The organism is Prosthecobacter vanneervenii (genome assembly GCF_014203095.1).
GTDB lineage: Bacteria > Verrucomicrobiota > Verrucomicrobiia > Verrucomicrobiales > Verrucomicrobiaceae > Prosthecobacter > Prosthecobacter vanneervenii.
This window is the reverse complement of record NZ_JACHIG010000013.1, coordinates 56,903-112,885: the sequence shown is the minus strand read 5'-3', so window position 1 is coordinate 112,885 and position 55,983 is coordinate 56,903. Positions and strand designations below refer to the sequence as shown.

54 protein-coding genes and 1 other RNA gene (2 of these 55 only partly in view) are annotated in these 55,983 nt (G+C 59.8%); 21 read left to right on the top strand and 34 right to left on the bottom strand.

The features are described 5' to 3' along the window. The 4 genes from HNQ65_RS23170 to HNQ65_RS23155 all read right to left on the bottom strand — a co-directional run. On the bottom strand, window positions 1-1,405 hold the 5' portion of the coding sequence (locus HNQ65_RS23170) for a PEP-CTERM sorting domain-containing protein (protein WP_184343553.1). 1,271 nt of this gene lie to the left of the window's left edge; the window shows 1,405 of its 2,676 coding nt (coding positions 1-1,405); it begins with the start codon at window positions 1,403-1,405; the stop codon falls past the left edge of the window. Window positions 1,406-1,466: 61 nt separating this feature from the next. After that, on the bottom strand, window positions 1,467-2,426 hold the full coding sequence (locus HNQ65_RS23165) for an N-formylglutamate amidohydrolase (protein ID WP_184343551.1): 960 nt from the start codon (window positions 2,424-2,426) through the stop codon (window positions 1,467-1,469). 5 nt (window positions 2,427-2,431) lie between these two features. Beyond that, on the bottom strand, window positions 2,432-3,250 hold the full coding sequence (locus HNQ65_RS23160) for an NlpC/P60 family protein (protein WP_184343549.1): 819 nt from the start codon (window positions 3,248-3,250) through the stop codon (window positions 2,432-2,434). Between the two features lie 8 nt (window positions 3,251-3,258). Continuing rightward, on the bottom strand, window positions 3,259-4,107 hold the full coding sequence (locus HNQ65_RS23155; RefSeq protein WP_184343547.1) for a BPL-N domain-containing protein: 849 nt from the start codon (window positions 4,105-4,107) through the stop codon (window positions 3,259-3,261). A gap of 70 nt (window positions 4,108-4,177) precedes the next feature. Here HNQ65_RS23155 and HNQ65_RS27050 point away from each other — a divergent pair, with 70 nt between their 5' ends. Both HNQ65_RS27050 and HNQ65_RS23145 read left to right on the top strand, forming a co-directional pair. Further along, window positions 4,178-6,340 (top strand): sensor histidine kinase, encoded by a 2,163-nt coding sequence (locus tag HNQ65_RS27050; protein WP_221306264.1) that lies wholly within the window; start codon window positions 4,178-4,180, stop codon window positions 6,338-6,340. Then, complete coding sequence (locus HNQ65_RS23145; RefSeq protein WP_184343543.1) at window positions 6,337-6,996, top strand: response regulator; 660 nt, start codon at window positions 6,337-6,339, stop codon at window positions 6,994-6,996. Before HNQ65_RS27050 ends, HNQ65_RS23145 begins: the two co-directional genes overlap by 4 nt. A gap of 9 nt (window positions 6,997-7,005) precedes the next feature. On the opposite strand, the gene HNQ65_RS23140 is transcribed toward HNQ65_RS23145, so the two are convergent. Further along, window positions 7,006-7,824: an SGNH/GDSL hydrolase family protein gene (locus HNQ65_RS23140; RefSeq protein ID WP_184343541.1), complete on the bottom strand. Its 819-nt coding sequence runs from the start codon at window positions 7,822-7,824 to the stop codon at window positions 7,006-7,008. Then, complete coding sequence (locus HNQ65_RS23135) at window positions 7,821-8,546, bottom strand: SGNH/GDSL hydrolase family protein (protein ID WP_184343539.1); 726 nt, start codon at window positions 8,544-8,546, stop codon at window positions 7,821-7,823. The genes HNQ65_RS23140 and HNQ65_RS23135 overlap by 4 nt, the downstream gene beginning before the upstream one ends. Window positions 8,547-8,660: 114 nt before the next feature. On the opposite strand from HNQ65_RS23135, the gene HNQ65_RS23130 reads away from it, so the two are divergent. Beyond that, the gene (locus HNQ65_RS23130; RefSeq protein WP_184343538.1) at window positions 8,661-9,296 is read left to right on the top strand and encodes a 3-keto-disaccharide hydrolase; all 636 of its coding nucleotides are present in this window, start codon (window positions 8,661-8,663) and stop codon (window positions 9,294-9,296) included. A 4-nt stretch (window positions 9,297-9,300) separates the two neighbouring features. Here HNQ65_RS23130 and HNQ65_RS23125 read toward each other — a convergent pair whose 3' ends face one another. The 12 genes from HNQ65_RS23125 to HNQ65_RS23070 all read right to left on the bottom strand — a co-directional run bounded on the left by HNQ65_RS23125 (window position 9,301) and on the right by HNQ65_RS23070 (window position 20,917). Beyond that, the gene (locus tag HNQ65_RS23125) at window positions 9,301-11,163 is read right to left on the bottom strand and encodes a monovalent cation:proton antiporter-2 (CPA2) family protein (protein WP_184343536.1); all 1,863 of its coding nucleotides are present in this window, start codon (window positions 11,161-11,163) and stop codon (window positions 9,301-9,303) included. Between the two features lie 3 nt (window positions 11,164-11,166). Next, complete coding sequence (gene kefF / locus HNQ65_RS23120; protein WP_184343534.1) at window positions 11,167-11,760, bottom strand: glutathione-regulated potassium-efflux system oxidoreductase KefF; 594 nt, start codon at window positions 11,758-11,760, stop codon at window positions 11,167-11,169. A gap of 48 nt (window positions 11,761-11,808) precedes the next feature. After that, window positions 11,809-12,372, bottom strand: a complete 564-nt coding sequence (locus HNQ65_RS23115; protein ID WP_184343532.1) for a hypothetical protein — start codon at window positions 12,370-12,372, stop codon at window positions 11,809-11,811. A 49-nt stretch (window positions 12,373-12,421) separates the two neighbouring features. Beyond that, window positions 12,422-13,303: a DMT family transporter gene (locus tag HNQ65_RS23110; RefSeq protein WP_184343530.1), complete on the bottom strand. Its 882-nt coding sequence runs from the start codon at window positions 13,301-13,303 to the stop codon at window positions 12,422-12,424. Then, entirely contained in the window at window positions 13,296-13,724 is a 429-nt protein-coding gene (gene rpiB / locus HNQ65_RS23105) for a ribose 5-phosphate isomerase B (RefSeq protein ID WP_184343528.1), read from the bottom strand. Before rpiB ends, HNQ65_RS23110 begins: the two co-directional genes overlap by 8 nt. A gap of 76 nt (window positions 13,725-13,800) precedes the next feature. Beyond that, complete coding sequence (locus HNQ65_RS23100; protein WP_184343526.1) at window positions 13,801-14,403, bottom strand: nitroreductase family protein; 603 nt, start codon at window positions 14,401-14,403, stop codon at window positions 13,801-13,803. A gap of 28 nt (window positions 14,404-14,431) precedes the next feature. Beyond that, entirely contained in the window at window positions 14,432-15,328 is an 897-nt protein-coding gene (locus tag HNQ65_RS23095; protein WP_184343524.1) for a YceI family protein, read from the bottom strand. A gap of 8 nt (window positions 15,329-15,336) precedes the next feature. After that, window positions 15,337-15,831: a VOC family protein gene (locus tag HNQ65_RS23090; protein ID WP_184343522.1), complete on the bottom strand. Its 495-nt coding sequence runs from the start codon at window positions 15,829-15,831 to the stop codon at window positions 15,337-15,339. 87 nt (window positions 15,832-15,918) lie between these two features. Beyond that, window positions 15,919-16,296, bottom strand: coding sequence for a hypothetical protein (locus tag HNQ65_RS23085; RefSeq protein WP_184343520.1), 378 nt, complete (start codon window positions 16,294-16,296; stop codon window positions 15,919-15,921). A gap of 50 nt (window positions 16,297-16,346) precedes the next feature. Then, window positions 16,347-17,048: a pirin family protein gene (locus HNQ65_RS23080; RefSeq protein WP_246438594.1), complete on the bottom strand. Its 702-nt coding sequence runs from the start codon at window positions 17,046-17,048 to the stop codon at window positions 16,347-16,349. A gap of 87 nt (window positions 17,049-17,135) precedes the next feature. Beyond that, window positions 17,136-19,472, bottom strand: a complete 2,337-nt coding sequence (locus HNQ65_RS23075; protein WP_184343516.1) for an outer membrane protein assembly factor BamB family protein — start codon at window positions 19,470-19,472, stop codon at window positions 17,136-17,138. A gap of 11 nt (window positions 19,473-19,483) precedes the next feature. After that, window positions 19,484-20,917 carry a DUF1501 domain-containing protein gene (locus HNQ65_RS23070; protein ID WP_221306263.1) on the bottom strand — a complete coding sequence of 478 codons (1,434 nt, stop codon included), beginning with the start codon at window positions 20,915-20,917 and terminating at the stop codon, window positions 19,484-19,486. A 94-nt stretch (window positions 20,918-21,011) separates the two neighbouring features. On the opposite strand from HNQ65_RS23070, the gene HNQ65_RS23065 reads away from it, so the two are divergent. Beyond that, entirely contained in the window at window positions 21,012-21,929 is a 918-nt protein-coding gene (locus tag HNQ65_RS23065) for a LysR substrate-binding domain-containing protein (RefSeq protein WP_184343514.1), read from the top strand. Window positions 21,930-21,940: 11 nt separating this feature from the next. On the opposite strand, the gene trpC is transcribed toward HNQ65_RS23065, so the two are convergent. After that, window positions 21,941-22,735 (bottom strand): indole-3-glycerol phosphate synthase TrpC, encoded by a 795-nt coding sequence (gene trpC, locus HNQ65_RS23060; RefSeq protein ID WP_184343512.1) that lies wholly within the window; start codon window positions 22,733-22,735, stop codon window positions 21,941-21,943. A gap of 111 nt (window positions 22,736-22,846) precedes the next feature. Between trpC and HNQ65_RS23055 the strand changes: the two genes are divergently transcribed. Both HNQ65_RS23055 and HNQ65_RS23050 read left to right on the top strand, forming a co-directional pair. Further along, entirely contained in the window at window positions 22,847-23,107 is a 261-nt protein-coding gene (locus tag HNQ65_RS23055) for a phosphopantetheine-binding protein (RefSeq protein WP_184343510.1), read from the top strand. Continuing rightward, window positions 23,107-24,423, top strand: a complete 1,317-nt coding sequence (locus HNQ65_RS23050; protein ID WP_184343508.1) for a hypothetical protein — start codon at window positions 23,107-23,109, stop codon at window positions 24,421-24,423. The genes HNQ65_RS23055 and HNQ65_RS23050 overlap by 1 nt, the downstream gene beginning before the upstream one ends. A 1-nt stretch (window position 24,424) precedes the next feature. Here the strand turns inward: HNQ65_RS23050 and ffs are convergent. Beyond that, an RNA gene (gene ffs / locus HNQ65_RS23045) (signal recognition particle sRNA small type) lies at window positions 24,425-24,519 on the bottom strand. Window positions 24,520-24,660: 141 nt separating this feature from the next. Here ffs and HNQ65_RS23040 point away from each other — a divergent pair. Genes HNQ65_RS23040 through HNQ65_RS23030 form a run of 3 tightly spaced genes read left to right on the top strand, consistent with a single transcriptional unit; the run spans window position 24,661 to window position 26,827 of the window. Then, on the top strand, window positions 24,661-25,758 hold the full coding sequence (locus HNQ65_RS23040) for a coiled-coil domain-containing protein (protein WP_184343506.1): 1,098 nt from the start codon (window positions 24,661-24,663) through the stop codon (window positions 25,756-25,758). Between the two features lie 51 nt (window positions 25,759-25,809). Beyond that, window positions 25,810-26,607 carry a hypothetical protein gene (locus HNQ65_RS23035; RefSeq protein ID WP_184343504.1) on the top strand — a complete coding sequence of 266 codons (798 nt, stop codon included), beginning with the start codon at window positions 25,810-25,812 and terminating at the stop codon, window positions 26,605-26,607. A gap of 25 nt (window positions 26,608-26,632) precedes the next feature. Next, entirely contained in the window at window positions 26,633-26,827 is a 195-nt protein-coding gene (locus tag HNQ65_RS23030) for a hypothetical protein (protein ID WP_184343502.1), read from the top strand. Between the two features lie 42 nt (window positions 26,828-26,869). Here HNQ65_RS23030 and hisI read toward each other — a convergent pair whose 3' ends face one another. Then, complete coding sequence (hisI, locus tag HNQ65_RS23025) at window positions 26,870-27,286, bottom strand: phosphoribosyl-AMP cyclohydrolase (protein ID WP_184343500.1); 417 nt, start codon at window positions 27,284-27,286, stop codon at window positions 26,870-26,872. 44 nt (window positions 27,287-27,330) lie between these two features. After that, on the bottom strand, window positions 27,331-28,866 hold the full coding sequence (locus HNQ65_RS23020; RefSeq protein WP_184343498.1) for a translocation/assembly module TamB domain-containing protein: 1,536 nt from the start codon (window positions 28,864-28,866) through the stop codon (window positions 27,331-27,333). Window positions 28,867-28,941: 75 nt separating this feature from the next. Between HNQ65_RS23020 and HNQ65_RS23015 the strand changes: the two genes are divergently transcribed. Further along, the gene (locus tag HNQ65_RS23015) at window positions 28,942-30,759 is read left to right on the top strand and encodes an ATP-binding cassette domain-containing protein (protein ID WP_184343496.1); all 1,818 of its coding nucleotides are present in this window, start codon (window positions 28,942-28,944) and stop codon (window positions 30,757-30,759) included. Window positions 30,760-30,774: 15 nt separating this feature from the next. Here the strand turns inward: HNQ65_RS23015 and HNQ65_RS23010 are convergent, their stop codons facing one another. Continuing rightward, complete coding sequence (locus HNQ65_RS23010; RefSeq protein WP_184343494.1) at window positions 30,775-32,145, bottom strand: NCS2 family permease; 1,371 nt, start codon at window positions 32,143-32,145, stop codon at window positions 30,775-30,777. Window positions 32,146-32,253: 108 nt separating this feature from the next. On the opposite strand from HNQ65_RS23010, the gene HNQ65_RS23005 reads away from it, so the two are divergent. Together HNQ65_RS23005 and HNQ65_RS23000 are read left to right on the top strand one after the other, a co-directional pair. Beyond that, window positions 32,254-34,188 (top strand): sulfatase, encoded by a 1,935-nt coding sequence (locus HNQ65_RS23005; RefSeq protein ID WP_184343492.1) that lies wholly within the window; start codon window positions 32,254-32,256, stop codon window positions 34,186-34,188. A 30-nt stretch (window positions 34,189-34,218) separates the two neighbouring features. Continuing rightward, window positions 34,219-34,515: a Dabb family protein gene (locus tag HNQ65_RS23000; protein ID WP_184343490.1), complete on the top strand. Its 297-nt coding sequence runs from the start codon at window positions 34,219-34,221 to the stop codon at window positions 34,513-34,515. Between the two features lie 88 nt (window positions 34,516-34,603). On the opposite strand, the gene HNQ65_RS22995 is transcribed toward HNQ65_RS23000, so the two are convergent. The 5 genes from HNQ65_RS22995 to HNQ65_RS22975 all read right to left on the bottom strand — a co-directional run bounded on the left by HNQ65_RS22995 (window position 34,604) and on the right by HNQ65_RS22975 (window position 38,367). Continuing rightward, the gene (locus tag HNQ65_RS22995) at window positions 34,604-34,912 is read right to left on the bottom strand and encodes an SWIB/MDM2 domain-containing protein (protein ID WP_184343488.1); all 309 of its coding nucleotides are present in this window, start codon (window positions 34,910-34,912) and stop codon (window positions 34,604-34,606) included. A gap of 274 nt (window positions 34,913-35,186) precedes the next feature. After that, window positions 35,187-35,864 (bottom strand): response regulator, encoded by a 678-nt coding sequence (locus HNQ65_RS22990; RefSeq protein ID WP_184343486.1) that lies wholly within the window; start codon window positions 35,862-35,864, stop codon window positions 35,187-35,189. Then, a complete protein-coding gene (locus tag HNQ65_RS22985; RefSeq protein WP_184343484.1) occupies window positions 35,831-36,901 on the bottom strand; it encodes a sensor histidine kinase in 1,071 nt (356 codons plus the stop codon). The genes HNQ65_RS22990 and HNQ65_RS22985 overlap by 34 nt, the downstream gene beginning before the upstream one ends. Before the next feature lie 11 nt (window positions 36,902-36,912). After that, window positions 36,913-37,818 carry a universal stress protein gene (locus tag HNQ65_RS22980; RefSeq protein ID WP_184343483.1) on the bottom strand — a complete coding sequence of 302 codons (906 nt, stop codon included), beginning with the start codon at window positions 37,816-37,818 and terminating at the stop codon, window positions 36,913-36,915. A gap of 90 nt (window positions 37,819-37,908) precedes the next feature. Beyond that, window positions 37,909-38,367 carry a hypothetical protein gene (locus HNQ65_RS22975; protein ID WP_184343481.1) on the bottom strand — a complete coding sequence of 153 codons (459 nt, stop codon included), beginning with the start codon at window positions 38,365-38,367 and terminating at the stop codon, window positions 37,909-37,911. A gap of 93 nt (window positions 38,368-38,460) precedes the next feature. Here HNQ65_RS22975 and HNQ65_RS22970 point away from each other — a divergent pair, with 93 nt between their 5' ends. The 4 genes from HNQ65_RS22970 to HNQ65_RS22955 all read left to right on the top strand — a co-directional run bounded on the left by HNQ65_RS22970 (window position 38,461) and on the right by HNQ65_RS22955 (window position 41,164). Then, window positions 38,461-39,774 (top strand): outer membrane protein assembly factor BamB family protein, encoded by a 1,314-nt coding sequence (locus HNQ65_RS22970; RefSeq protein ID WP_184343479.1) that lies wholly within the window; start codon window positions 38,461-38,463, stop codon window positions 39,772-39,774. A gap of 192 nt (window positions 39,775-39,966) precedes the next feature. Then, window positions 39,967-40,320, top strand: a complete 354-nt coding sequence (locus HNQ65_RS22965) for a hypothetical protein (protein ID WP_246438591.1) — start codon at window positions 39,967-39,969, stop codon at window positions 40,318-40,320. A gap of 112 nt (window positions 40,321-40,432) precedes the next feature. Beyond that, complete coding sequence (locus HNQ65_RS22960) at window positions 40,433-40,807, top strand: NADH-quinone oxidoreductase subunit A (protein ID WP_184343477.1); 375 nt, start codon at window positions 40,433-40,435, stop codon at window positions 40,805-40,807. Between the two features lie 39 nt (window positions 40,808-40,846). After that, window positions 40,847-41,164, top strand: a complete 318-nt coding sequence (locus HNQ65_RS22955) for a Dabb family protein (RefSeq protein ID WP_184343475.1) — start codon at window positions 40,847-40,849, stop codon at window positions 41,162-41,164. Between the two features lie 210 nt (window positions 41,165-41,374). Here the strand turns inward: HNQ65_RS22955 and HNQ65_RS22950 are convergent, their stop codons facing one another. From HNQ65_RS22950 to HNQ65_RS22935, 4 genes are read right to left on the bottom strand one after another with little or no spacing between them, the layout of a single operon-like run. Next, window positions 41,375-42,454 (bottom strand): lipocalin-like domain-containing protein, encoded by a 1,080-nt coding sequence (locus HNQ65_RS22950; protein WP_184343473.1) that lies wholly within the window; start codon window positions 42,452-42,454, stop codon window positions 41,375-41,377. Between the two features lies 1 nt (window position 42,455). After that, entirely contained in the window at window positions 42,456-44,993 is a 2,538-nt protein-coding gene (locus tag HNQ65_RS22945; protein WP_184343471.1) for an ABC transporter permease, read from the bottom strand. Continuing rightward, window positions 44,990-45,655, bottom strand: a complete 666-nt coding sequence (locus HNQ65_RS22940) for an ABC transporter ATP-binding protein (RefSeq protein ID WP_184343469.1) — start codon at window positions 45,653-45,655, stop codon at window positions 44,990-44,992. The genes HNQ65_RS22945 and HNQ65_RS22940 overlap by 4 nt, the downstream gene beginning before the upstream one ends. 34 nt (window positions 45,656-45,689) lie before the next feature. Next, window positions 45,690-46,289, bottom strand: a complete 600-nt coding sequence (locus tag HNQ65_RS22935; protein WP_184343467.1) for a riboflavin synthase — start codon at window positions 46,287-46,289, stop codon at window positions 45,690-45,692. A gap of 97 nt (window positions 46,290-46,386) precedes the next feature. On the opposite strand from HNQ65_RS22935, the gene HNQ65_RS22930 reads away from it, so the two are divergent. Next, entirely contained in the window at window positions 46,387-49,008 is a 2,622-nt protein-coding gene (locus HNQ65_RS22930) for a DUF1549 and DUF1553 domain-containing protein (RefSeq protein ID WP_184343465.1), read from the top strand. Window position 49,009: 1 nt separating this feature from the next. Next, entirely contained in the window at window positions 49,010-50,368 is a 1,359-nt protein-coding gene (locus tag HNQ65_RS22925; protein WP_184343463.1) for a DUF1501 domain-containing protein, read from the top strand. Between the two features lie 4 nt (window positions 50,369-50,372). Here the strand turns inward: HNQ65_RS22925 and HNQ65_RS22920 are convergent, their stop codons facing one another. Further along, window positions 50,373-53,564, bottom strand: coding sequence for a PVC-type heme-binding CxxCH protein (locus HNQ65_RS22920; protein ID WP_184343461.1), 3,192 nt, complete (start codon window positions 53,562-53,564; stop codon window positions 50,373-50,375). A 70-nt stretch (window positions 53,565-53,634) separates the two neighbouring features. After that, complete coding sequence (locus tag HNQ65_RS22915; RefSeq protein ID WP_184343460.1) at window positions 53,635-54,321, bottom strand: matrixin family metalloprotease; 687 nt, start codon at window positions 54,319-54,321, stop codon at window positions 53,635-53,637. Window positions 54,322-54,470: 149 nt separating this feature from the next. Between HNQ65_RS22915 and HNQ65_RS22910 the strand changes: the two genes are divergently transcribed. The 3 genes in view from HNQ65_RS22910 to HNQ65_RS22900 are tightly spaced (at most 35 nt apart) and all read left to right on the top strand, a layout consistent with a single transcriptional unit that may run on beyond the window. Beyond that, the gene (locus HNQ65_RS22910; RefSeq protein WP_184343458.1) at window positions 54,471-55,703 is read left to right on the top strand and encodes an LL-diaminopimelate aminotransferase; all 1,233 of its coding nucleotides are present in this window, start codon (window positions 54,471-54,473) and stop codon (window positions 55,701-55,703) included. Window positions 55,704-55,738: 35 nt separating this feature from the next. Further along, a complete protein-coding gene (locus HNQ65_RS22905) occupies window positions 55,739-55,933 on the top strand; it encodes a hypothetical protein (protein WP_184343456.1) in 195 nt (64 codons plus the stop codon). A gap of 6 nt (window positions 55,934-55,939) precedes the next feature. Next, window positions 55,940-55,983: the start of a type II toxin-antitoxin system RelE family toxin gene (locus HNQ65_RS22900; protein WP_184343454.1), read on the top strand. Its footprint extends 214 nt past the window's final position; the window shows 44 of its 258 coding nt (coding positions 1-44); the start codon lies at window positions 55,940-55,942; its stop codon lies beyond the right edge, outside the window.

Sequence of the window (55,983 nt, the reverse complement as noted above, 5' to 3'; positions counted from 1 at the left end):
GCACCAATGCTCCCGTCCCGCTCATGTCATTGTTCAGGGTCAGCGAATTGCTGCGATTGACCACAAGGCTGCTGTTGTTGACAATCGCACCCGTGCCGATTCCCCCTGTCGTGCTGCCGTTGCCTATCTGCAAGGTCCCAGCTGAAATGGTGGTGATCCCCGTGTAAGATGCATTGTTGTTTTCCAGCCTCAGAACTCCTGTGCCGGTCTTGGTGATGCTACCCGCACCTGAAACAGCTCCCGTGATTCGCATGGCCTGACCGCTGATCGCATCGCTGCGAATGACCAGATTGTCCCCCATGCTGATGGCTCCGCTGAAAGTGCTGTTGAAAGCGGCCGCCCCAGAATAATACAAGGTCAGCACGCCCCCGCTGCCAGAGATGACATTGATGTTGTTTGAAAACGTGTAACCTCCGAGGGTGTTCTCAAGAGTGGCATTTCCCCCGCCGGTGCTGCCCAGGTTGACAGTCCCAGTACCCAAGCTGCCTGCAATCCCAATCTGAAGAGTGCCAGATACGATGGTGGTACCGCCGGAATACGTATTGGCGCTGCCTGGATTGATGTAAAGCGTTCCAGACCCCGTCTTGCGCAGCGCGCCCGACTGCCCAGTAACATCCGAAACAATTCCGGCGATCTGGTAGGAGCCCGTGCCCGTCACGCTGATCGTTCCGGTGCTGCTTCCCAGAGCAAAACCCCGATTCGATGCAGAGGTGACCCCGCTACCGGTATATTCTAGCGTGCCTCCATTGATGATGATCTGGTCCGGCACGTAACTGGCCGGTGCGGCTCCGAGCGCAGCCCCTGCCGAAATGCGCACAGTTCCGCCTAGAATGGACACACCTCCGGTAAAGGTGTTGGACGAGCTGGCTAGAGTCATGATGCCTGCGCCTGTTTTGATGATACGTCCCGCTCCGGAAATAGCCCCGCTGATTTTCAGAGCTCCGTCCGCAGCGGAGCTCGCCGTATTGGTCACAGACAGGTCCAGGGAATCATTTAAAACAACGCTAAGACTCGATGCAAAAGTGCTCAGATTGTCTCCTGATCCTGCCACCGTCAGCGCCGCATTGCCAGAGGTGGCGTCAAAGGTCAGGGTGTTTGTAGTGGTGATCGAAAATGTATTGGCAGAATCGTTGTTGATGGTCATGTAACCCACAGTACGCACTGCTCCAAAGCTGTTGATGGCTTGATTCCCTCCGGAGGGGGTGTTGAAAATCACGGAAGCTCCCACGGCATTGGGCACCCCTGATGGAGACCAGTTCGAAGCCGTGCCCCATGACTGGTTGCCGGATGCCGTGGTGAAAGTGCTCTGGGCGGAAACTGGCGTCTGGGCCAGACATGCTGCTGCAAGCAGCGGTGAGATCAAAAGGTGGAGTTTGCCGTATTCTAAACGTGGGTTTTTTTTCATGTCTCAATCAGCGCCAGCGTCACCGTGGTTGGGGAGCGGCGACACTGATTGGGTTTGGGGGCTATGGGGGGGCTTGGTCGGAAGTTTTCGTCTGTTCAAGACCGGCCTCGGAATGATGCTTCGCCAGCGTGGTTTTCATTCCGTCGATCCCAAGGCCGATATGGACGGGAAGATAACTCTCAAGGGTCGCAAACAGGGCCTGTGCAAATTTCAGGCGGTTTGCCGCAGTATCTCGCAGACGCGGACGATTCGTCTCAATCTGGAGTCCCGTGACGTTACGTTCACTCCTGCAGTGCCTTGAGATGGTGTAGCCACCTCGGAAAAACGGCTGCGTTGGCACCGGCATGCTCAGGCTCGGAGTGGCGGCAAAGCCGTTGCTTTCCAATATCGCTCCAAAACTCATCGGTCCACGCAACAGCTTTGCATGGCTGTGAGTTCCATGTTCAACAATCCAGCGCAGACTGCTGCCCTCAATGCATTCCTTCTCATTCAGTGCTTCATCGCTTTTTGCCAGTTGCTGCACATTCTGCAGGCATCCCAGTTCCACGTGGGGAACGGGGTGGCCGTGGCCGTGCAGATCAATGAGAAAAGCCACGCCAAATCTTTTCACAGCGCTTGCACACGCTTGTTCGATAAATCCATGGTGCTCCTTCCATGCCAGCTCTGCCTCTTTGTCCCCCTGCGCAGCCTCCATGATCTCACGATTCACATCGAGTTTCCTTCGGTGCAGACGGCAGATGACAAGGTGAATGTGATGTCCTGTCTGCTCGTGAATCACATTTGCGATCTGCCGCGCCAGATCCTGCGTGTTGGCGTCGGCGCTCGTCTCACCACTCTTTCGGTCGGGCAGATCATTCGGCGTCAAGTGCCCTCCATGTGGCGCTGCGACCACCAGCGGAAGATCACCTGGAATATATTCGATGAAATCACGCAGACCATACACATGACTTCCCGGTGTCGGCTCGCCCGCAAAACCCAGTCCGCAAGTGAAGGTTAAAAGGATGGCTGATAGGTGATTCATGCGAGTCACTTGCCCTTCGGAATGATGCGCAGCACATGACTGGCCTGACGAAAATACCAGGAACGCGGCGTGAACGCGCGCAGCTGGATGCCGTCTGGTATCTCACTGCCTTTGGCGTCGTAATTACCGCTGCCAGTGCTGTCAAGAATCAGCGGCATCCCGTCAGGTGAGCGCCCGATACTGCCCACCCACAGCACCACATGGGACAGCACACCTTTGGTGTTTTTTATGTAGAGCAGATCTCCCGAGAGCAGCTCTTTCTCAAAATCCTCATGCTTGGTTGGCAGCTCAATACGCGTGACAGGTATGATCCGGCCTGGGCCGGGCCCCTTCACTTCAGTCATCTCAGACTGATCACGAATGTCTCCTGTCGGCTTGATGCCCAAAGCTAGGTTGTAAGCAAACGCGGTGAAGTTGCTGCAATCCAGCCCTTTGCCAGCTGGAGTCTTTTGTTCCGAATCTCGCGGCCATTCTGCAGGAGGATCCCACTCCGGCACATGATGGTGCTGGTAGCTGTATCCAATGTATCTCATGCCAGCGGCTATCACACGCTCGCGGGACCACTGGGGGCTCTTGTTGCTCAGTCCGGCAGGTGGATTGAAATGCTTCGCTGGAGGCCCGCGGTAAGTCCAGCGGGTCTGGTTGGCCGGATTATACCATTCCTGAAAAGGCACACTGGCGTACTCTTTCGAATCTGCACGCGGGCCCTTCAGAAGATCTCCGATCAAATCCTCTTCCTTGAAGGAAAATTTGACGGTGTAAGGAGACGTGTAGGTATTCTGAGCCTGCGTGATGCCAGCCAGGCTGCAGATCAATGCAATCACGCGAATGATCAAGGCAGCACCTCCTTCGCTTTAGGGCCTGCAGCCCAGATGATGCCGCGCGGGATCAGGTTTTCCAGCCCAGGTGTGTTTTCTGGGTGCGGACTGGATACAAACACACGTCCTTTGCCGAAGGGAGCGATGACCTGCGCCGGGGAGTTTACCTGCACGCCTTCAGGAGCCCCATACTTCGCCACTTCAGAGCGGAAGACACTCAGCGTTTGGTAGGAAGGCAGGTCCGTGCGCGTCCAGGGTTTGAGGATAGGTCCGTTGTTGTACCGCACCTTGAAAACTCCCTTCGCCTCACCTAGCACTTCGGTGGCTTCAGATGTCGTTTCAAGGTCCAGAAAAGCCTGCCCCCTTCGCCATTTGGGTGAAACGGTTCCTGCATTCAAAACACCCAGGCCCCAGGAAAAATTCGAGCACGCCAGATACGCCCCTGCGCAGATGCCCACATAGCCTCCACCATTGCGGACAAATTCCCGCACATTCTTGGCCCCTGCTTCCCCGATTCCCTTCGCCTGGCTGGAACCGCTGCCGCCAGGAAAGACCAGCACATCATACACGCCGAGATTCTGCGTGCCTATTTCCTCTCCGCTCAGTCTCACCACGCTGATCTGGCTGAATGGCTTCAGCACGTTCGTCACATTTTCCACCCCCGACGCCGGCGCTCCCGGACCGAAGTAAATACCCACCTTGAGTGCCCGCACATTTTCGGGAGCCGAAAAGATCGTTTTCATCCCATTCACATCTGCGGGGATGACAAACTTCTTTTTCGATGTCTCTTCCTCCTCCTGCTGGGCAAGGACGGTGCAGTTCATCAGACTGAAGGCGAGAAGAAGTGAAAGACGCGAATTCATGATCAAGGATGAGTGGTTTTGACATCTTGACTCTGCACCGGCTACCGCTTCCGTCAGCTCACCAAAATAGGTGAGTTCCGATGACAAAATGCTGAATGAAGAAATCCAGACATCATGGAAAATTCTGGCACCGATGAAGCAGGCGCCTTCCATCACGATCTATCCCATGACCAAGGCGTCGCGCATTCGTGTGTGCGCACCCAGGCTGCACTTCTTTTCAGCACTGCTGATCACCTGGCTTTTACATGCCCACTCCACCACTGCGGCAGAGTCGCACTGGGCTGAGCGCCTCGCCTTTTGGTCTTGGGGAGATCTCCAAACGCTTGACGCATCCATCCTGGACCACACGCAGCGATTGCAGGCGTTGCCGGAAATTGCACTGATCAACAGCTGCATTCGCGTCGGACTGAAAACTGGCTACAGCACCGAAGAGGATGTCCGCTGGATGGAGATCACCCTCCGTGAAGCTGCACCAGTGGACGCCGTTATCCTTGTCCCTCCTTTGGCCAAGGCGGCCAAAGCCGTGGTGGCAGGCTATGGCTTCCCCGTTCGTTTTAGGCTGGAGGTCTTTGATGATGCTGGCGCGGCGCATGTCGTGCTGGATCATACCTCGCAGGATTTTCCCAATCCCGGCTGCCAGCCTGTCATCGCCCGGTTTGCTCCACGTCAGGTCAGGCGAGTGCGCCTCACTGCCATCGAGCCCTGGTCCATCGACGGCCCTGAAGTTCTCGCCCTTGCCGAAATGCTGGTGCTTTCAGGCTCGCGCAATCTGGCCATCGACGCCACTGTCTCCAGCTCCAGCAGCCGCAACGCTCCACGAGCATGGATGCGCGCCAATCTCAATGACATGGTCACACCGCTCGGCCTTCCCATTCAGCCCGGGCCAGGCGGTAAAAAAGGATTCCACAGCACGCCGACCAGCACCAAGTCGGAAAAGAAGTGGCTCACTCTCACCCTGCCCGAAATCACCACGATTGATGAAGTCCGCCTCGTTCCGGTACATCTCAAGGAAGTGCCTCTATGGTATGACTATGGCTTCCCCAAGCTCTATACCGTGGAAACGGCCACCAAGGAAGATTTCAGCGATGCCGTCACTCTTCTGGACGTCACCGATGAATTCCAGCCCTCCCCTGGTATGAACTTTGTTTGCATTCCAGCCCGCCACACCCGGGCTAAATTCATCCGCATCACCACCAAGGAGCTCTGGTATCGCAAAAATGACTATGCCTTTGCGCTTGCTGAGATGCAGGTCTTCCACGGACAGGAAAACATCGCTCCTCAGGGCAGCTTCACTTCGAGCGACACTCTCATGGGCGAAGACGCCGTCGGCTGGGGGCTGGACGCCCTCAATGATGGCCTCACCGCAGACGGCCGGCTTATCAGCCTGCCAGAATGGTTCTCGCAGCTCGAAACTCGCCAGACTCTCGAAGTCGAAAACAAACAGCTTCAGTCGCGACGCACGGCTCTGGCCGAGCATGCCCAGCGGCAGCTCGTCTATGGCAGCCTTGGCAGCGTCTGCTTCATCATCCTCATTGCTGGCGGCCTGCTTTGGAAACAGCAGCTCCAGCGCAAACGCGACACCCAGCGTCTGCACGACAAAATCGCCCGCGATCTCCACGACGAGATCGGCTCAAACCTCGCCAGCATCACACTCATCTGTTCCATGGCCAATCAGCCAGATGCCACGCTGGAATCTCTCAAATCGGAGCTCACAGAAATCGAGCGGGTGGCGGCAGGAACTGCGGACTCGATGCGGGACATGGTTGATCTCATCAGCACACGCCGCAAGGCAGCATCGCAGGACGACTGGGTGGATGTGCTTCAACGCCTCACCGAGCGCCTGCTGCGCGGCATCCGGCTTGACTGTGCTCTTCCGGCTTCACCTCTGACAATGGAGCCAGACATTGAGACCCGGCGTGAGATTTATCTCTTCTGCAAGGAGGTGCTCAACAATATCTCCAAGCACGCTGGTGCCACTCATGTGCGGTTCCATCTCATCCCCGGCACCCACGGTCTGCGCATCGAGATTCAAGACAACGGTGCAGGCTTTAATACTTCGGCCACATTCAGCGGTCATGGCCTTGGAAATCTGCGTGAGCGCGCCGCAGCCATGCACGCCGCTTTTGACCTCACCTCCACACCCGGCCACGGCACACTCATCGTGCTGGATCTGCCCCTCACTCATCGCTGGGTACGAGCCACCGCCAGGGAGCTTTCTCCGCCTGCCTTATGAAACCAGAGCCGCTTATCCAGACCTGGATCGTCGAGGATCACGATACCTTCCGCCGCTCCCTGCAGCGCCTCTGCACCCCAGAGCGTGGCCTCGCCGCCGCTCCCGCATTCGCCAACGCCGAAACCATGCTCGCCGTCCTTAAAGCCGCCGCAGACTCGCAGAAGCCGGATGTCCTGCTGCTGGATGTCGGTCTGCCTGGGCGCAGCGGCCTTGAAATCATTGGCGATGTGCACAGGCTCGCTCCAGACTGCCGCATCGTCATTCTCACCGTCTTTGAAGACGAGGAGAAAATCGGCCATGCCATCGGCGCAGGAGCCAGTGGCTATCTCATCAAGACCTCCCCTGCGGAGACCATTGTTGCCTCCATCCATGAGGCCGCCCACGGCGGCTCGCCAATGTCTCCCAAGGTCGCCGCCAGCGTGGTCAAAATGCTCGCCAAACTCACCCAGCCCGCCTCCCAACCCGTCTCCCTTTCACCACGTGAACACGCTCTGCTCAAGCTCCTGGTGGAGGGCCTCACGGCCAAGGAGATCTCCGAGCGCATGCAGGTGAGCATTCACACCACCAGCACCCACACCCGCAATCTCTTTACCAAGCTCGATGTCCACAGCCGAGCCGCCGCAGTGGCGCGGGCTTTGAAGGACCGCCTGGTCTGAGACTGGCACTCACTTCTGCAGCACCGCCTCGATTGACTTCGCCACCTGCTGTCCCATCAGCTCGTAGCCCTTGGCATTGAAATGCACATCCTGCGGATTGGCGATGCCCGTGAGCTGGGGCGTCAGGAAGGCATGCAGATCATCAATCACGATCCCATGCTTCTTCATCACCCGCAGCGCGATCTCATTCTTCTCCGCGATCTGGCTCACAAGCTCAGGCCCGTCCTTCGTGTCCGGCGGCACCGGGGTGGTGGTGGCAAAGATCAGCTTGGCCCCCGTCTTCTGCATCCGCGCGATCAGTGTCTCCAGCCGCTGCTCATAGTCAGCAGCGGGCGTTTTGCGGTCGTGAATGCCAAAGTTGAAGTGGATCACATCCCATTTTCCATCTCCCAGCCAGATGTCGATCTTCTTCACCCCGTTGGCCGTCGGTCCGCAGTTCTCCGGTGCACGATGCACGTTCGCCTTACCTGCCATGACCTTGCGCACGTCCAGCGTGTAGCCGCGTGAGATGGAGTCCCCGATCAGCAGCACACGCGGCAGCTTCGGATCGTCCTTCACAAAGTCCCAGGCATTCGAGCGCCCGGCCACCTTGTCCTTCTTGTGCAGCGGCAGATAGAAGCCGTTGCCCAAATTCTGCTCCAGCACCGTCTCCCATGCTTGCTCATCCGGCGGCAGCGTGGCCTTCCATGCCTGGTACTTTTCATCCACCGCCTTGTCCTCGGCTGCCTTTTTGGCGGCAGCCTCGGCAGCGTTGGTCGGTTCGTTCTGAGTTTTGATCTGGGCATGCGCCAGCCCCGTAAGGGCCAGCAAAAGCAGGAAGTGTTTCATGGTTGTTTTTTCGGCAGGTTTTCGGCGATCACAGCGGCCACTTTCTCAGCCAGATAATGATAGCCTTCGGGAGAATAATGCACATTCGCGGGCAGCTGCACGTCCTTGAGCTTGGCAGCAGCATGTGCGCAGAGGTCATCAGTGGAGATGCCCGCAGCCTTCATCACCCGCGCCGCAGCTTCGTTGTACTTCACCTCGTCACCTTCCACACGTCCTGCGGATCCGGCAGGCACTGGCGTGGTATTGCACCAGATGAGCTTGGCTCCAGTCCCCTGCATGATCTTCACCAGCTCGGCCAGGTTCTTTTCATAGTCAGCCAGCGCCACCTGCGGATGCGCCCCCGGTGCCTTGGGGTCTTCCAGCTTCGCGGGATCTTCGCCGATGTATTTCAAGTCATGCAGTCCCCAGTTGAAGTGAATCACATCCCACTTCGACTCCGCCAGCCATGCCTTGATGTTCTTGAGTCCGTTCGTTGTCGGACCTCCGTTCGTGGGTATCCGGTGCACATTGGCCTTCCCCTTCAGCATCTCGCGCACATCCAGCGTGTAGCCCATCGAGATCGAGTCGCCGATCAGCAGCACCCGCGGCAGGTCGGCCACATCCTCCACCTTCACCAGCGAGGGGTGCGGCCCGCGTTTCGCAGCTTTTTTGGGTGCCTGCTTGGGGGCATCAGCAGCCAGGGCTGCACTCGCGGTCAGGGCTAGGAGCAGAATGAATTTCATGAGGCCAGTTTAAACGCCGCCTAGCCGACAGAATATCACCCCGTGAAAAAAGATGCTGGCAACTCCGCCCGCACGACGTTTCATGCCCCTACAACCCTATCTCCTCCGACCACCATGCGCATCCTGCTCTCCCTCCTCGCCCTGGCCACCATCGCCACCGCAGCCGAACCTGTACACCTCACACTGGCAGACTTCACTGATGCCAAAGGCGAGCCCCCCTCTAGCGGCTGGGTTACTGAAGGAGACAACACCATCCACCTCGCTGGCAAAGGAGCAGGCGCCCTCATTTCCAAAAACGAATATTCCAACTTCGAGCTGGAATGGGAGTGGAAGGTCAACGCCAAGGGCAACAACGGCATCAAATACTGGGTGGCCAAAATCGGTGGCAAGGAATGGCTCGGCATCGAATACCAGATGATCGACGACAGCGGCCACCCCGACGGCCTCAAGGGCGGCTCCCACACCACTGCATCCATCTACGACATCAAGGAGCCCGTGGCCGGCAAGGCCTTGAAGCCCGCTGGCGAGTGGAACACCAGCAAGATCATCGTTCAGGACGGCAAGATCCAGCACTGGCTCAATGGCGCACTGGCTTGCGAGGCAGACACCACCACTCCCGAGTGGAAGGAGCGCATCGCCAAAAGCAAATTCAAGAACAAAGAAGGCTTCGCCCCTGGCAAAGGCAAAATCATGCTGACCGAGCACGGAGACGAGACCTGGTTCCGCAACATCAAGCTGACCGCAAAGTAAGACGTCAGCTCTCTTCTGCCCGGTTGATCTCCCAGCCCGTGTCACTCGCATCTGGGAGTTCAGCACGGTCTTTTTCAAACAGCTGCGTCAGCTCGATGCGTCGCTCGCGCACGATGCTGGCCACGGCGTCATCGTCCTCCTGCACCGGCAGCAGCAGGTGCACGGTCTCTTCATCATAGCGCCTCCACCGGCGCGCGGCGCGCTCGGTGGCATAAGCCGGTTTCCCCAGCGCGCGCAGGGCTCGCACGGCCAGCTCCAGCCCGCTGTGCATCTGCTCGTGCACGCTGTCCTCTGCCTCCAGCCCCAGGCTCATGAGTTCAAACCGCTGATCATAGTCGCGAGCTCGCGCCATGATGTGCAGCCGCGGAAATTTTTCCCTCACCTCTGCGATCAGCTGTGCCACCTTGGCCTGATCTGCCAGCGCGATGATCAGCAACCGCGCATGCTCGATGCCCGCCGCATGCAGCAGATCCAGCCGCGTGGCATCTCCATAGAACACCTTGAAGCCATACTTGCGCAGCATGTCCACATGGTCGGGGTCGCTTTCCAGCACCGTCACTTTCACCCCCTGAGACATCATGAAGCGGCCCACGAAATTCCCAAACCGGCCAAATCCGGCCAGGATCACCGGCGCATGCTCGTCGATCCGGTCAGGTGCCCGCTCCTCCCTGCTCACGGCCGTGTAGCGTGGTGCCAGCACACGCTCATAAAGGATGAAAAGCAGCGGCGTCACAGCCATGGAAAGCGCGACCACCGCCACTAGCAGCCGGGCCGTCTCAGCCTCCAGAATCTCCTGCTGGATCGCCATCGAAAGCAGCGCAAACGCAAACTCCCCACCTTGCGCCAGTGCCAGTGAAAGCAACCAGCGGTGGCTCCCGCGGATCTTCAGCAGTGTGGCGATCCCATAGATCACCACCACCTTGAGCAAGATCAAAGCTCCTACCAGTCCGGCCACCAGCAGCGGCTTTCCGGCGATCACGCCAAAATCCAGCGACGCCCCCACGGCAAGAAAGAACAGCCCCAGCAGCAGCCCCTTGAAAGGCTCCAGATTGCTCTCCAGCTCATGCCGGTAGTGGCTTCCTGCCAGCACTACGCCTGCCACAAAGGCCCCCAGCGCAGGAGACAGCCCCACCTGCGTCATCAGCAGCGCCACCCCCACGATCAGCAGCAGCGCTGCAGCGGTCAGCAGCTCTCGCAGCCCCGTCTTCGCCAGAATCGTAAACCCACGAGGCACCACATACTGCCCGGCAAAAACGATGGCCACAACCGCGCCGAGCGTGACGATCGGCTGCGCCCAGTGCGGCAGCTCCTGCAGCCAGCCATGATGTTCCACCTTGGCCCCGCTCGCAGCCAGCAGCGGAAACACCGCCAGCATGGGAATGACCGAGATGTCCTGAAACAACAGCACTGCAAACGAGTCGCTCCCTCCGTCCGTACGCATCAGCGCCTTCTCCTGCAGCGTTTGGATCACGATGGCCGTGGATGACAGCGCCAGGATCATCCCCGTCGCCAGTGCTGGCTTGGCCTCCAGTCCACACCAAATCGCCACGCCCATCGCTGCCAGCGCGGTCAGAGACACCTGCAGTCCGCCCAGTCCAAAAATCGGTCCGCGCATGCGCCACAGCCTCGCAGGCTCCAACTCCAGCCCGATCATGAAAAGCATGATCACCACGCCAAACTCCGCAAAGTGCATCGCCTCTTCTCCCTGCCTTCCACCGACCCATCCCAGAGCAAAGGGTCCGATCAACGCTCCGCCGATGAGATACCCAAGCACACTGCCCAGTCCCAGGCGGTGCGCCACCGGCACCAGCAGCACGGCAGCAGAGAGGTAGATGAAGGCGGAGATAAAAAAATGCGGCGCGTGCATGACTTAGGCTGGAATGAGGTCGTTGATTTTTTCTGCCTGCGTCGCCTGCTCCAGCGGCAGAGTTTCGTCCCTCAGCGCCTTGAGCATCCGCGCATACCTCTGCGCCAGCGGCTGAATGCTCGCAGCATCCGCCAGTTGGTTCGCCCCATGAATGACGTGCGGAGCCAGATAGCGCATGCCACAGAGAAAAGCGGTCTGATCAAAAGGCGCCAGCAGCTGCCGGATGGTAAAACGGTTCCGCCCCTGCGGGCAGTACACCTCCTCAGACCCACCTGCGCTGATGGCCTGCATCATGCACTTACCTCGCAATGCCGTCCCTCCTTCTCCATAGGCCCATCCATACGTCAGTACCAGGTCAAGGTACTCCTTCACCAGAGACGGCGCGCTGTACCAGTAAAACGGATGCTGAAAAACGATCACGTCATGCTCGCTCAGCAGCCGCTGCTCCTCCTCCACATCAATCATGTAGTCGGGATAGAGCTCGTAAAGATCGCGAAAAGTCAGCCCCTCCACTTCACGCGCCGCAGCCGCCAGCCGTCGGTTGATGCGCGACTTATGCGGAGCCGGATGAGCGTGGAGAACAAGAACCTTGGCCATGAGTAATGCGCCCCAGAATGCCCCCTCAATCCAAGGCGGCAATCGTTTTCACGGATCGGCGAATTCGATGCCCAGTTTGTTTTCCACCCGGCCCTTGAATTTCCACACGCCGTCAATCCGGATGGCATCATCCACATCCAGCCGCAGTCCGGTTCCATCGGCCGCCGTCAGGTGCAGTTCCACCTCGTCAAACGCCGGTTCGGCCTCGGTCGCATCCTCCTCAGGATCGACCTCCAGTTTCACCAGCTTCAGCCCAGCAGGGTCTCCAAAGTGCTTGGCAATCAGTCCACGGATGATGTCGATTCGCTGCTTGTTGCGGGTCATGTCCTTCTCCCGCTTCTTCAGTTCTTTTTCCCGCTCCTTGGCCACGTTGATCTCGGTGGGCGAGGTGCCCGACTCCGCCAGAGCCTCGGCCTCTCTGCGCTTGGCCAGCACTTCAGGGCTGTGCCAGCACGCCGCCATGGCGGCGTCATCCTGAGACTTCAGCGCATTCACAAACGCCTCCACCAGCGCCTTCAGTTCTGCAGGCACCGGGGTTTTGGGTTCCTCGGCATTCAGTGTGGACACCAGACAAACGGAAACAAAGCAGAAGAAAGAGAAGCAATTTTTCATGACTGAATGAGCTAGGCACCAGAAATCCAAAATTCAACACACGGAACCGTCACCGGCCACGTGCCAGCCACACCCCCAGCGCAGCAAAAGCCATGCCGATGAGTGATAGCCCCGTCAAAGTCTCGCCAAAAATCCCCCACGCCATCAGCGCCGTCACCGCAGGCACCGTATAGAAGAGGCTCGCCACATTCACCGCCGTTCCGCTTTTGATCAGGTGGTTGAGCAGGCTGATCGCCCCGATGGAAAGCACCAGCGCCACCCACAGCAGCGCAAACACAAACTGCCCGCTCCACTGCACCTGCATCGTCTCGGTGCTCACAGCCAGCACCGCCGTGATGAGCAGGCTCGCCGCATACTGCACCACCGTGCTCGTGCGCAGATCAAACGCCGGGCAGTGCCGCTTCTGCCACATCGTCCCCACCGTGATTCCCACCAGCGCGGCAATGGCTGGCACCGTCATCAAAAACGTCAGCCCGCTGCCCGTCTTGTGCGCCACCACCAATATCGTACCAAGAAATCCCAGCGCCAGCCCGCCCCACTGCCGTGGCACCACCTTCTCACCCAGCACCACGCCTGCAAACGCAGCGGTGAAAAGCGGCTGCAGCGACACGATCAAACTCAGGATCCCGGCCGGCAGCCCCAGTTTCAGCGACCAAACACATCCGCTCAGGTACAGCGCGTGAATCATCAGCCCTGCAAACGCCACATGCGCCATCTGCCCATTCCCCTTCGGCCACGGTGCATGTGTAATCAGTGCTATCGGAACCAAAATCATGAGCACAATGCAGTAACGCAGCGTCAGAAAAGTAAACGGCTCCGCATACGGCACTCCCAGCTTCGACCCGATGAAGCCGCTGCTCCACAGCAGCACAAATAGCCACGGGATCACGGCGGTCCATGCAGAGGCCTTCTTTGCAGCCTTGTCACTCATCCAGCTGCTGGATCCTCGCCAGGTGTCGTCCGCCCTCAAAGGCAGTGGTCAGAAATACCTCCACAATCTGCAGCGCCGTATCCAAATCCATCATCCTCTCCCCCAAGGAGAGCACGTTTGCATCATTGTGCAGGCGCGTCAGCCTCGCAGACTCTACATTCCAGCACAGACCGCAGCGGACACCCCGCACACGGTTCGCGGCAATGGCCTCGCCATTGCCGGAACCGCCAAGAACAATGCCCCGCTCAAATTTGCCTGCCGCCACAGCTTCGGCCACTGGCCGGATGAAGCGTGGATAATCCACCGCTGCCTCCGAGTGCGTGCCAAAATCCTCCACCTCATGCCCCGCCTCCCGCAGATGCCTGATGATGGCCTGCTTGTAGGCATAGCCTGCGTGATCGGAGCCGATGGCGATTTTCATATCAATATTCTCCTATCATACGCCCGACCGCTGGCAAGCGACGGGACGCATGATAAGACAATCAGGACGGATGACATCAAAAGTGATCCCGGATCACCACTTCTTCAAACGCCAGCTGCCCTGGCTTCGGCCAAGCGGGCTGCGTCCCCTTGCCCACGGCGATCATGAAGGAGATCACATGATCTTCCGGCAGCTTGATGATCTTGCCTACGGCATCGAAATCAAAACCGTCCATCGGGCAGGAGTCATAGCCCATCTCCTTGGCTGCAAGCATGATCGTCATGCCCGCCAGGCCGCAGGACCGCATGCACTCATCGTGCTGCACCTGCTCTCGCCCTCCATAGTACTGGCCGATGGCAGGCACCAAAAAATCCTGCACCGGCTGCGGCGCATTTTTCCAGTAACGCGCAGGGTCCTTCTTCCACGAATCCTTGTCAGCACACAGGACGATCAGCAGAGACGCGTCCGTCACCTGCGCCTGATCCCAAGCTGCGGCACGGATCTGCTTGCGCACCTCCGGATCAGTCACAGCCACAAACCGCCAGTTCTGAATGTTAAAGGCGGTCGGTGCCTGCATTGCCGCCTCCAGCAACTGGCGGATTTCCGCCTCAGTCATGCGATGGGCAGGATCATAGTGCTTGATGGCGCGGCGTGTGTTGATGGCTTCGAGGGTGTTCATTGGGTGTGTTAGTTAGGGGGAAATGAATTTAGCGGCTGCGTTTTGCATGCACCTTGAGGTGCAGATGCACATGGTCGTTTACGATATGCTTTCCTAGGAAGGCAAAGAGTCTGCCGGAGCCGTAGTGGCTGCCGAACTGGGTGCGGTCGAGCTCAAACTGCGCCTGACCAGTCAGATGATCAGCATCCGCCGCTGCAATCACCGCCGGAAAACTCAGCGGCCGGGTGACGCCGCGCAGGGTTATGCTGCCGTGCATGTTAAAATTGGGCGTCCCAGCGGTGCAGGCCGCCAGTGCCTCCGCTCGCTCACAGATAAACTCAGCCGTGGGAAAGCGCTCCACGGCAAAGAAGTCCTCATCCCGCAGATGGCGGATCAGCATCGCATTGTAAGCCGTGTCCACCAGGTCCTCACAGGCGATGCTGTTCATGTCGAGCGTGAAACGCGCATGCTTCAAAACTCCGCGCTCCACTTCGATCCTGCCACCTGCCAGCTTGATCGTTCCGTGGTGATGATTGAACAGATTCCGCCCGGTCCAGCGCACCACGCTCGTGGAAGTATCCACCTCAAAAAGCCCCTCGGGTGTCAGCTCGCAAGCCTCAGCACCTGAACCTTCCAGCGGCAGACCCAGGCTCCGCCACTCGGCCAGTCCGCCTTCAAAAACGCTCACATTCGTGTATCCCACCTTCGCCAGCTTTTCAGCCGCAGTCGCAGCATCCAGCGATCCGTCACCCGTACCATACACCACCACCGCAGCCTCCTTGTCAGGCACCAGCTCCGCCACTCGGTCCACAAAGACCATTTCATACACACAGGCGTTGACCGCTCCGGGCAGATGCGCGCACTCATAATGCTCCTCCGGCAGCACATGAATCAACACCGGCCCGTTCTTCAGGGCGCTCAGTTCCTTGGCAGTGATCGTCTTCATAAAGGTATTCAGGGTTGGACGGGCGCTTCCGCAAGCAACGCTTTAAGATCAATCGGGTCGGTGACCATTTGCAGTTCACCTTTGGCATCACGTGGCCACAGCGCAGGATCACGGTCCACGTAAAGCTCCAGTCCATTGCCATCCGGATCATGCAGATACAGCGCCTCGCTCACGCCATGATCTGAGGCCCCGTCCAGTGGCACACCATGCTTGATCAACCGACGCAGAGCATCCGCCAGCGAAGCACGATCAGGATACAGGATCGCCACATGGTAAAGCCCCGTGGTGCCACGCGGCGGTGCCTTGCCTCCGCGGCTTTCCCACGTGTTCAGCCCGATGTGGTGATGATACCCTCCGGCCGACACAAAGGCAGCCTGAGTGCCGTAGCGCTGCGTCAGTTCGAAGCCGAGAACGCCGCAGTAAAAAGCCAGCGCTCTTTCAAGATCGGCCACCTTCAGGTGCACATGACCGATGCGCACACCAGGATGAATGGGCTTGTCCATAAAATAAAAATCAGCAGGAAAAAAACAGACGCAGCACCAGCGATGCGGACCGGATTCAGTGACGAATCCGGTCCGCCGTAGGATGCATTATTTCGCAGCAAAGAGGGTGCCTAGGTAGTCTTTGCGTCCCGCCAGAGCCACCAGCGAGAGCACGCCCAGCACCACCGGCATTTCATATCCGCCTTTGACGAGGAAGAAGTGATACAGCGCGATGTTGACCACCACAGGGCCCACCAATGTGAGGGCCAGATTGGTGAAGCGTCCGCTCAGCAGCAGCAGACCGCCGGTCACTTCCAGCACCTTCACCACCGTCAGATAGCCGCTGCCGTAGATGGCAAACATGAAGTTGGCAGCTGGCCCTTCCGGCGGCGGCGGAATCGGGATGAAGTGCAGCCACATGTTGGCACCGAAAACAGTGAAGATGAGACCGAGAAGCAGTCGGGCGGCTGTAGGGATGTGTTTCATAGGATTTGTAGTCTGTGTTTGATGTTTGTTGTCGATTGGGTCGGTAAGTATCAGGCGAGGTCGAAAAGCAGGGCTTCCACATCCTCTCCGGCCTTGAGGTTCAGAGTTCCGGCATCCTCAGTGCTCACGGCATCGCCGGGGTTCAGCGTGGTTCCATTCACAGCAAGGGTGCCCTTGATCAGTTGAATCCACACGCCACGGCCCGCCTTGGCCTCGTGCGTGGTCGCTTTGCCTGCGGCCAGTCGCACACGGTAGATGTCCGCATCCTGATGGATCGTTGCCGATCCTTCACGGCCGTCGGAAGAGATGACCAGCACCTTTTCGGCAGTCTCATGTTCCGGCTTCGGATGCCACTCCGTGTAGCTCGGCCTCAGGCCGCTCTGGCGCGGGCGGATCCAGATCTGCAGCAGGCTGCCAGGCTCCGTTTTCGAGGGGTTGAATTCACTGTGTGTCACACCGCTGCCGGCGCTCATGAGCTGGATCTGGCCGGGCTTCAGCACACGTCCGTTGCCCATGCTGTCCTTGTGCTCCAGCGCTCCGTAGAGAATGTAGCTGAAGATTTCCATGTCCCGGTGCGGGTGCGTCGGAAATCCAGCCCCGGCGGCGATCACGTCCTGGTTGATCACACGCAGGCTGCGGAAGCCCATGTGCGCCGGATCGTAATAGTCGGCAAAGCTGAAGGTGTGGTAGCTGTCCAGCCAGCCATGCTGGGCATGACCGCGTTCATTGGAGAGGCGAAGTTTGAGTTTCATAACGACCATGCTTTCGCACCGCCGCCTTCATTCCTCCAATGCCACTTGCTTCACAAGTTCATGACTCGAAGTAATGAATTATGCCACTCACTCACCACCCTTGACCACCCTCACCAGCGGCCGATAACCGTATTCATTGAGCAGCGCAATCGCACCACGGTCAGTGGAGTCGCGGGCCACATCGGACCAGGAGTTCAGGCCGTTGTAGATGCTGTCCATCGCCGCTTCGAGAGATTCGGCACGCGTCGCGGCATCGTGAGCTTTGTACAAAGCCTCAATGCAGCTCATGAAGTGAAAGGTGAACTCAAAGCGCTTGGCATTGTAAAGCGTGAAAGTCCGTGAGCCTTCTCTTGCCCGTGTGTTGGCCCGGTACATCTCGCTCATCGCTGTGGCGTAAAAGGTTTTGGCTTCGGTCAGCCATTCGGGCAGGCGTTTCTTGGAATTCAAATGGCGCAGCAGCATGGCCGGCGCGGGAATACCGAGACCGGGATCGTTTTGTGCGATGAGCTTCTCGGCTTTTTCGGCCGCCTGAAAGCCCAGCCACAGACGTTCTGCCACTCCTTCACCACACATCGGTGTCACGAAATCGCTCAAAGCTTTTTCGCTGGCAAAGTTGTTTTGAGGCAGCACCGAGGCAGCCACAGGTTCCGCCGTGATGATCTCAAAGCCGAGTTTCTCAGCATGCTCACGGAAACGGACCGTGATGTCCGCCACCTTGGGGTTTTCAAAGATGGTTGCGCCGTGAAAGGCCTTGCGCCCCCCGGTGTCTCCATCCACGCGGATGGGCTTGAATGGCGCAATCTTTGCCGGGATGGCGATACCAGTGTATTTCAGGGTTTGCAGCCGCTTCAGCAGTTGTTCCAGCTCGTCCTGCGTCCAGGACTCCTGACCCATGGCATTCCCTGTGTAGCCATTCCACACGCGCGAGCCATGCGGAGGCTGCGCAGTAATAATTTCGATGGCGTCAGACCTCACCATTCCCGTCCCAGCTTCGACCAAAGCCGGTGCCACAGCAGACGAGGAGACACAGATCAGGCTCTCCCGTGTGCGGACAAAGAGACGCCCGTCGGCAATAGCTGGTGTGGCTATGATCTCCTCCCCCATGTCATGCTTCCCAACCACTTTGAGCTGGGGAGCATCCTCCAGTTCCACAATGAAGCCGTTCTTGGCCGCAATGTACACCTTGCCCTCCGCTGCAACCGGAGAGGCAAAGTAGTCGCCAAAATTTCCGAGCCGGCTTCGATCCCACAGCGCCTTGCCGGTCTTTGCGTCATAGCAGCTCGACATCCCGCCGCTTTTGACCACATAGAGGCGATCGTTGAAAAACAGCGGCGACGAAAGATTCGAAGGTGTCTTGGGATCTATGTTCCAAAGCACATGCGTCTTAGTCACATCGCCGCTGCCGCCGCCTTTGATGGCTTGGATGATGTTCCCGCCCGCGGCCATGTTGTCCGGCGATTGGAAGGCGGTGTCAATCTCCTCAGGGCCGATCACTTTGTCGCCGTTTTTGTCAGAGGCATCAAAGCGCTCGTGAAACTCCTTCGGCGTCTCCTCACGCGAAAGGATTTTATCCTGATTCGTATCCAGCCATTCCAGCAGGGCATGCTTCAAGGTGCGTGTGGCATCGCCATAGCTCTGCACAGCAATGTAGATCACGCCATCATGCACCACGGGCGATGTCATGATCGTGCGCAGGAGCGTGTTACACGTCCAGAGTTCCTTCCCCGTGGCGGGATCATAGCCCTTCAGCTTGCCGCTGCCGGCAATCACAAGGTCAGTTCTGCCATTGGCCTCACACAGCACCGGCAGCGCGTAGCCGGCCAGCATGTCCTTGCGCGCCGTCTTCCACTTCTCCTCACCAGTTTTCGCATCCACGGCGACGACGAACGGAGCCAGATCATCGTCCTGACAGAAAATGACCATGCCATGGTGCACAATGGGTGACGACGCAGCGCCCCAGTCCATCAGGTAAGCCGGGCGCGTCATCGTGTGGCGCCAGACTTCCTTCCCAGTCGAGCAGTCAAAGGCCATCAGGCCGATCGTGCTGAAGTAAACATACACGCGCTCACCATCAGTCGCCGGTGTGGAGGACGCATGGCTGTTTGGCGGCGTGATGCGCGGCAGCGTGCCGGTGTCAAAATCGCTGCGCCAGAGCTCTTTCCCATCAGCAGCCTCAAAGCAGAAGACGCCCACTTTTTGGTCTCCCACCATCGCCGTGGTGTACACCCGCCCGCTCTTCACGATGGGCGAACCGATGCCCTCACCGATCTTCGCCTTCCACGCGACGTTTTTCTCAGCGGAAAATTCCTGCGGTAGCCCCTTGGAGGAAGAAACCCCTGATCCATTGCCCCCTCGAAACTGCGGCCAGTCCTCGGCCTGAAGTGTGATGGTGAGAAACAGTACGGCTAGAATGAAGCGCAGCATAAGAAAAAGAATCAGCCAAACAGATCAGTCAGAGGCTTGCCTTCATCGAGGAGGTTGTAGGCACGGCCAAGCTTGTCTTTGGCCTCCAGGTCCTGAATGCCCATGGCATAATAGACCGTTTTGGTGATGTCCTCGGGATAGATCGGTCTATCCTTGGGCAGTTCAGCGCGCGCATCAGTCTCGCCAATGACCTGTCCGCCGCGTATGCCAGCCCCTGCCATGAGCACGCTCATGCAGGCAGTCCAGTGGTCACGGCCCGCTCCCAGCGTGCCTCCGGAGCGCCGGTCGCCCACCTTGGGCATGCGACCCATTTCACTCGTCACCAGCACCAGCGTCTCATCCAGCAGCCCCCGTGCGGACATGTCCTCCATGAAGGCGGAAAACGCCTGGTCAAACTGCGGCAGGAGGTATTTGCGCAGGCAGTTGAAGTTGTCGCCATGCGTGTCCCAGCCGCCGGCGCTTTTGCACTGGGCGGCGGTGCTTTCATCCTCTTTCCAAAACACCGTCACAAAAGGCACACCTGCCTCCACGAGACGGCGCGCCATGAGCAGGCTGGTGCCATTGATCGTATGCCCATAGCGCTCCCTCAACTTTTCAGGCTCGGCCTTGATGTCAAAGGCGCTCGTGGTGCTGCCGGATGACAGCAGCTCAAACGCACGCTCCTGCTGCTTCACATAGTTTTGCACGGCAGCTTCATGGTCCAGATCACGCCGGGCCTGGTTCATCGCGCTCAGCAGTGCATGGCGGTCCTGCATGCGCGCTGCGCTCATGCTGCCAGACATCGAGATCGTCGGCGCGCTGAACTTCAGCGGCTCATCAAAGCTGCCGTTCAGGTAAAAGGGATCGTACTCCATGCCGATGCGACCCGCAAACTGGCCCGGCCGGGTGAAGGGCAGCTTGCTGGGCTTGTGCGGCAGGGAGATGATCTGCGGCAATGTCGGATGTTGCGGGCGCTTCATCCCCACCACACTGCCCATGTAGGGCCAGTCTTCGGGATACGGCCGCCGGTCATTCCCCTGCTGCTTGAAGGTCGGGTCAGGCGCGTGGCCGGTGAGATTGTAATAATACCCGGCGTGATGATCCCCCGTGGCACGTCCTCCATCCGTCACACCATGCACCAGCGCAAAGTTGTGCGCTTGTTTCGCCAGCAGCGGCAGGTGCTCGCACAGCCGGATGTCCTCGCCCGTCGTGCGCATGGGCTTGAACTCACCGCGATACTCCAGCGGCGCCTCCGGCTTCATGTCCCACATGTCGATGTGCGACGCTCCACCGCAGAGGAAAAAGAGCACCGTCGATTTCGCCGGCTTGGCCAGTGTGGGCGCAGCCGCTCCCGGCCCTGTGGAGGCTCTCAGCCCAGATCCAAAACGCAGCGACGCCAGCCCCATCGTCGAGGCCGTGAGAAAGGCCCGGCGATCCATCGAAGGACGAAACAGCGGAATATCCATGAGATGCGAACATGCCACCAACGCTCCTTATTATGTCTCGCTTGCTTGCAAGCGGACGATTTGCGCACATTGCCGGACTGTGGTCTGATCAGGGGTGGAATTTCACCAGCTTCGCTACTTCATCGCCGCCGCAGAGGATCTGAGCATCTCTGCCGCCGCCAAACGCCTGCACGTCACTCAGCCGGCACTGAGCCGGCAGATCGCCGTGCTGGAGGCGGAGCTGGGCGTCTCCCTGTTTGACCGTATTCGCAAACGCATCCACCTCACCGAGGCAGGACGCTTCTTCCTGCCCAAGGCCAGGCAGATCGTGTGCGACGCCGAGACAGGCGCACAGCAGCTGCGCGAGCAGTTTGGCAAAGCGCGCCGCACCCTCCGCCTCGGCTTCCTCCCTCCCTTCCTCGATGACCTCGTGGCACCTGCCGTGCGCGAGTTCCGCCAAAGACACCCACGGGCGCAGGTCAGTCTTTTCGAGCTGCCGCCTCGCGCTCAGCTTGACCGCCTGCGCAATCATGAACTCGACGCGGCCATTCTTGGCAACATCTCCGAGGGTGATCGCGCGCTCTTCACCATTCGCACTCTCTCCCGTCACAAGATGGCCGCCGTTCTGCCTGAAGACCACCCTCTGGCCAGAAAAAAATCCATCAGCCTCTCCGCTCTCAAAGGGGAGCGCTGGATCTCGCTCTCAGATGCTTTTTTCCCGGGCAGGCGTGAGTTTCTACGCAACCTCTGCACCAAAGCCGGCTTCGAGCCCGAGATCGTCAGCGAGGTGGACTCCCTCTCCATGATGATCGGTGCGGTGACCGCAGGAGAAGGTGTGGCCCTCATGCCCGAGCACTGCCGGAAGCTGCCCCACTCGGGGTGCATTTTTGTCCCGCTTGCAGCCCCGGTCCCCACCACGGAGCTGCTGCTCGTGCTACCCAGACAGGAATTAAGCCGCGAGCTCATCACGCTCACCAGCCTCATCGCCGAACTGGCCGCGCAGATCGCTAAAGACCTGCGCGACCGCCGCTGACACCCACGCGCTTATTCCAGGGCTTCACCGGTCGCAGCTCTGAACTGTGGCAGATCCACCAGAATGTTCTGGCTCCTCATCAGCGTCTCGCCGATCAGCAGCGAATCCGCGCCTGCCGCAGCCAGTCGGGCCGCGTCAGCAGGCGTCTTGATCCCGCTCTCGGCCACCAGCACAATATCATCCGGCACCTCTTCAGCCAGCGCCTCCGTCGTACCCAGATCCACCGTAAAGGACTTCAGGTTGCGGTTGTTCACCCCGATGATGCGTGCATCCGTGGCCAGCGCGCGCTCGAGCTCTGGCATGTCATGCACCTCCACCAGCGCATCGAGCTGGAACGTATGCGCCACTTCCAGCAGATGCTCCAGTGTCGGCTGGTCCAGCGCCGCCACGATCAGCAGAATGGCATCCGCCCCGGCCACGACGGCCTCAAAGATCTGCGCCTCATGGATGATGAAGTCCTTCCGTAAGCAGGGAATGTCCAGCTGCTCGCGGATCAGCGACAGATACTCCAGCCTTCCTTGAAAGTACTTTTCGTCCGTCAGCACGGAGATCGCGCTCGCACCGGCCTTCTCATACCCTCGTGCAATGGCCAGCGGGTCAAAATCAGCCGCGATCGTGCCTGCGGAGGGCGAGGCTCTCTTCACCTCGGCAATGATGCTCAGGCGGGTCGGATCGGCGCGCAGTGCGTCGTAAAAAGAGCGCACATCATTGCGCTGCGTCGCGGCGGCACGGAGCTTTTCCGCGCGCGGCAGCAGCTTTTGCAGTTCAGTGTGCTTATGGGCGATGATTTCGTCCAGCTTGTTCATGGGGCGCGCATGGTGCCTTTCGCACGGCGATGTGCAACCTTCTCCTCACGCCAAAATACACTCAGAGGGCCCTCTTGACGGCCTAGGGGTTGCAGGCTCTCACTACAAGGAATGCCCGAAGTGCCCATCAGCCCCGCCGCCGTAATCGAACTCCTCACCTCCGAACAGATCATCGAATCCCATGAGCCCATCGCTCCAGAGGCCGATCTGTTTTCCATGGGACTGGACTCCATGGCCATGATGCAGCTGCTGCTCCATATCGAGATGCGCTTCGGCCTGGCAGTCAGCCCAGCTGAGATGACACGGGAGCGTTTTGCCTCACCCGCCGCCTTGGCGGCCTTTTTGGAAGAAAAACGACTCCAGGCCTCCTGATGCCCCTTCTGCCAGCCACTTCGGTCGATTTTTTTCTCGCCGGGCTCGAATCCTTCATGCGGCGGAGCGGTCAGGGCACGCACTGGGGCGTCACTCAGTTGCAGCTCAGGGGCAGGCCCGATCAGCATTTCCTCACTCGCGCCTGGGAGCAGATCCACGCACACCATCCCATGCTCGGTGCCCGGCTCAGGCGCCAGTGGCGCGGTTGGAAGTGGGTCTGGCAGACTCCCGAAAAGCCCCCACCTGCACCTGCCATCCATTGGCATCCCTGGGCAGAGCACCCTCCAGCACCAGCCACCATCCAGCTGAGGCTGCTTGGTCACACAGAAACGGCCCACCTCACCTCCCCATTGTGGATGGACGTGTTTCCCTGCGGACACGACGATACCCACGTCATCCTTCTCACATGGCGGCATGCACTTCTGGACGGCACTGGAATCAATCTCCTGCTGGAGCAACTGGCCTCAGGCTCCTGCGAGAACGGGCCCCCGACTCCCGTTTCCCCCAAACGCGAAAGCTTTGCCTCTCTATATAGTAAAGCAAAACCGCTGATCGACCGGCTGCATGCCATGACCTCGGCTGGTTGCTTGTCTGCTTGGCGCCGCGGCATGCGCCAGGACGGACCGCCCGAATATCGGCTGATCGAGTTCTCGGCCGCAGAATCCCAGCGAGCCACGGCGCTGTTGCGCTCCTTGTGCGGAGACTTCATGCAAATGCCCTTCTATGCCGCCATCGCTGCTCGGGCCCTGCGTTTGCTTCACACACAGCGCGGCTGGACTAGCCCCCAGATCCACCTTCAGTTGCCAGTCCAGATCCGCGGCCGCAGCCGGGAACTGATTTTTGGCAACCACATGGGTACCCTGCCCCTGTTTCTCGAATCATCCTCTTTGACAACTGTGGATCAGTCGATTGCGCACCTCTTAGACAGATATCGCGAAGCTGTCCGCCTAAAGGTAGCCCAGTCATCCGAGGCTCTCATGAGCTTGGCATCTCACATGCCGTTGGGCGCATTCATCCCAGCAGTCCGCCTGACCAATCGGGGGCAGATCTGCAGCCTGTTCCACTCCCACACGGGCACCTTTCTACCAGGACACTCGGCATTTGCGGGTGCAGCATTGCAAAACATTTGCACCATTCCCAGTGTTTGCGCGCCACCCGGTCTCGGCATTTTTGCCTCCGACTATGCCGGGCGTATCACCATCACCTTGGCATGGCGGGAAAAGGCTGTTACCCGGGAAGAGTTGGACTCGCTGGAGAGACAGATCCGCATGGATATGACCGGCTCTGAAGAACATCCATTGCAAGCCGCCTCTTGATAAGTGCCAGGGAACCGCGACATGGACAGGCAGGCTGCCGTTGCTTCCGTCAGGACCTGGCGGGGTTCGCAAGCTGAACATCCGCGGCCCCTGACAAAGGCTGTTCTAGACTCGGGCCATGGCATGCACAAGCAGGATTCCCGCTTGGAAGAGTAAAATGCGAAAAAATTGCTGTTGTCGAATCCGAGCGTTTCCGGTAAAAAATGGTTCCTTAATTCTCTATAATAGCGCTTTCGTATGCTCTGGAAAATCCTCTCAGCCCTCTCAGTCGTGTGCCTTGGCACCGCTTGCTACTTCGCATGGTCGAATCAAAAACTGCTTGTCGAGGAGCGTAAACGCGAGACCTACACCCAGGCCAACTTGGCAGAAATCAAAGCCCATATCGCCAAAGCGGAAGAGGCCAAAAAAACCCTCGAAGGCCAGCTTGCCGCAGCCAAACAGGAACTGGATAGCGCTAAAACCGGCGTGACGGACACAAGCAGCAAGGTTCAGAACACTGACAAAGAGTTAAATACGGTCAAATCCAGTCTGGAGCAGATCCAGAAAAGGCTGGCTGAAAGCGAGGAAAAAATCCGCGAAGCTGGCAACATCAAGGCTCTGGTCGCTCAGATTGAATCCATCAAAAAGGAAACTGCTCAGGCTGAATCCGCTCTCGCCAACCAAAATCAGCGTCTGGCTGCCGCTCAGGAACGCGTCAACAAGCTTAACGATGAAGCCAAAGCCGCCGAAGAACGCGAAGCACGTGGACGTCGCGGCGTCGTGGACAGTGATTTCACCGCCAAAGTTGCTCACTCCTACACCGACTGGGGTTTCGTCGTTCTCAACAAGGGCAATGCAGGTGGCGTCTTCGCCAATGCAGACCTTGAAGTGAAGCGCGGCAAAAACGTGATCGCCAAGCTCAAAGTGCGCGACGTGGAGCCCAATTCCTGCGTGGCTGACTTGGTCAAAGGCAGCCTCTCCGAAGGGGATAACATTCGCTCAGGCGACCTCGTAGTGGCCGCAGCCGAGCAGAGTGCTAACACGGCCGCCCCCAAGGCAGCCGCTGGCGCCGCTCCTGCTGCAGGAGCAGCCCCCTCTGCACCTGCAGCCCCTGGCGCTGCACCTGCTACCATGGGTGCTGATCCCTTTGGTGCTCCCGCCGCCGCACCTGCTCCCGCTATGGGCAGCGATCCTTTTGGCGCTCCTGCTGCCGCCCCGGCAGCTCCCGCACCAGCAGCACCAGCCATGGGCTCCGATCCCTTTGGCGCTCCTGCAGCACCGCCAGCTGGTGGTGCTGCCACTCCGGCTCCTAGCACGGCAGATCCCTTTGGTGCCGCACCTCCCGCCGCCAAGTAATTTAACTTTGGTTGTTTCTATCTCTTCGTTCATTCCCGCCTTTCCTTCCCCATGACAAAAGTCCTTTTCATCCTCAGCGCAGTGGTGATTCTCGTTGCCAGCTTCTTCGCGTATCAAAACGGTCGCGAGTTTGCCAGCGTTCGAACCAAGATCGCGGAAATCAATGCCAGCATCCTGCTCGAAAAGCAGGCTGAAGCCAAGCTTCTCAGCCCTGGTGGCGCCCTTTCCAAGGTCAAAACAGAAATCGCAAGTATTCAGAGCGAGATGGATATCGAAAGCGAAAAGCTCAAAGCCCAGAAAAATCGTCTGGCCAATTCCAGCAGCGAAATCGAAACAGCGAAGCAGGAACTGGAAGCCAAGGAAAAGAAGATGAAGGAGCTGGCTGCTGAACTTAGCGGGCTGCCCGCTGGCATCACCCCAGAAACCATGGTGGAAAGCATCAACAAGCTCAAGAAGGACAAGATTGAGTTCGAATCACAGGCCGAAGCCAAGAAAAAGGAAGTCACTGCCGAGGAAGAGAAGGTGGCAGGCATTCAAAAGCGCTTGGATGACGTCCTGCAGAAGATTAAGGACCGCGGCAAGAACTTCGAGCGCAACAGCCTTTCCTCTCGTGTTGTGGCCGTTAACCACGACTGGGGTTTCGTTGTCATCGACGCAGGTAAGGACAGCGGCCTTACTGAACAGACCAAGCTCATCGTCACCCGCGGCGCTCAGACAGTGGGTAAAGTCAGCGTGATGACCGTCGAAGGGAAAAACTCCATGGCATCCATCGTTCCTGACGCCGTCGTCAACGGCCAGGTTATCATGCCAGGAGATCACGTGATCCTCGAAAACTTGGTGCAAAACTGACCAACCGGCTGCATAGAACAGCGTCATGAAAACACGCTTTTTCTGCCTTCTCCTTTCGGCCATCACGATTGCATGTTCTTTGACGTCCTGCACTTCGGACGAGCCTAAGCGTAAAAAAGTCGTTGGTCCGGACAGCGGCAACAGCAACCTTCCATGGAATCGCCCACGTTCCTGGGAGGGCAATGCCCGCTACGGCGGCATGGTTCCAGTCAGCCGTTGAGCACGGATTGTTTGATGCTCGTTTCCTGAGCCGAAAGTCGGCTCAGGCCGCAGGCTCCAGCAGTGCCTCGCCATCAGCCGCCTTCACCACACGGTAAAAGCAGGTTGGTCTCTTGGTGTGGCAGCAGCCACCACCATGCTGCTTTACACGCAGCACCAGTGCATCTTGGTCGCAGTCCGTACGGATTTCGATGATTTCCTGAAACTCCCCGCTGGTCGCTCCTTTGTGCCAGAGTTGGTTCCGGCTACGGCTCCAGTACACCGCCTGCCCAAGTTCGAGTGTCATTTTGAGCGACTGCTCGTTCATGTACGCCAGCATCAAGGGTGCTCCAGTGTCGGCATCCACAGCCATCGCCGGCATCAGGCCATGCTCGTCAAACTTCGGGGCAAACAGCATGCCTTCTTCGACGGCTTGCTTGGACTCACGGGCGGCAAACGAGATGGGGGGATGAGCAGACATGACGTAGCCTCATGCTAGCGGCACATCCCCGCCGTGCAACAATCTCATTTTACGGGAAAGATAGGCAGCACCTTGTTGATCAGCCCCGAACCGGCGTTCACACCGTTCTCAATCACACCGCTCGCACTATCTAGGATTTTGCCAGGCATCTTGGCGGCATCCTCCCCCAGAACCGGCTTGAGTAGAGTTTCCGCCCCCGTCCCTACCAGCGTTCCCGGGGTGTCAAACAGCAGGGACATGCCCGCCGCCCCCACGAGTCGGCTGCTCAGATCCTCCTGCGGAGCCTCGATCGTTCCGGCCACTCGTACCCTTGCCCACTTGAGCCCCGGAGGTGCACCCGGGCTTCCAGCCTCCACAAAGACTCGGCTGGCAGCACCTGGGATGCTGCTTAGCGTCTCGGGAGTCACCCCCAGCATGAAATCGCCATCCACCACCCTGCCGCGGATGTTTAGGCTTCCCTCCACCCGTAGCAGCCCGTTTGACTGCACAATGATGTTTTCGACCCGCAGGGCATCCCCCTGCGGCCGGAAGGAGGCGCTGCAGATGTCCAGCACCACCCTTTTAAACCGTTGGGTATTCGTATAGGTCACCAGTTTGTCGAGGATCGGCAGTCCCGTCAGTTCCCCGCCTTTCAGTGCAGCATTGACTTTCCACGCCATGGGAGCGCCATGTGCCCCGGAAAGCTCCACGTCGCCCTCCACTTTGCCACTCAGACGCTGCCTCCACCATTCATCCAGAAATTCATCCAGCGGCACGGCCTTGGCATGCACAAGCATCTGCCAGGCTCCGGTATCATGCTTTAGGCTGCCTCGCATGGTCGCTTCGGCCCCCTGTTTCCACCGCAGCGTGGCATCACTGACTTGGATCTGGTTCTTGCCGGCACGGAGCGTTGCCTTGGCCACATCAAACTGCAGGGGCTCTTTCTGCTCCGGAGCTTGGATGGGTGTTTGCAGCTTGCCCCCATTCAATTTGGCTTGGACGGAAACCTCCCCGCTCTGCCAGCCTCCCAGAGAAAGCCCCGTTTCAGAGATTTTCCAGCCTTCCTGCTCAAAGACAAAGCGGTGCACATCAAAACCACTGATGCGTGTCTTGGTCGGAATATAACGCCGTAAAAAGGACGGAATCCCATCACCACTGCTGTCAAAATCTGCCGCCAGCCCCTCGTCCGCACGGCTCATCTCTCCGGCCGGCATGCGCTTCACCATCAGTTCATCCGCTCCGGCATTTTGAATGCTCCACTTGCCATTCCGGATGGCGCTAAACTCCAGCGCAGCATGCAGCCCGCTTGCCTCCAGCTTCCAAACTGGGGAATCCACGGAAAAATCAGCCGCCGTCGCGTTGTCGTCATTCCAGAGGATCGGCGCCAGGTGCACACTGCCCCCCACCCTCGCAGCGACAAGCTCCTCCACCTTATGGCGAAAGTCATCTTTTTGCAGGTAGGCGCGGATGTAGTTGGTCACCAGGGTCGGGGCCAGCATCACCAGCACGCCTGCGCAGATGAGGCCCATCACCACCAGCCCCCCGATCCAGCGGAAAGATGAGGCGGAGGAACGCTTGCCCGGTCGGTTGCGGCGTTGCATTTTGGCGGCGGGTTGAATTTTTTAATCGCCAGAGCTGTTCAGCCCGGCCTAGTGTCAGTCACTTATTTAACCTGCATGCTCAAAGCACACAACGTTTGTCTTGAAGTCGATGGCCCGCCGGACTCGGAAAACAACAGCACTGTGCACCTGCTTCGGGAGGTCAGCTTCAATATCCCTCCGGCCCATCTTGTCGCCATCGTGGGGCCTTCCGGCTGCGGCAAGACCACCATGCTTAAGGTCATCACCGGCATCCATCAGCAGACATCCGGAGATCTGCTCTGGGATGGCAGGGATCTCAGTGACGAGGAGGATCTCCACCCCGGAGACCTCGGCTACGTCCCTCAGTTCAGCTTGGCTTATGATCTCCTGACCGTGGAGGAAAGCATCGGTAGCGCCATGGCCATGCGCACCCAGCTGGCCCAGACCGAGGACTTCATTCCTGCCCTCGACCACATCCTGGAGGTCACCGGTCTCTCCCAGCTCTCAGACCGTCAGGTCAGGGTCCTCTCCGGCGGTCAGAAGCGCCGTCTCGGTCTCGCGCTTGAGCTTGTTACCGACCCCTGCTTGCTCCTCTGCGACGAAGTCACCAGCGGCCTGGACCCCAAATCAGAACGCGAAATCACAGACCTCCTTCGCGTCCTCTCCAGGAGCCACCCCAAGCGCGTCGTCATCAACGTCACCCACAGCCTCGCCAGCCTGGATGCCTACGACAGCGTCATGGTCATGTACCAGGGAGTGCTGACCTACCACGGCCCGCCCGGTGCCATGCTGCACTACTTTGCCGTGGAGCATCCGGAAGAGATTTACCTCAAGCTCACGGAGCGCAAAGCCGGAGACTGGCATGAGTCTTGGGCAAAGCACCGCGACGCCTACTACAGCAGCCACGGCTTCGACGGCAAACCCACGGAGCCGGCGGAGGAGAGGGCCAGAAAAAGCAGCGGCCCTTCCAAGACCTATGTTCGTGAAAGCCGCTCCGTGGCTTTGCCTGAGCAGGCTCCTTCGGCAGAGCCCCAGGAGATTCACCCGGTCGAGATGCCCTCCATGCTCACACAGCTCTTTGAGCTGCTTCGCCGCCGCATCACCATCTTCCGCAGGGACAAGGCCCAGGTCTGGATGCACCTCGCCATGCTCGTCGGTTTCCCTCTGCTGGTCGTCATTTTTGCGCTCGATGGCATCAAGCCGCTGCGTGCCCTCTCAACTTATCAAGATTCAAACATCGAACAGGAGTTCCGGCAGCAGGGGCAGCACAAGGAAGAGCAGTCCAAGGCAGGCGGCCTTGTCTCCGGTCTCGTCATGCTGCAGGTCGTGCTGGTCACGCTCATGGCCAGCAACAACGCCGCCCGCGAGATCGCCTCGGAGCGCCTCATCCTTGAACGTGAAAAGCTCGGCGGTTTGCACCCCTTCGCCTACATCGGCAGCAAGGTCATCTTCCTCGGCATGTTCGTCCTCGCCCAGAGTTTATGGATGGGCTTCTTCGTGGACATGGTCACCGGCGGATTGCCCGGCGACTTGATCACCAAGCTCATTCTGCTCGTCCTCGCCTCAGCGGCCATGACCAGTGTCTGTCTCGGCATCTCCGCTCTCAGCAAGACACCGGAAAAGGCCACCATCCTCTGCATCTACCTCGTCGGCTTCCAGCTCCCTCTCTCAGGTGCTGTCCTTACCCTCCCCGACTGGCTGGAAAACTGGGTCCAGCCTCTCGTCGTCGCTTTCTGGAGCTGGAGCGGCAGCCTCAGCAGCATGCGCAGCACCGCCTTCTACGATGCCGTAAAGCAGGTCACCGACACCGACATCATCAACCCCGCCATCGCCGGCTTCGTCCTATTCGTCCACGTGCTGGTCGGCCTCGGCATGTGCTTCATCGGTGTGCAGCGCAGCCAGTGGGATTCATGATCGGAGCCTCCTGCTTCAGTGTGGCAGCCCAACTCCGTAGTACGCCGCGCATAGCAGCGCCAGCGCCACCGTGCCCGCGTTCAGCTCTTTTCCCCGCCCCGCCGCCAGCTTCAGCACCGGATGCACCACCAGCCCGGCCGTCAGCCCGTTGGCAATGTTATAGGTAAAGAGCATCATCACGATCGTCACAAAGGCTGGCACCCATTCTGTCAGGTCATCAAAATCGATCCGCCTCACCGAGCCAGTCATCAGCACCCCCACCGCAATCAACGCCGGGCCATACGCAAACCGCAGCTGCTGCAGCGGCTCAATCAGCGGAATGAAAAACAGCGACACCACAAACAGCCCCGCCGTTACCACCGCAGCCAGTCCCGTTCGTGCTCCGGCACTGATCCCTGTAGCTGACTCGATGTACGCCCCGCTCGTCGAAGTCCCCACCAGGCCGCTGAAGAGGCACGTCAGCGCATCCACCAGCATCGGCTTTTCCACCTCAGGGAAATTGCCCTTCTCATCCAGCATGCCGGCTGCAGCTCCCAGCCCGGTCAGCGTACCCAGCGTGTCGAGAAAACTCATCAGCAGCAGTGTCAGCAGCACTGGCAGGAAAGTCAGCTTCAGCACACCGGCCACATCCAGCTTAAAAGCGATCCTGCTCAGATCATACTCACCCGTAAACGGCATCGCTGTCACTGCCTTGGGCGCATGACCAAAGCCCAGTGCCACGCCGACCACCGCTGCACCCACGATGCCCAGCAGCAGCGCCCCTCGCACCTTGCGGATCATGAGCAAAGTCATCAGCAAAAAGCCTCCCATCGCCAGCAGCACCTGCGGATCACGCAGATTCCCGATCTTCACCGGCACCGCCGGAGCCACTAGCAGCCCCCGCGCATCCGCCTGCAGGGCCTGCGCTGGCATCCCAGACACAAAGCTCGTCACCATCCCCGTTTCATAGAGACCAATGAAGGCCAGAAACAAACCAATCCCCACTGCAAAGCTGTGCTTCAGCCCCACCGGCACGGCGTTCGCCAGCCAGCCGCGCACCCCCAGCAGCGTGATGATCAAAAACAGCACCCCGCTCACAAACACCGCCCCCAGCCGCTGCTCCCATCCGATCCCCAGCGCCACAAGGCCAAACGCAATGAACGCATTCTCTCCCATGTAGGGCGCCACCGCGATCGGCCGGTTAGCGATCAATCCCATCAGCGCACATCCCACCGCCGCCGTCAGGATCGTCGCCACCGTGCTCGGCCCCGTCGGAATGCCCGCAAACGACAGGATCGCAGGATTCACCACCATGATGTACGCCATGGTGATGAATGTAGTCACCCCGCCCACAATCTCGGTGCGCACCGAAGAACCATGTTCACGCAGCTTGAAATAGTCGCTCATGCTGGTGTGCAGAGGAGCGCGAAAGCCCCACCCCGCAAATTCATTCCGCGCAGATCATCCGCCATTTCCACGAAATGATCCCGCTTCCGACATCGTTCTCCGCGCACCATGAAATGCATCCTGGCCCTGCTCCTGTCATCGTTCGCCATCGTTCACTCCGCCTCGGCGGCCAGGCCAAACGTCGTCCTCTTCCTTGTCGATGACATGGGCTGGATGGACTGCGGTGTTCAGGGATCGAAGTACTACGAAACCCCCAACATCGACAAGTTTGCCACGCGTGCCATGCGCTTCACCAGCGCCTACTCGCAGCCTCTCTGCTCCCCCACGCGCGGCAGCATTCTCAGCGGCCAGTACAGCGCTCGCCACGGCATCACCACCGCCAGCGGTCACCAGCCTCCTCAACCTGCGGGTCACGTCTTTATGCGTGAAACCGCCCCGGCCAATGCCCCCATGCTTCTGCCGGAGAGTAAAAACTACCTGGAGCCCGCTCAGATCACCCTGGCAGAAACTCTCAAGGGCGCGGGCTATCGCACCGCCCACATCGGCAAATGGCACCTCGGACTCACCCAGCCTCACTGGCCCGAGCAGCAGGGCTTTGATGTCGCCTTTCACTGCCATCCCGACCCCGGCCCACCCGGCGAGTACTTCTCCCCTTATGGCGTCACCGCCGAGGGCAATCCCACCTCCAAAAACCGCGTCGGCACCATCACCGATGGTCCGCAGGGCGAGTACATTGTTGACCGCCAGGCGGCGGAGGCTGTGAAGTTCATCTCATCCAGCAAAGACACCCCTTTCTTCCTCAATCTCTGGTGCTACGGCGTCCACGGCCCCTGGGGCCACAAGGAAGAGTACACCAAAGACTTCGCCGCCAAAAAAGATCCCAGTGGACGGCAGGGAAATCCCATCATGGCCTCCATGCTCAGAAGCGTGGATGAATGTTTCGGCCGCATCCTTGCCGAACTCGAAAACCAGGGCATCGCCGACAACACCATCGTCATCTTCACCTCCGACAACGGCGGCAACACCCACAGCAACGTCCCTGGCAGCGGAAAGACCGAAGCAGCCGAGAAGAACAAAAGCGCTTTCCTCACTGACTGGCGCAAGTGGGCCGGCAACCAGCCCCCCACCATGAACACCCCTCTACGCGATGGCAAAGGCACCCTCTATGAAGGCGGCACCCGTGTCCCCCTCATGTGGTCATGGGCAGGCAAGATCAAGCCCGGCACCAATAGCGAAGCCGTCGTCGGCCCCATCGATATTTATCCTACCGTCATTGATCTCCTCGGCATCGCCAAGCCCGCGCAGCAGACCATCGACGGAGTGAGCTACGCCAATGTCCTCAAAGGAGAGAGTGTCCTCAAACGCCAGGCCTACTTCAATTACCACCCGCACGCCGGAGCCAACCGCGCAGGCGGGGTCTGGGTTCGCAGTGGCGACTTCAAGCTGCTGCGCTGGTTTGGCAATCCCAACACACACGAGCTCTACAACCTTCGCGATGACCTCGGCGAAACTCACGATCTCGCCTCACAGATGCCGGACAAAGTGAAGGAGCTCGATGCCCTCATCGACGGCTTTCTCAAAGACACCGGCGCTACCTATCCCCGCCCCAATCCAGCTTACAAACCCGTTGCCTCCACTAACCCCCCTGCCGCCAAGACCGACCCGCTCGATGCTTGGAAGGAGCGCCAGTGCAAAGCCACCGTCAGCGCCGGCATCATCACATTCAAAGGCACCGGCCAGCCTGGCACCGCCTTTCTCGGTCATGGTATGGCCAAACTCACCGGCCCCGCCACAGTCACGTTGCGCATTCGCAGCACGCAGGGAGGCGCAGCAAAAATCGACTCCCTGCCGCACACCTCCTCAGAGCCCAGTGTTATCCACTCCACCCCATTCGAGGTCAAAGCCGGAGACTGGCAGCAGCTAAAAGTCCCCCTGAAAGACGAAGGCCCTCTCGGCACACTTCGTCTCTATCTTCCGGATTCCGAGATCGACTTCATCGAAGTCGCTCCCTTGAAAGGAAAGCCCCAGCGTTGGGACTTTTGACATCACGCCTGTCCCATCCATCCTTCGGCCATGATCCGCCACACCGTAGCCTTCCGCCTCAAACACCCTCTCGGCTCTGCCGCTGAAGGAGACTTCCTCCGTGCAGCCTGCGCACTCGCCCAAATCTCCGGAGTGCAAAATTTCGAGTGCCTCCGCCAGACCAGCCCCAAGAACAGCTTCACCTTCGGCCTCTCCATGGAGTTTGCAGACGAGGCAGCTTACACCTTCTACAGCAGCCACCCGGATCACACAGCCTTCGTCCAGACTCGCTGGATCCCCGAAGTCGCCGAATTCATGGAGCTCGACTACGTCGCGCACGTTCCCTGATCACTAAACACCGGTGCGCCACACAAACAAAAAAAGCGCCGCGCCTGGTGTCACCCCGGCGCGGCGTCATGGAATGCAGGATCTCAGATTAGGAGATGTGCTTGGAGACCAGCTTGGTCATCTCAAACATCGTCACCGTCTTCTTGCCGCCGAACACCGCCTTCAATGCGTCATCAGCATTGATGTTGCGCTTGTTCTTCGCGTCCTGGAGACCGTTCTTCTTGATGTAGTCCCACAGCTTTTTCGTGATCTGACCACGAGGAGCAGCTTTGTTACCGACGACGGCTCCGAGAACCGCATCAGGCTGCACCGGCTTCATGAGAGCAGGATTGGGTTTCCGTTTTGCTTTGGCAGCCTTCTTGGCTGCTGGTTTTGCTTTGGTTGCTTTCTTGGCCATAGTGTTGTTGGCGGCTGTTGCCGTGTGAAGAGGTTATGAGAGCGCCCTGCGGAGCGTCAACGCAAATTTAATCAATATTTGTGGTTGTTTCCCTTCGTAAAACCGCTCCATGCCCAGTGCCATTCCTGGACGCAGGCGGGCTTTCACAAAGCATTCACCTCACTCCATCACACCCGCTGCGGCCCGTTCCGGCGCACCGTGTTCCTTCTCTCAAAAAACGAATCAGTCATGCTTGGATCGCATGACTCTCAGATCATCCGCCGCCTTCTGCATGCTACAGCTTCGCCTGGCTCTCCACCCACTGCACCGCATAGCGCACCAGCGCTGCACCATCGGTCATGCTCAGCTTCTCCTTGATGTGCGCACGGTGGGCTTCCACCGTCCTCGCGCTGATGCTCAGCTGCGCGGCGATGAGCTTCGTTGCCACACCTTTTCCGATCATCGTCAGGATCTCCAGTTCACGGTCCGTCAGTGAATCCATGCCCGTCGCTTTCGATCTCGCCGCCCCGGTTACCTGCTCCAGCATTCGGGCGTTGAGAGATTCGCTCACATACAGCCCGCCGCCCAGCACCTTGTGAATGGCGGTTACGAGCTGGTCCGCAGCCTCCTCCTTCATCACATAGCCTCGTGCTCCGGCGCGCAGGGCGCGCTCACCATACATCGTCTCATCATGCATGGAGAGCACCAGGCACTGCGTCGCAGCATGCATCGCCCGGATGTCCTTCACCAGTTCCAGCCCGTTCTTGTCCGGCAGCGTCAGGTCGATCACCGCCAGGTCCGGCTTCAGCTTGCCCACCACCTCCAGCCCTTCCCTTGCATTGCCTGCTTCTCCGATCACATCCAGTCCATCTTCGGCACGGATGAGCTGCGCCAGCCCATGCCGCATGATCGGGTGGTCATCCACGAGGATGACACGCTTCACTGATTTTTCGCTGGTGCGGGTACGCTGCATATGACCTGGGTGCCGCCGCCGGTGCGCGGCTCGATTTTGAGTGTGCCTCCTATCATTTGAGCGCGATGATTCATGGTCAAGAGCCCCATGCCGGTTCCTTTCGAGGCCAGATCAGGAATCCCCACCCCGTTGTCACGTACCGTGAGCACAATATTCCCGCTCTGCCTCGCCAGATGAATGTCCACGCGGTTCGCCTGCCCGTGCTTCACCGCATTGGATACCGCCTCCTGCGAAATGCGGAAAAGCTGCACAGACATCTTGTTGTCCGCCACCTGCACCGGATTGTCATAGCGGAAATCACACTCGATCTCATACGCACGCGCGGTGCTTTCAGCCAGTTCCTCCAGCGCCGCCATCAGTCCGCCGGAGTCCAGCACCACCGGCATCAGCCCGCGCGAGGTCTCACGCGCACGCGTGTTCGCCTTGCTCACAAGCTGCACGATCTCCGCCAGATTCTCCGCCTCGGGGCATCCCGACTTGGCCAGGTTTTTTTGCGCCACCTTCGCCAGGCACCCGATCGCCGCCAGCTGCTGGCACAGGTCATCGTGAATGTCCTGCCCGATCCTCGCCTGCTCCTCCTCGCTGATGTGCAGCAGCTTGTCCTCCAGCTCTTTTCGGTCGGTCAGATCTCGGATGATGCCCGTAAAAATACGCCGCCCGGTTGGCAGCACAGCCTCGCCCACGGAGAGGTCGATGGGAAACACAGAGCCGTCTTTCCTCTGCGCCACCGCCTCTCGCCCGATGCCGATGATCCTTTTCACTCCTGTCTCCAGGTAGTTCTTCACGTACCGGTCATGCCGCGACCGGTACGGCTGCGGCATCAGCATGCTGATGTTCCGGCCGATCATCTCTTCGCGCTTGTAGCCAAACAGCCGCTCCGTCGCGCTGTTCACCGTCTCGATAAAGCAGTTCTCGTCGATCGTGATGATCGCGTTCACCGCCGTCTCCACGATCGCGCTTGAGATCTGTTCGCTCGCCTGCAGCGCCGCCTGCAGCTCGGCGATGCTGGGATCTTCAGGCGCGGCTTTTTTCTTCATGGCTGAAAAGGTCAATCAGGAGAAATCACAAAACCATCAGGCTTCACCGCCAGGATCGAGCACGGCACGTGCTGAACGATCTTTTCCGCAGTCGTGCCGATCAGCATCTCCCGCAGTCCGGTTTTTCCGCTGGTTCCTAGCACCACCAGAGACGCATGCGTCTCGCTCACGTGGTCCAGGATCGCCTCGCGGATGTTCACGCGTTCCGTCACATGCTGAGCCACACTCACACCTTCACCCTCACGGGTCAGCGGCTCCAGAAATGCTGCCAGTTCCTTGCGCCAGTTGTCCACCGCCTGCGGGTCATACGTGGCCGGCAGAGAGGGCGCAAAGCCGCCGTAGTCTAGAGACATCGCCAGCGCGCTCTGAAACACATGCAGGCAGTCCAGCTCACCGCTGTCCTGCTGCGCCACATGCAGCGCGCACTGCACCGCCTTGGCGGAGTTTTCGGAAAAATCCACACACGCCACGATCTTCTTAAAGGGCCCCTGTGCATCCTCCCTCACCACCAGCACATCCACCGGAGCCTTTCGCACACATTTCGCGGCGATCACTCCGATTCGGTGCGGCTCATTGCGCGATCCTTTAGCCCCCATCACCAGCAGGTCGGCGCTGTGCGCGCGGCACGCCTCCACCAGCTCGGTAAATGGCGTGCCGATCCGCACCTCCGCATTCACGGCGCTGCTGACCTCCGCATCCGCCACAAACTTCTTCAGCCGCTCCAGCCAATCCGCCCGCACGGTCGCCTGGTCGGTGGCCAGCGCGTTCTTCAGCTCATGCACGAGAAATTCGTCCATCACATGGACGACGGTGATGGCCGCTCCATCGAGGGAGGCGCGGCGCGCCGCTTCGCGCAGGGCGGCCCTGCAGCAGTCGGTGAAATCAATGGCGGCGATGACGTGGTGCAGCTTTTTCATGGCAGTCTTTGGGTTGAAGTTATTTCACCATATTCATGCTTCGCGGGCAATGCCGCTCTCGGCTTGCGGCATGCTGGGCCGGGCTTGCGCCTACAGCCCCGCTTCTTCCTGGGCCTGCTCCACGGCGGCCTCCAGTGTCCAGAGCGTCTTGTCAAAGCTCTTCTGACGCGCACGGAACTGCGCATCGTCAGCGATGCCGCTGAGCGTTTCCATCTCCTTCACCGCAAAGGCGTGGTGCTGCTCCAGCGCGCTCACTCGCGTCTTAAAGTAGTCTCGCCCGCCCTGGTCTTTGAGAACATCGATGTCTGCCTTCCACCCGGTCAGCGCTGCTCCCGCCTGCTTCAGATATTCTTCACGGCTGGTCGTCAGTCGCTCTTTGGCTTTCTTATACCACTCCCGTCCCTTCACTTCGCTCTGCTCCTTCACTTTCGCGAATTCATTCTTGAGCTTCTCCGCTGCACGGCGCAGTTGCTCGTTGAGGCTGTCTTCAGCATGGAGCGCACTCAGGCTTAGACTCAGGGTTAGGCAGGTGAGAAGGGCTTTTTTCATGGTCAGTCGGGGATACAGCTGGATGCTGCACAGCAATCATGCTCTTGTCCATCGGCGAAAGAATTTCCCTTCTGCGCCGTCAACTTCAGGCTCATGATCCGCACGCCAGCCCTCTCCGCCCTTTCCCTCGCCCTGCTGTCCGTTCTTGCGAACGCCCAGCCTGCCACCAAGCCTGTGTTCTGGCCGGCCAAAGGCGGCCCCGCTCAGGACAACATCGTCCCCGCAGTCGAGGTGGCTCGCATCCCGCTGGAGTGGGACAGCACCACCGGCAAAAACATCATCTGGCGCACCGAGCTTCAGGACCAGGGCCACTCCTCCCCCGTCATCGGCGGCGACATGATCTGGTTCACCTCCGCCACCACAGACGGCACCAAACAGTACGTCTATGGCATTGATCGCCAGAGCGGCAAGATCATCCATCACAAGCTGGTCTTCGAAAACACCTCCCCCGAGGATCTCGGCAATCCCATGAACAACTACGCCGCCCCCTCCCCCGTTTTGGAGGAGGACGCGCTCTATGTCCACTTTGGCACCTACGGCACCGCCCGCCTCGACCCCGCCACCGGCGAAAAAGTCTGGGAGCGCCGCGACATCAATGTGCGCCACTTCCGCGGCCCCGGCTCCTCCCCCATCATCTTTGGCGATCTGATCATCCTCACCTTCGACGGCATCGATCAGCAGTTCGTCACCGCCCTCGACAAAAAGACCGGCAAGAGCGTCTGGAAAACCTCCCGCACCACCGACTACGGAGATCTCGACAAAGAAGGCAAGCCCACCCGTGATGGAGACATGCGCAAAGCCTACCACACCCCAGGCGTGTTCGAAATCGGCGGCAGGCAGGTCCTCGTCTCCATCGGCTCCCGCGCCGCCTTCGGTTATGATGTCACCACCGGCAAGGAGCTCTGGACCATCCGCCACGGCGGCTTCAATGCCGCCATCCCCCCCCTTCGCCTCGGAGACATGCTCATCCTCAACACCGGCTCCGAGCGCGCCCACACCGTCTGCGTCCGCATCGACGACAAGATGACCGGCGACATCACCGAAAGCCACGTGCTCTGGGATCGCGAAAAGCGCAATGCCAGCGAGGCCTCACTCGTCATCGTCAATGGCACCCTTTACCAGATCACCCGTGGCGGCATCGTCAGCGCCGTGGATGTCAAATCCGGCAAAGACCTCTGGGACGACCGCCTGGCCGGCAAGCACGTCCCCGCACCCCTTGCCTTTGGCGACAAGCTGCTCTTCTCCAATGATCGCGGAGAAAGCTTCATCGTACGCGCCTCTCCCGAAAAATTCGAGGTCCTCGGCCAGAACCTGCTTGGTGAATCCATCTCGGCATCCCCAGCTATCGCCGATGGCGCGCTCTACATTCGCAGCAGCGGGGCAATTTACAAGATTGCCAAGAAATAACCGACGCCGCATAGGCATTTAAACCACCGTAATTTAGCCATGCCTTGTAAATACAAATTAAGGCATGGTATTGCGCTATAACGAGGCCAGCTGAGGCTTTCTATCAATCCTTATGCGTCATAGGAGAAAAAGCCTCCACCGCACATAAAAGCGTCGCGAACACGACTGTCCTGTGCTAGGCTAAAGGTCCATATGCCTACCACTACACCGACACGCAAGACACGTTTCTCTCGCCGGGTACCTGATCATGTCACTGACGAGCTGGTTAATGTCCTCTCAAAGCCTGAGACTTATGAGTTCAACACGTTGTTTGGCTTGGTTTATGACAATCTCAAGCTGAAAAATGCAGTGAGTGGTGGTGAAGAAATGCTCCGTCTGCGTTCCTACGAGAAGCTGCAGAATCTCGTCAGCCGTGGCCTCTGTGCCAAAGTGGGCAAGACCTACCGTGGCCTTGACGGTCTGCGCGCTGCGCACAATGCAGCCATCGCCGCCCGTAGCGCCGCCGTCGTGGCCCGCACTTCGGCTGCCGCTGCCGCTCGTGCTTGATCGCATCTGGGTTTCCTTTCGGGCCGCTCTGCCACGTGCAGGGCGGCCCTTTTTGTTTCCGGGTTTGACGCTGCACCAGCTCTTGCTACCCATTCCCCAACATTTCCCCCACATGTTTGAGAATTACATCCCCGTCCTGCTTCAGATCGTCCTTGCCGGTGGCTTTGCAGTCGTGACCCTCATCGCTTCCGCGCTCCTCGGCAAATCCGCCAAGCGCAACGCCATCAAGGACTCCGCCTACGAGTGCGGTATGCTTCCTGTGGGGGACAGCCAGCCGCGATTCAGCGTGAAGTTCTACATCGTAGCCATGCTCTTCGTCCTCTTCGACATCGAGGTCGTCTTCCTCTACCCTTGGTCCATCGTTTACAAGGACTACCTCGCCGCCTTTGGCCCCTCCATTCTCGCCGTGGCTTCCGGCTTCGTCGCTGTGCTCTTGGTTGCCTTCGTTTACGCCTGGAAAAAAGGCGTGCTCGACTGGAAATCCTAGTCTGTCTGACCTGCACGGGCCGCCGCTTCATCCGCCTCCATGATCGCCTACCTCAGCCTGTTTCAGCTCAAGCCCCAGGTCGATGAGGAAAAGCTGGAGACCATGATGTCCCAGACCCGCGTCATGCTCCTTCGCGTGCCCGAGGTGCTCACCGTCAAAACCGGCAAGCGCGTCAACAACTCAGACCCCTATCCCTGGTTCGTTTACATCGAGGTCGAGAGCATGGACAAGCTCGCCATCTGCCAGGATGACCCCCACTACATCAAATTCCGCGAGGAAGTCCTCAAGCCCAACATCTCCGAGCAGGAATCCACTGCCTTCGAGATGGAGCCCCGCAAGGACGTCAAATACTCCTGACCAGTCTGTCTCTTGAGCAGACCAGCGCCGCAGCAGTGTATTTTGATCCCGGAGGGATCACAGCCGGTAGCCAGGGGTAAGCTCGCGTAGCGAGCGCCACCCCTGGATAGGAGCGCCCCCTCAGGGAAGCAAACCCAAAACTTTCTCCACAATCCGCGCCCTCCAGTAGCGTCTCATCGTCACACCGCCGCAGTACTCCCCGCCCCGCCCTCACTCCACCTTCGGTGCCAGATACCCCGTCAGATCCCCCGCATACCCAGCCAGCTCCAGAAACGCCCTGCCAGCGCTCTGCCCCTGCGCATCCACCACATCACACGCCCCCTCCCAATACGGCAGCCGCGTGATGCCCCCGTCCTGCTCCTGATCCATCGCCAGTGGCCTCAGTTCAAAGGACTCCCCTTCAAAACGCACCCTCACCCGGTTGGGATACTCCGCCCCGTTGCGCGGGCTCTTCCACGTGCCCAGCACCTCCCATGAGAAGGCATCTCTCGCCAGATGCCTCACCTTGCCATCCTTGCCCACCACCGCCAGCGTCGAGGCCGGGTCCGCCGTGCCATCCTTCCGCCGCATGCGGTAAACCATGATCTCACGCCCGTCTTTGAGCTGCAGCGCGCCCCAGTCCCAGCCGACCTGTCCTTCGTCTAGCTGGCTGCTGCTAAACTCATGATCCATCCACGCCTCGCCGCTCACCGCATGCTCCGTCGCCCCCAGTTTCACCATGCCGTTGGTCTTCAGACGCGGCCACGTCAGGTAGTGGCTCGCTGCTGACTCCGATACCCCTTTGCGCGAGACACCGTCTTTCCCAAACACCACCAGCGGCTTCACCACTTCCAACTCCAGTTGCATCACAACCTCATGCTTCACGGTTGCTGCAATTTGAATGCGCTGCGTCTGCTCATCCATTTTGAGTGACCAGTTCCCATTCCGCACCTCCAGCGCTGTCTCAGACGCCTCAGCATCCCACCCTTCCCGATTCAGCCGTTCCTCATGAATAAAGTTTCCTGTGGCCGCATCCAGCAGCGCAGCATGCGCCAGGTGCAGATGCAGCGTGCGTCCATCCTCGCGCCGCGCCTGCCGGAAAAACGTCACCTGAAATCCAAACCGCCGACCGTCCTTCCCGTCCAGATGCCCGGTCACATACCACCACTCGGTACGAAAATTCGGATGGCTCCCATGATCACGCGGAAACACAAATTCTCTTCCCGCCCTCGGCAGTTCAAAACCGTCCGCCGTCGTCTGCGCGTGCAGCACGCTTGTCAGGATCAAGGTCAGTAAAAAGAAGAGCTTCATGTCATTCCTCCGAGTGTTCTGCAGGCAGCAGCGCAGCCCATCGTCCCACCAGCGCCGCCACCGCCATGCCCACGGCCACCACCGCGGTCCCCAGCACCGCCAGGTGCCACCACACCGCGTGAAACTGCAGCGTCCATCCAAAGCACTGCTTGTTGATGCGATACACCAGCAGCCAGCCCAGCCACAGACCGGCCACGATGCCCGTGCACGCCCCCGCTCCCGCCACGCCCAGCCCCTCCAGAGCTGCCGCTCGTGCGATCTCACTTCGCGTCATCCCCAGCGAGTGCAGCGTCGCTAAGACTGCGCGCCGTTCCAGCAGCAGGCTCGTCAGCGCCAGTCCCAGCCCTGCCACCGCCACGATCACACCAATCACCTCCAGCGCGTGCGTCACCGAAAAGGTCTGTCGGAAAATGCGCAGCGCCTCGCGCCGCAGATGCGCATTCGTAAACACCCGCAGCCCGGCATGGCTGGCTTCGATCTGGTTCCTCACCGCCTCCGCATCCACCCCCGGCTTCAGCATGAGCGCCACACGCCACGCCTCATCCGTCTTGAACCATTCTCTAAACACCCCCGCTGGCAGCGTCAGCGATCCACGCTCATTCCCATATTCCGCATTCATCGCCACCACCCGCACTGCATGCCCCGCCACATCAATCACCTCTCCCACCTTCGTCCCAAATCGCTCGCTCCAGCTCTCGCTGATGATCGCATTCGTGGCTCCATCTTCACTCCTCCACCACTCCTCGTTCCTCGGTGCTTGCACCCACGCATACAGCCTATGCTTGTGCGCAAATTCCGCCTGGGTTCCCAGGATCAGCACTTCCCCGCCGCGCCACATCATCGTCTTCGCGTGGATCGCCGCCAGCTCCGCCACTTCGGCACCGCCGCCCAGCTCTTTCACCGTCGCTGCGGAGATCGCATTCGTCGATGACGCGCTCTGCGCCCCCGCGCTGCTCACATAAATGTCCGCCTTCATCGTGCGGTCGATCCAGCCCCGCATCGTGTGGTCAAAGCTCGCCACCATCACCGCCATCCCCGTCGTCATCGCCACCGCGCTCGTCAGCGCCGCCACGGCAAAGCGATGCCTCACCGTTGGCCGCCGCAGTTGGGACAAGGCCACGCGCCACACCGCAGACATCACCTTCTTGCTCGCCAGAAAGCGCAGCACCGCACCCGCCACCAAGCCAGCTCCTACCAGCCAGAAAAAGGCTGCGGCATAACCAGCCAGCGGCATCCGCGTGCCGTTCGCCAGTCTCCACACCGGCACTTGCGCCAGCAGCACCGCCGCTGCCAGCATCGCCCAGCCAATCCATTCCACTCGCCACACACGCCCGCCTTCAAACGGCGCCGCATGCCTGCCCAGCATGTGTGCAGGTGGCGTCCGTGCCGCCATGCGCGCCGGCCACCACGCCGCAATCAGGCTCGCCGTCACCGAGATCCCCAGAGCCAGCAGCGCCTCGCTCCAGCTCAGCGCCGCCTGCTGCTCGCTCGTCGCACCATACAGCGCATTCATCGTCTTCGTCACACCACCCACCGCTCCTTGCGCGCCCAGCCATCCCAGCAGCACTCCCAGCCCGCCCCCGCACAGCCCCAGCATTCCCGCTTCACACAAAAACGCCGCTTGGATCGCCCGGTCCGTCACACCAAGAGATTTCAAAATCCCGATCTCTTCCCGCCTTCTCAGCACTACACCATCCAGCGCCTGAAAAATCAAATACCCGCCCACCAGCAGCGCTAGCAGAGAGAGGATCGTGAGATTCAGCCGGAAAGCCTGCGTCATCGTCCCCGCCAGTTGCCGCCGGTCCGTACCGCCTCTCACCTGCCATCGGGTCTTGAGCAGTTCCCCCGTTTCCTCTCTCAGTTTCGGAAAGGCCGCACCATCCTGCGCCAGCACCTCCACACGGTCCACCGCATCACCCCGTTGCAGCACCGCCTGCGCGTCTGGCAAATCCATCAGCAGAAGATGCGCCGGTAATCCGGGCACACCAGGCACTTCCGGCACCACACCCGCCACCTTCAGCGCGACCACCCGGTCATCCAGGATCACCCTCAGTTCATCCCCCGCCTTCGCTCCATGCTTCGGGCTCACATACACCCCGCGCTTCACCGCCTGTAGATTCGCCCCCAGTCCGGCAGGTGCTTCGCCACGCAAATTCAGCAGCCCCACAAAATCCACGCCCAGCAGCCGCCATGTCGCGCGCGATCCGATCTCCCCATTCCCCGTGTCTCCCTCCGGCGTCACCGTCTCCTCCACCACCGGAATCAGGCTCACCGGCCGCACTCCCAGCATCTTTCGCATCTCTCGCAGATCAGCCTCATGCAGCGCCCCAGCCTCCGCCTGCACCGTCCAGTCCGGCTGTCGTGTCACTCCATCCGTAAAGGTCTCAAAGCCCGCCAGCGCCGCATTGCTTGCCAGCCTCACCGCCAGATACACGCTCGACCCCAGCGCCAGGATCAGCATCAGCGCCACCTGCTGCTTCAATGCCAGCCGCCAGTGCCTCAGGGCACAGCGCCTCAGAATGAGCAGCACCGTGCTCATGCGCCTTCGACGATCTGCCCGTCCTGCATGCGCAGCACGCGTTCACAATGTTTCACCGCCTCCGGGCTGTGCGTCACCAGCAGCAGCGCCGCCTGCGTCTCCTTCACCACCTCCGCCAGCAGATCCAGCACCTGCTCGCCCGTCGCCGTGTCCAGGCTCCCCGTCGGCTCGTCCGCAAGGATCAGTGCAGGCCGGTGCACCACCGCTCGCGCGATCGCCACCCGCTGCATCTCTCCGCCCGAAAGCTGCCCCGGCAGAGCCGCCGCACGGTGCGCTATGCCCACCCGCCCCATCAGCTCCCGCACACGCGCCTCACGTTCACCCGGCGGCACGCCCAGCAGTTGCAGCGGCAGCTCGATGTTCTCCGCTGCGCTCAGCGTCGGCAGCAGATGATAAAACTGAAACACCGTCCCGATCTGCTTGCGACGCAGCTGCGCCAGCCCGTCCGCGCTCAATCCCCCCAGCTCCTGCCCCGCGATCACCACGCTCCCGCCATCCGCGCGATCCACACCACCTGCACAGTTCAGCACCGTCGTCTTCCCGCTCCCCGATGGCCCCAGTAGCGCCACACGCTCACCTCGATCAAGCCTGAACGACACCCCGCGCAGGATCGCGCGCTGCGCATAGCTTTTGCTCAGGGACTGTACTTCAAGAACCGGCATCGGAATGGAAACGGCCTGCCATCCTGCTCGGATGCTACTTCATCGCACGCATCAGCTCGCGCACATACTTGCCCAGCATGTCAAACTCCACATTCAGCCGGTCCCCGGCCTTCTTCGTGTGCAGGTTCGTCAGTTGAAACGTGTGCGGAATGATCCAGCAGACCACGCTGCTTTCCGTCACTTCCGCTGCAGTCAATGAGATGCCATCCAGGCAGATCGACCCCTTCGGAATGACCAGCCCGCGCTGCTCCGCCGGTATCTCCACCTCCAGCCGGTGGTCTTGTCCATGCTCGCTCCAGTCCAGCACCTTCACCGTCGCATCCACATGCCCCTGCACCAAGTGCCCGCCAAACCTCGCTCCCAGCGCCATCGCCCGCTCCAGGTTCACCAGAGATCCCTCATGCAGATCCCCCAGACTCGTCACCTTCAGCGTCTGCATCAGCAGGTCAAAGCACGCCGTCTGCGCCGCCGCATCTTTCGCCGTCACTGTCAGGCAGCATCCGTTCACCGCCACGCTCTCTCCATCCGCCAGCTCCGACGCCATCGCCCCCACATTCAGAGTCAACCGCGCACTCTCTCCCCGCGCCTCCAGCGCGAGCACTTTCCCGGTAGTTTCTACAAGACCTGTAAACATGCACCGAGATAAACGGGCCAAAGCCCGCTGTCGATGCGCTGTTGCGGCAAATCTTGGCAGGAAAAACACTTCGCACGGCCGCGTAGTACCCGCTGCCATGCCACGCTTCATCGTCCACCTGGGTGCTTTGCTTGCACCCTTGATCGCTGCTTCGGCGGAGCACTGGGCATTTCAACCGCTTAAGCCCGTGAAAGCGGCGGGCGTGGATGAATTCATTCACCTCAAGCTGCGGGAGCAGGGACTGTCACCTTCGCCACGCACGGACACTCGCACGCTGATCCGCCGCGCCAGCATCGACCTCACCGGGCTGCCCCCCTCGCCGGAAGAAACGGAGGCCTTTGTCCGCGATGCCTCTCCCGATGCTTATCCTCGTCTGATCGAGCGTCTCCTCGCCTCGCCACACTATGGCGAGCAGTGGGCACGCCATTGGCTGGATGTCGCACGTTATTCCGACACCAAGGGCTACGTCTATGCGCGCGAAGAAAAGAAATGGGTGCATGCCACGCCCTATCGGGACTGGGTCGTTAGATCACTGAACGCAGACATGCCCTATGACCGTTTTCTGCTGCTGCAGCTTGCAGCAGACCAGGTGGTGCCCCCCAGGTCGCCCGATCTGGCCGCGATGGGCTTCCTCACGCTCGGGCGTCGCTTTCTCGGCGTGTCGCATGACATCATTGATGACCGCATTGATGTGGTCATGCGTGGCACCCAGGCCATGACAGTAGCGTGCGCGCGCTGTCATGATCACAAGTTCGATCCCATCCCCACACGCGACTACTACTCGCTCTACGGCATCTTCCAGAGCAGTGCGGAGGCCCTGGTCCCCTGCGCGGCGGGGGAAGACCCAAAACTCGCCGAGCTTGTTAAGAAGAACCGGGGCCTCATGACGAAACGCCGTGAGGAGCAGATGGCGCGCACACGTGCGCGGGCCGCCGATTATCAGAAGGCGCTGTCAGAGCTGGACAAGTACCCCGAGCAGGGCTTCGACCAGATCATCGATGAAAAGGATCTCAATCCTTTCATCGTCCATCGCTGGAAGGCATGGATGGACGCTCATCCCGGAGCCGAGCTGAATGAGGAAACGCTCAAGCAGGCAGATTCACCCGCCTACGTGCCTGACGAGCATATCGCAAACAATGAGATGTACTTCCCCACGGGCATCATCACCGAGCTTTGGAAGGCCCAGGCTGAGGTGGACCGCCATCTTCTCAAAACCAGCAACACCCCGGCGCATGCCACCGTCTTGCTCGATCGCCCGCTGCCCAGCAGCCCACGCGTGCTCCTCAGAGGCAATCCACTGACGAAGGGCGATGCGGTGCCAAGGCAGTTTCTGAGCCTGTTTGGGAATCAGCGGCCTTTCACCAAAGGAAGCGGACGGCTGGAACTCGCCCAGGCCATCATTGATCCGCATAATCCACTCACTGCCCGCGTCATGGTAAACCGCATCTGGCAGCACCATTTCGGACGCGGGCTGGTCAGCACACCGAGCGATTTTGGCAAGCAAGGCGGCACCCCGACTCACCCGGAACTGCTCGACTGGCTGGCCCAGCGCTTCATGGACTCCGGCTGGAGCCTCAAAACCATGCACCGGCTCATCATGCTCTCGGAAACCTATCAGCAGAGCAGCCTGAAGAGCGATTCGCGCGATCCTGACAACCGCCTGCTCTCGCGCATGAACCCGCATCGCCTGAGCTTCGAGGAAGCCCGCGATGCCTGGCTGACAGCAGCGGGTCAGTTGGATCTAAAAGTGGGAGGCCCTCCCGAGGCCTTGTTCAGCGCCAGCAACAAGCGCCGCACGCTCTACACCCTCGTGGATCGCGAGAATGTGCCCGCAGTGATGCGCACCTTCGACTTCGCCAATCCCGACCTCTCCATCCCACAGCGCAGCGAGACCAGCGTGCCACAGCAGGCCCTGTTTGGGATGAACCACCCGTTTGTGGTGCAGCAGACCCGGGCGCTGGTGAAAGCTACGACATCAGCTCCTTCAGACACCGCTAGGATCAATCGGCTCTACGCACAGCTTTTCCAGCGCCATCCCACCCAGGCAGAAGTCGAAGCCGCCCTTCGCTTCGTGCAGGAAGAGCCCGCCACCATCGCGGTGGAACCAGACCACTCAAAGTCCTGGCAGTATGGCTACGGCGAATGGAATGAAGACACCGGCCGCGTGAAGAGTTTCACGCCTCTGCCGCACTTCACCGGCAGCGCCTGGCAGGGCGCGGATGCCTGGCCAAACCCACAGCTCGGCTGGGCTCAGCTCACCGCCGCAGGCGGTCACCCCGGCAATGACCGCAGGCACGCGGTAGTACGCCGGTGGATCGCTCCTGCCAGTGGAACATACGATATCCAGTCCATGCTGATCCACGAACCCGATGTCGGAGATGGCATCCGTGGATTCATGAGCCACTCCCGGCTGGGCAAGCTGCGCGATGCCCATTTGAAGAACTCCAAGGCGGACCTCAGCCTGACCGCCATCGAGTTCCAGACCGGCGACACACTCGACTTCATCGTGGACATCGCCGACGGACTGAACAGCGATCAGTTTCTCTGGTCGCCCAAGATTGCACCGAGCACCCATGCCACTGGCTCCGGTGGTGACTCCTCTCAGGAAACCTGGGATGCCGAAAAAGATTTCTCCGCGCAGCCAAAGCAGCCTCTCAATGCCTGGGAGCAGCTGGTGCAGGTGCTGATGCTCTCCAACGAGTTCATGTTTGTCGATTGATATGAACACTCCCCCTCTCACACGCCGGGATTTTTTGCGCCGCTCCGGCATGGGCATGGCGATGCTAGGCCTGGGCGATGCGATGGCAGGCGCAAAGCCGCACCATGCTCCCAAGGCGAAGCGCGTGATCCATTTCTTCCTCAATGGCGGCCCCTCCCATGTGGACACTTTTGATCCCAAGCCCGCCCTGGAGCGCTTTGCCGGCAAGCCGGTGCCGAGTCATCGCCTCACCGAGCGAAAAACGGGCGCAGCCTTTCCTTCGCCGTTCAAATTCCAGCGCTACGGCCAGAGCGGCATTGAGGTGAGCGAGCTCTTTGCCAAAACGGCGGCTCACATTGATGACATCGCAGTCATCCGTTCCATGCAGGCGCAGGTGCCGAACCATGAGCCCTCGCTCATGCTCATGAACTGCGGAGACTCAATACAGGCACGCCCGAGCCTCGGTGCCTGGCTCACCTATGGTCTCGGCAGTGCGAACGAAAACCTGCCCGGCTTCATCGCCATGTGCCCCGGCGGCATGCCGATCAAAAGCGCGGAAAACTGGCAGGCCGCATTTCTTCCAGGTGCCTATCAGGGCACCTACGTCGATTCAAAGCATGAGCAGGTGGACCGCCTGATTGAAAACATCCGCAGTCCGCATGCAGATTCGCGTGTGCAGAACCGCCAGCTCGATCTGCTGCGCCGCATCAATGAAGCTCACCGCAGGGAGCGCAGCGATCCCCGGCTGGAGGCTCGCATCCAGAGCTTCGAGCTGGCCTACCGCATGCAGATGGAGGCTTCAGATGCTTTCGATGTCTCGCGCGAGCCTCAGCACATTCGGGACATGTATGGCGAAGGCGTGCATGCGCGGCAGACCCTCATCGCACGGCGTCTGCTGGAGCGTGGCGTGCGCATGGTGCAGCTCTGGCATGGCGCTGGCCAGCCTTGGGACAATCACGACAACATCGAAACAAACCACCGCAAGCTCTCCGCCGAAATCGACCAGCCCATTGCCGCGCTGATCGCAGACCTCAAGCAGCGTGGCATGCTGGAGGACACCCTCATTCTCTGGGGCGGTGAATTCGGCCGCACGCCCACAGTCGAAATGAGCGGGGCGAAATCAAAGCTCGGCCGCGACCACAACCACTACGGCTTCTCCGTCTGGATGGCCGGTGGCGGCATCAAAGGCGGGACCGTGCACGGCAGCACCGATGAATTCGGCTTCGCGGCGCAGGAAAACCCCACCAGCGTGCACGATCTGCATGCCACCATCCTGCACCTCATGGGCATTAACCACGAAGAGCTGACTTACCGCTACGCAGGGCGCGACTTCCGGCTGACCGATGTGTATGGCGACGTCATCACACCGGTCGTGGCTTGAAGGCTCACGGCGCCTTCAAATACGCAATCAAATCCGCCATCTGCTGCGGCGTGATCGCCCCCTCCAGCCCCTCCGGCATCAGCGAGATCCCCGGGCTCGTCAGCGACTTGATCTCGCTCCTCAGCACGCTGTCCGTACCGCCATCAGCACGCTTCAGCGTCAGATTTCCCGCCGCCTCGCTCGCGATCAGCCCCGAAAGCGTCCGCCCGTCATTCGTCTCCACAATGTAGAGCGCAAAGTTCGGCGACACCTCACGGTTCGGGTCCAGCACGTTCGTCAGGATCTGCTCATCCGTCCACGCCTTGATCGTTCCCAGGTTCGGCCCCACATCATTCCCACGGTCCAGATGCCGGTGGCACACCAGGCACATCGTCTCATACACCTTCGCTCCACGTCCCGCGTCCCCAGTAATGCGGGCACTCCTGCCCGCACCAGCCGCATCGCCAAACATCGCCGTGATGTATTGATCGATCACTGCTTTGCGATTGGAGGATGAGCCGTCGCCAATCAATTTTGCAATGCGCACAGCGAGCGCGGGAGTTTTCTGGCGGCCCAGTGTGGCCTTCGTGGCTGCGCTGAGCTGTGAGGGAAGTATCTTTTGTGCTTCGATGGCATCCAGCAGCCTGGCGATGCGGTCGGTGCGGGAGAGAAGGAGCGTGGCGGCTTTATCGCGAAGGGCTGGAGTGAGTTTGGGCCAGGATTCGATGAGGATGCCGGCGACGGCGGGATCTTGAGAAAAACGAAGTGCTTCAAGCGCAGCAAATTGGAGTTCGGCGGGCTGGGTGGGTGCCAGACTTTTGAGCACCTGAGGTTCCACTTGTTTCAATGGCTCAAACAAGGAAAGCATCCGCATGGCTCTGATTTTATCCTCCGTACTCGACGCAGCATGGTCGAGAACCTGATGCGACTCAGCCTGCCAGCGAGAAACATATTTCTGACCTCCATCAATGTTACGCGGTTCATGGGCTGTCAGCAGCTCTGTGGCTGGCCTGCCCGCAGCACTCATTCCTTCAGCCATCGCCTGCATGATCTGGCGTTTCTGATCGTCCGAAAGCCGCTCGCAAACAGCCACATTGCAAAAACAGTCCGACGGAGCGAGAGCCATCCACTGCGTCTGCGCTATCAACTTCCCTGCTGTAGAAAGCAGCAGGGTCTGTGCTGGCTTCAGCATGTCATGCCCAAGCATGCCTTCAAACAATTCATAGACACTTTTGTTGGAGCTTAGAAGCGCCGCTTCAAGCCATGGATCACCAGCGTCTTGAAGACCAATGTCCGTGACACCCAAAATGAGAGGTGGCCCTGTATGGATGGCATATTGGTCAAGCTCATGTCCACCGAGTGCGAGCGCGGCCACAAATCTCACCCGTTTTGAGGGATCGTTTCGCAAGTCCTTGACCTCATCCACAGCGGACCAATTTTCCGTGCCGTCGCTATTATTATAATAGCTGTCGAGCACTTCAACAGCCTGGGCTCGCACCTGTGGGTCTGAATCATGCAGAGCTTCTCTGCGCATCTCCCGACGATCCTTGGCGAGTTGTGGATCTGGCTTCATCACTCGTCCGTCTGAATTGGGCAAAATATCCCGCCCCCCCTTCCCACGATCCAGAGCAAGCTGCCATTCCTGCTTTAAAGCAATTGCCTGCAACGACCATAATGCAGCGACCCTGCCCTGAGCTCGTTTCCCCTCTTTAACCATCGAACACAACAACTCCACCGCCCCCTTGTCCTGCCTCTCAAAAAGCAGCCTCTGCGCCGTCTCCCGGTGCCATGCATTCGCATGGTCCAGCAGCGCCACCAGCTCAGCCGTGCTCGCCTCGCTTAGCTTCGGCGTAGCACGCTGGTGAAATGATTTCGGAGCCAGTCGAAAAAGCCGCCCCTTGTCGCTCCCGCGCAGCAGATCCACCGCCGCATGAATGTCATCCGGGATGCTCCACGGGTGCTCGATCACCTCACGGTACATGTCGCACACCGTCAGGCAGCCATCCGGTGCGTTGCTGAAATTCACCGGCCGGAACCACAGGTCATCGCTTGTGCAGAAGTTCTTGCTCCCATCCACCTGCACCGCTTTGAAAGTCACGCCGTCAGGCACCAGCTTCATCCGGTAGAAAAGATTACCCGCCACATCCGCCACAAAGGCAAAGTCCCGGTACTCCGCCGGATACGCATCACCGCGATACACCGTGATCCCTGCCGACGACGTCACCACCCCCGCGCCCACCAGTTCGCTCTTCGGCAGCGTACTGCCCTCCTTCACCCAGCGCTTCGCGCGGAATTCCCGCCACGACTCCGGCGGGCTCGTGCGATACACCGGCAGCTGGTCACCCGCCTCCGCGCAGTCATTCAGCGCACTCGGCACCACCAGATACGGATTCCTCGCCAGATAGCGGTACGGCAGCACCACATGCTGACAGGGGTTGCGGATGTTGCACAGGAAGCGGTTCCCCCAGTCGTCAAAGGTGTTCCCAAACCGCGCACCGCCGCTCTCCAGCCGCACGTCACCCGTGCTCGGGTCAAAGCTGAAGTCATTGCGCTTGATCGACAGCGGCTTGAAATCCGCCGGCAGCGGCATCACCGCCTCGCTGCCCGGCACACGCTGGATCTCCCCGCCATTGCTTCCTCCTGCCACATAGATGCGGTGATCCAGCCCCCAGATGGGATTGTTCATCACCGCCTGCACATTCAGCTTTTTAAATCCGGTAAAGACCTTCTGCCGCACATCCGCCACGCCATCACCATTCGTGTCCTTCAGGTACCACACATCCGGAGTCGCCGTCACAAAGATGCCCCCCTTCCAGCACGCCACCCCCGTCGGCCACGACAGCCCCTCCGCAAACACCGTCGCCTTGTCAAAGACCCCATCTCCATCCGTGTCCGTCAGCAGCCTCACTTTCCCGATCGCCAGGTCCGTCGGATTTTCCTGCGCATGCTTGTGGTGCTCCTTGTCCGTGTACGGGTAGTCGTTCATCTCGCACACATAGGCGCGCCCGTCCTCGTCATACGTCACCGCCACCGGGTCCGTCACCAGCGGCTCCGCGGCGATCAGCTGCATCTCAAACCCATCCAGCACATGGAATGTCCTCGCCGCATCCTTCGGCGCCACCGACGGCGACGTGGGAAACTTCAGCTCCTCCGCCGACCACACGGCCAAAGGTGCGCACAGGGACAAAGCCAGCCAGCCAGTCAGTCGTTTTTGCATCCATTGAGGACGCCCGCAGGCGGCACTTTCTTGCCCTCCTGCGGCTCTCGCCTCACAAAAAAAGCCCGCCTCACTCAGCCTCGGCCGAGACATCCATCACGCAGTGCACCCAGGTAAAGACCGGCGTCAGCGGCGCATACAGATGGCGGAGCTGTGCATAGCTGGTCTTGTCCGGCATCTTATAGGGGCCGTTTTCGCTCATCGTCTCGTTGGACGCATGCGTGTGCTGCAGGCCCAGCACATGACCGATTTCATGCGGCAGCCATTTCGTGATCGGGTCTCCCACCAGCGCAAAGGAGCGCGTGCTCCACCACTCAGATGGGTCCAGGTAGATGTGCCCGCGATCCCGGCTCCAGGGAAAGGAGGCATGCCCCATGAGCCCCGTCTGCCCATCCCATGGCTTCCCCGGCGGCGTGCCAAAGCTGATCACGATATCCGCAGGCTCACCAGCCCGCGCACGGGAGAAAGTAAACACCCCCGCAGCCTCCCAGCTCTTAAAGCTCTCGTCGATCTCACGAATCAGCTCCTCCTCGGAAAGTCGCGCAGGCACCGGCTTCGCAGTGTCCAGCTGCCACGTCAGATGCCGCTTGTTCCAGAGCTGCGGCTTGTTGTAGCTCACCGGCTTGCCCGCTCCCAGCGGACTCACAGCACTCCCGCTGATCTCCTTGTTCTGCCATGCGATCTCATGGTACGCACAGTTACTGACCAGGCAGGCAGTCCATAAGCAAAGACTTAGAGAAAATGCGCTTTTCTTCATGGCGGTGTGAAATTTTTCTTTTTTGAATTTCACACATGATAGTAATTCTCAAATGTAAGAGATGTAAATACTAATTCAGGCCTGTGTCACGATTTCGCCAGCCTTGCATCCCCGCGCCGATTCGCCACACTGCCGCCCCCTTTCCCGCCATGGCCTACATCAACGAAAACTACAACAAGCTCAAAGCCGGTTACCTCTTCCCCGAAATCGCCCGTCGTGTGAAGGCCTTCACAGAGGCCAATCCCGACGCCGCCAAGCGCCTCATCCGCTGCGGCATTGGCGACGTCACCGAGGCCCTCCCCGAGGCCGTCCGCTCCGCCATGCACAAGGCTGTCGATGAAATGGGCGACCGCGCCTCCTTCCGAGGCTACGGCCCCGAGCAGGGCTACGACTTCCTCCGCAACGCCGTCTCCGAGAACGACTTCAAGGCCCGCGGCATCCAGATTGAGGCAGATGAGATTTTCATCTCCGACGGCAGCAAGTGCGACACCGGCAACATTCTCGACATCTTCGGCGCCGGAAACAAGATCGCCATCACCGACCCTGTTTACCCTGTCTACGTGGACACCAACGTCATGGCTGGCAACACCGGAGACGCCGACGAAAACGGTGCCTACGCCGGCCTGCACTACCTCAAGTGCACCCCCGCAAATGGGTTTGTCCCAGAGATCCCCTCCGAGCGCGTGGACCTCGTTTACCTCTGCTACCCCAACAATCCCACCGGAGCCGTCGCCACCCGCGCCCAGCTCGAGGCCTGGGTCAAATACGCCCTCGCCAACGAGGCCATCATCCTCTACGACGCCGCCTACGAGGCCTTCATCCGCGACCCCGAGCTGCCCCACTCCATCTTTGAGATCGAAGGCGCCCGCGACTGCGCCATCGAATTTAGAAGCTTCTCCAAAAACGGCGGCTTCACCGGCGTCCGTTGCGGCGTCGTCGTCATCCCCAAGGGCCTCATGGGCAAGAAAAAGGACGGCACCAAGCAGGCCATCCACCCGCTCTGGAGCCGCCGCCACAGCACCAAGTTCAACGGCACCGCCTACATCGTCCAGCGCGGCGCCGAGGCCATCTACTCACCTGAGGGTAAGCAGCAGGTCACCGCGCTCATCGAGCACTACATGGGCAATGCCGCCCTCCTCGTTGAAGCCTGCAAAAAAGCCGGCCTATCCGTCTATGGGGGGGTGAATGCCCCCTACGTTTGGGTGGGCTGCCCTTCCGGCCTCACCAGCTGGCAGATGTTCGACAAAATGCTCAACGAAGCCAACGTCGTCATCACCCCCGGCAGCGGCTTCGGCAGCGCTGGCGAAGGCTACTTCCGCATCAGCGCCTTCAACAGCCGCGCCAACGTCGAAGAAGTCTGCCGCCGCATCGCTCAGCTGTAATTTGCAACCGCTTCATCTGATCTTATACTACAGCCATGCCAGTTCTTGAGGCCATCGAAAACGACATCAGGCAGCTCCCGCGCGATGCAGCGCTGGAGTTGCAGGACTGGCTGGCTGATTATCTCGATGATCAGGAAGAGTTGTCTGCCGATTTTCTCGCCTCCATCGAGCGTGGGAAAAGCGATCTGGAAGCCAATCTTAGTCGTGTAGTAAGTCCCGGCAACTCCTGAACAAGCATGCATCAGGCCACCGAGGTTTATTCCAAGGAGTTTGATCATGT

Coding starts and splice junctions, on each gene's coding strand:
- hisI (WP_184343500.1), bottom strand. CDS start 27,286: ATGTCTGCTCATCCCCCCATCTCGTTTGCCGCCCGTGAGTCCAAGCAA.
- HNQ65_RS22930 (WP_184343465.1), top strand. CDS start 46,387: ATGCCACGCTTCATCGTCCACCTGGGTGCTTTGCTTGCACCCTTGATC.
- HNQ65_RS22945 (WP_184343471.1), bottom strand. CDS start 44,993: ATGAGCACGGTGCTGCTCATTCTGAGGCGCTGTGCCCTGAGGCACTGG.
- HNQ65_RS23090 (WP_184343522.1), bottom strand. CDS start 15,831: ATGGACAAGCCCATTCATCCTGGTGTGCGCATCGGTCATGTGCACCTG.
- HNQ65_RS23005 (WP_184343492.1), top strand. CDS start 32,254: ATGAAATGCATCCTGGCCCTGCTCCTGTCATCGTTCGCCATCGTTCAC.
- HNQ65_RS23020 (WP_184343498.1), bottom strand. CDS start 28,866: ATGCAACGCCGCAACCGACCGGGCAAGCGTTCCTCCGCCTCATCTTTC.
- HNQ65_RS22995 (WP_184343488.1), bottom strand. CDS start 34,912: ATGGCCAAGAAAGCAACCAAAGCAAAACCAGCAGCCAAGAAGGCTGCC.
- HNQ65_RS22925 (WP_184343463.1), top strand. CDS start 49,010: ATGAACACTCCCCCTCTCACACGCCGGGATTTTTTGCGCCGCTCCGGC.
- HNQ65_RS22935 (WP_184343467.1), bottom strand. CDS start 46,289: ATGTTTACAGGTCTTGTAGAAACTACCGGGAAAGTGCTCGCGCTGGAG.
- HNQ65_RS22950 (WP_184343473.1), bottom strand. CDS start 42,454: ATGAAGCTCTTCTTTTTACTGACCTTGATCCTGACAAGCGTGCTGCAC.
- HNQ65_RS23070 (WP_221306263.1), bottom strand. CDS start 20,917: ATGGATATTCCGCTGTTTCGTCCTTCGATGGATCGCCGGGCCTTTCTC.
- HNQ65_RS23100 (WP_184343526.1), bottom strand. CDS start 14,403: ATGAACACCCTCGAAGCCATCAACACACGCCGCGCCATCAAGCACTAT.
- HNQ65_RS23140 (WP_184343541.1), bottom strand. CDS start 7,824: ATGAAACACTTCCTGCTTTTGCTGGCCCTTACGGGGCTGGCGCATGCC.
- HNQ65_RS22960 (WP_184343477.1), top strand. CDS start 40,433: ATGTTTGAGAATTACATCCCCGTCCTGCTTCAGATCGTCCTTGCCGGT.
- HNQ65_RS23035 (WP_184343504.1), top strand. CDS start 25,810: ATGACAAAAGTCCTTTTCATCCTCAGCGCAGTGGTGATTCTCGTTGCC.
- HNQ65_RS22910 (WP_184343458.1), top strand. CDS start 54,471: ATGGCCTACATCAACGAAAACTACAACAAGCTCAAAGCCGGTTACCTC.
- HNQ65_RS23075 (WP_184343516.1), bottom strand. CDS start 19,472: ATGCTGCGCTTCATTCTAGCCGTACTGTTTCTCACCATCACACTTCAG.
- HNQ65_RS22985 (WP_184343484.1), bottom strand. CDS start 36,901: ATGAAGAAAAAAGCCGCGCCTGAAGATCCCAGCATCGCCGAGCTGCAG.
- HNQ65_RS23130 (WP_184343538.1), top strand. CDS start 8,661: ATGCGCATCCTGCTCTCCCTCCTCGCCCTGGCCACCATCGCCACCGCA.
- HNQ65_RS23085 (WP_184343520.1), bottom strand. CDS start 16,296: ATGAAACACATCCCTACAGCCGCCCGACTGCTTCTCGGTCTCATCTTC.
- HNQ65_RS23155 (WP_184343547.1), bottom strand. CDS start 4,107: ATGAATTCGCGTCTTTCACTTCTTCTCGCCTTCAGTCTGATGAACTGC.
- HNQ65_RS23125 (WP_184343536.1), bottom strand. CDS start 11,163: ATGCACGCGCCGCATTTTTTTATCTCCGCCTTCATCTACCTCTCTGCT.
- HNQ65_RS23115 (WP_184343532.1), bottom strand. CDS start 12,372: ATGAAAAATTGCTTCTCTTTCTTCTGCTTTGTTTCCGTTTGTCTGGTG.
- HNQ65_RS23000 (WP_184343490.1), top strand. CDS start 34,219: ATGATCCGCCACACCGTAGCCTTCCGCCTCAAACACCCTCTCGGCTCT.
- trpC (WP_184343512.1), bottom strand. CDS start 22,735: ATGAACAAGCTGGACGAAATCATCGCCCATAAGCACACTGAACTGCAA.
- HNQ65_RS23055 (WP_184343510.1), top strand. CDS start 22,847: ATGCCCGAAGTGCCCATCAGCCCCGCCGCCGTAATCGAACTCCTCACC.
- HNQ65_RS23145 (WP_184343543.1), top strand. CDS start 6,337: ATGAAACCAGAGCCGCTTATCCAGACCTGGATCGTCGAGGATCACGAT.
- HNQ65_RS22965 (WP_246438591.1), top strand. CDS start 39,967: ATGCCTACCACTACACCGACACGCAAGACACGTTTCTCTCGCCGGGTA.
- kefF (WP_184343534.1), bottom strand. CDS start 11,760: ATGGCCAAGGTTCTTGTTCTCCACGCTCATCCGGCTCCGCATAAGTCG.
- HNQ65_RS23095 (WP_184343524.1), bottom strand. CDS start 15,328: ATGAAGACGATCACTGCCAAGGAACTGAGCGCCCTGAAGAACGGGCCG.
- HNQ65_RS23165 (WP_184343551.1), bottom strand. CDS start 2,426: ATGAATCACCTATCAGCCATCCTTTTAACCTTCACTTGCGGACTGGGT.
- HNQ65_RS23040 (WP_184343506.1), top strand. CDS start 24,661: ATGCTCTGGAAAATCCTCTCAGCCCTCTCAGTCGTGTGCCTTGGCACC.
- HNQ65_RS22905 (WP_184343456.1), top strand. CDS start 55,739: ATGCCAGTTCTTGAGGCCATCGAAAACGACATCAGGCAGCTCCCGCGC.
- HNQ65_RS23080 (WP_246438594.1), bottom strand. CDS start 17,048: ATGAAACTCAAACTTCGCCTCTCCAATGAACGCGGTCATGCCCAGCAT.
- HNQ65_RS23015 (WP_184343496.1), top strand. CDS start 28,942: ATGCTCAAAGCACACAACGTTTGTCTTGAAGTCGATGGCCCGCCGGAC.
- HNQ65_RS22980 (WP_184343483.1), bottom strand. CDS start 37,818: ATGAAAAAGCTGCACCACGTCATCGCCGCCATTGATTTCACCGACTGC.
- HNQ65_RS22920 (WP_184343461.1), bottom strand. CDS start 53,564: ATGCAAAAACGACTGACTGGCTGGCTGGCTTTGTCCCTGTGCGCACCT.
- HNQ65_RS22975 (WP_184343481.1), bottom strand. CDS start 38,367: ATGAAAAAAGCCCTTCTCACCTGCCTAACCCTGAGTCTAAGCCTGAGT.
- HNQ65_RS23010 (WP_184343494.1), bottom strand. CDS start 32,145: ATGAGCGACTATTTCAAGCTGCGTGAACATGGTTCTTCGGTGCGCACC.
- HNQ65_RS22955 (WP_184343475.1), top strand. CDS start 40,847: ATGATCGCCTACCTCAGCCTGTTTCAGCTCAAGCCCCAGGTCGATGAG.
- HNQ65_RS23050 (WP_184343508.1), top strand. CDS start 23,107: ATGCCCCTTCTGCCAGCCACTTCGGTCGATTTTTTTCTCGCCGGGCTC.
- HNQ65_RS23135 (WP_184343539.1), bottom strand. CDS start 8,546: ATGAAATTCATTCTGCTCCTAGCCCTGACCGCGAGTGCAGCCCTGGCT.
- rpiB (WP_184343528.1), bottom strand. CDS start 13,724: ATGAAAATCGCCATCGGCTCCGATCACGCAGGCTATGCCTACAAGCAG.
- HNQ65_RS22915 (WP_184343460.1), bottom strand. CDS start 54,321: ATGAAGAAAAGCGCATTTTCTCTAAGTCTTTGCTTATGGACTGCCTGC.
- HNQ65_RS22940 (WP_184343469.1), bottom strand. CDS start 45,655: ATGCCGGTTCTTGAAGTACAGTCCCTGAGCAAAAGCTATGCGCAGCGC.
- HNQ65_RS22970 (WP_184343479.1), top strand. CDS start 38,461: ATGATCCGCACGCCAGCCCTCTCCGCCCTTTCCCTCGCCCTGCTGTCC.
- HNQ65_RS23030 (WP_184343502.1), top strand. CDS start 26,633: ATGAAAACACGCTTTTTCTGCCTTCTCCTTTCGGCCATCACGATTGCA.
- HNQ65_RS23110 (WP_184343530.1), bottom strand. CDS start 13,303: ATGAGTGACAAGGCTGCAAAGAAGGCCTCTGCATGGACCGCCGTGATC.
- HNQ65_RS22990 (WP_184343486.1), bottom strand. CDS start 35,864: ATGCAGCGTACCCGCACCAGCGAAAAATCAGTGAAGCGTGTCATCCTC.